52 protein-coding genes and 1 other RNA gene are annotated in these 57,671 nt (G+C 59.7%); 11 read left to right on the forward strand and 42 right to left on the reverse strand.

All coding sequences use genetic code 11. From position 1 onward, the window contains the following. Nucleotides 1–140 precede the first annotated feature (140 nt). Both FGQ61_RS02410 and FGQ61_RS02415 read right to left on the reverse strand, forming a co-directional pair. Entirely contained in the window at nt 141–1,445 is a 1,305-nt protein-coding gene (locus FGQ61_RS02410) for an MFS transporter (RefSeq protein WP_138374459.1), read from the reverse strand. Nucleotides 1,446–1,586: 141 nt separating this feature from the next. Then, nucleotides 1,587–2,870 (reverse strand): O-acetylhomoserine aminocarboxypropyltransferase/cysteine synthase family protein, encoded by a 1,284-nt coding sequence (locus tag FGQ61_RS02415; RefSeq protein WP_138374460.1) that lies wholly within the window; start codon nt 2,868–2,870, stop codon nt 1,587–1,589. Between the two features lie 231 nt (nt 2,871–3,101). Between FGQ61_RS02415 and FGQ61_RS02420 the strand changes: the two genes are divergently transcribed. Then, nucleotides 3,102–3,548, forward strand: a complete 447-nt coding sequence (locus FGQ61_RS02420) for a C-GCAxxG-C-C family protein (RefSeq protein WP_226812440.1) — start codon at nt 3,102–3,104, stop codon at nt 3,546–3,548. 70 nt (nt 3,549–3,618) lie between these two features. Here the strand turns inward: FGQ61_RS02420 and FGQ61_RS02425 are convergent, their stop codons facing one another. The 3 genes from FGQ61_RS02425 to rpsA form a co-directional block, all read right to left on the reverse strand. Beyond that, complete coding sequence (locus FGQ61_RS02425) at nt 3,619–4,257, reverse strand: IMPACT family protein (protein ID WP_171021483.1); 639 nt, start codon at nt 4,255–4,257, stop codon at nt 3,619–3,621. Between the two features lie 225 nt (nt 4,258–4,482). After that, an RNA gene (rnpB, locus tag FGQ61_RS02430) (RNase P RNA component class A) lies at nt 4,483–4,844 on the reverse strand. A 327-nt stretch (nt 4,845–5,171) separates the two neighbouring features. Next, on the reverse strand, nt 5,172–6,338 hold the full coding sequence (gene rpsA, locus FGQ61_RS02435; protein ID WP_022095232.1) for a 30S ribosomal protein S1: 1,167 nt from the start codon (nt 6,336–6,338) through the stop codon (nt 5,172–5,174). A 315-nt stretch (nt 6,339–6,653) separates the two neighbouring features. Here rpsA and FGQ61_RS02440 point away from each other — a divergent pair, with 315 nt between their 5' ends. After that, nucleotides 6,654–7,412, forward strand: a complete 759-nt coding sequence (locus FGQ61_RS02440) for an HAD family hydrolase (RefSeq protein WP_138374463.1) — start codon at nt 6,654–6,656, stop codon at nt 7,410–7,412. 189 nt (nt 7,413–7,601) lie between these two features. On the opposite strand, the gene FGQ61_RS02445 is transcribed toward FGQ61_RS02440, so the two are convergent. Further along, nucleotides 7,602–8,921 carry an L-cysteine desulfidase family protein gene (locus tag FGQ61_RS02445; RefSeq protein WP_138374464.1) on the reverse strand — a complete coding sequence of 440 codons (1,320 nt, stop codon included), beginning with the start codon at nt 8,919–8,921 and terminating at the stop codon, nt 7,602–7,604. 271 nt (nt 8,922–9,192) lie between these two features. On the opposite strand from FGQ61_RS02445, the gene rpiB reads away from it, so the two are divergent. Beyond that, nucleotides 9,193–9,660 (forward strand): ribose 5-phosphate isomerase B, encoded by a 468-nt coding sequence (gene rpiB, locus FGQ61_RS02450; RefSeq protein ID WP_117762860.1) that lies wholly within the window; start codon nt 9,193–9,195, stop codon nt 9,658–9,660. Nucleotides 9,661–9,811: 151 nt separating this feature from the next. Here rpiB and ndk read toward each other — a convergent pair whose 3' ends face one another. The 4 genes from ndk to FGQ61_RS02465 form a co-directional block, all read right to left on the reverse strand. Beyond that, the gene (gene ndk, locus FGQ61_RS02455; protein ID WP_035138006.1) at nt 9,812–10,216 is read right to left on the reverse strand and encodes a nucleoside-diphosphate kinase; all 405 of its coding nucleotides are present in this window, start codon (nt 10,214–10,216) and stop codon (nt 9,812–9,814) included. A 385-nt stretch (nt 10,217–10,601) separates the two neighbouring features. Continuing rightward, nucleotides 10,602–12,032, reverse strand: coding sequence for an argininosuccinate lyase (gene argH / locus FGQ61_RS02460; protein WP_138374465.1), 1,431 nt, complete (start codon nt 12,030–12,032; stop codon nt 10,602–10,604). Nucleotides 12,033–12,150: 118 nt separating this feature from the next. Beyond that, nucleotides 12,151–12,321 carry a hypothetical protein gene (locus FGQ61_RS09570; protein WP_161144721.1) on the reverse strand — a complete coding sequence of 57 codons (171 nt, stop codon included), beginning with the start codon at nt 12,319–12,321 and terminating at the stop codon, nt 12,151–12,153. Between the two features lie 233 nt (nt 12,322–12,554). After that, nucleotides 12,555–13,781 (reverse strand): argininosuccinate synthase, encoded by a 1,227-nt coding sequence (locus tag FGQ61_RS02465; RefSeq protein WP_035138001.1) that lies wholly within the window; start codon nt 13,779–13,781, stop codon nt 12,555–12,557. Nucleotides 13,782–14,335: 554 nt separating this feature from the next. On the opposite strand from FGQ61_RS02465, the gene FGQ61_RS02470 reads away from it, so the two are divergent. Continuing rightward, nucleotides 14,336–15,163 (forward strand): Cof-type HAD-IIB family hydrolase, encoded by an 828-nt coding sequence (locus FGQ61_RS02470; RefSeq protein WP_117746767.1) that lies wholly within the window; start codon nt 14,336–14,338, stop codon nt 15,161–15,163. A 274-nt stretch (nt 15,164–15,437) separates the two neighbouring features. On the opposite strand, the gene polA is transcribed toward FGQ61_RS02470, so the two are convergent. Continuing rightward, a complete protein-coding gene (gene polA / locus FGQ61_RS02475; protein WP_138374466.1) occupies nt 15,438–18,188 on the reverse strand; it encodes a DNA polymerase I in 2,751 nt (916 codons plus the stop codon). 166 nt (nt 18,189–18,354) lie between these two features. Here polA and FGQ61_RS02480 point away from each other — a divergent pair, with 166 nt between their 5' ends. Continuing rightward, nucleotides 18,355–19,752 carry an aminopeptidase gene (locus tag FGQ61_RS02480; RefSeq protein ID WP_138374467.1) on the forward strand — a complete coding sequence of 466 codons (1,398 nt, stop codon included), beginning with the start codon at nt 18,355–18,357 and terminating at the stop codon, nt 19,750–19,752. Between the two features lie 95 nt (nt 19,753–19,847). Then, nucleotides 19,848–20,672, forward strand: coding sequence for a YaaA family protein (locus FGQ61_RS02485; RefSeq protein WP_138374468.1), 825 nt, complete (start codon nt 19,848–19,850; stop codon nt 20,670–20,672). A gap of 116 nt (nt 20,673–20,788) precedes the next feature. On the opposite strand, the gene FGQ61_RS02490 is transcribed toward FGQ61_RS02485, so the two are convergent. After that, nucleotides 20,789–21,310, reverse strand: a complete 522-nt coding sequence (locus FGQ61_RS02490; protein ID WP_138374469.1) for a hypothetical protein — start codon at nt 21,308–21,310, stop codon at nt 20,789–20,791. Nucleotides 21,311–21,481: 171 nt separating this feature from the next. On the opposite strand from FGQ61_RS02490, the gene thiC reads away from it, so the two are divergent. Beyond that, nucleotides 21,482–22,816 carry a phosphomethylpyrimidine synthase ThiC gene (gene thiC / locus FGQ61_RS02495; RefSeq protein ID WP_117820371.1) on the forward strand — a complete coding sequence of 445 codons (1,335 nt, stop codon included), beginning with the start codon at nt 21,482–21,484 and terminating at the stop codon, nt 22,814–22,816. A gap of 182 nt (nt 22,817–22,998) precedes the next feature. Further along, entirely contained in the window at nt 22,999–23,829 is an 831-nt protein-coding gene (gene thiD, locus FGQ61_RS02500) for a bifunctional hydroxymethylpyrimidine kinase/phosphomethylpyrimidine kinase (protein ID WP_055286100.1), read from the forward strand. A 333-nt stretch (nt 23,830–24,162) separates the two neighbouring features. On the opposite strand, the gene FGQ61_RS02505 is transcribed toward thiD, so the two are convergent. The 4 genes from FGQ61_RS02505 to FGQ61_RS02520 form a co-directional block, all read right to left on the reverse strand. Beyond that, nucleotides 24,163–24,822, reverse strand: a complete 660-nt coding sequence (locus FGQ61_RS02505) for an SGNH/GDSL hydrolase family protein (RefSeq protein ID WP_138374470.1) — start codon at nt 24,820–24,822, stop codon at nt 24,163–24,165. Nucleotides 24,823–24,900: 78 nt separating this feature from the next. Further along, nucleotides 24,901–26,040: a TIGR02452 family protein gene (locus tag FGQ61_RS02510; RefSeq protein WP_138374471.1), complete on the reverse strand. Its 1,140-nt coding sequence runs from the start codon at nt 26,038–26,040 to the stop codon at nt 24,901–24,903. Nucleotides 26,041–26,178: 138 nt separating this feature from the next. Next, on the reverse strand, nt 26,179–26,874 hold the full coding sequence (locus FGQ61_RS02515) for a Bax inhibitor-1 family protein (RefSeq protein ID WP_006234235.1): 696 nt from the start codon (nt 26,872–26,874) through the stop codon (nt 26,179–26,181). Between the two features lie 84 nt (nt 26,875–26,958). Continuing rightward, nucleotides 26,959–27,297: a hypothetical protein gene (locus FGQ61_RS02520; RefSeq protein ID WP_138374472.1), complete on the reverse strand. Its 339-nt coding sequence runs from the start codon at nt 27,295–27,297 to the stop codon at nt 26,959–26,961. A gap of 249 nt (nt 27,298–27,546) precedes the next feature. Here FGQ61_RS02520 and FGQ61_RS02525 point away from each other — a divergent pair, with 249 nt between their 5' ends. The 3 genes from FGQ61_RS02525 (at nt 27,547) to FGQ61_RS02535 (ending at nt 30,097) form a co-directional block, all read left to right on the forward strand. Then, entirely contained in the window at nt 27,547–28,596 is a 1,050-nt protein-coding gene (locus FGQ61_RS02525; RefSeq protein WP_117655139.1) for an inorganic phosphate transporter, read from the forward strand. Between the two features lie 67 nt (nt 28,597–28,663). Then, nucleotides 28,664–29,287: a DUF47 domain-containing protein gene (locus FGQ61_RS02530; protein WP_117655140.1), complete on the forward strand. Its 624-nt coding sequence runs from the start codon at nt 28,664–28,666 to the stop codon at nt 29,285–29,287. 279 nt (nt 29,288–29,566) lie between these two features. Beyond that, nucleotides 29,567–30,097, forward strand: a complete 531-nt coding sequence (locus FGQ61_RS02535) for a nitroreductase family protein (RefSeq protein WP_138374473.1) — start codon at nt 29,567–29,569, stop codon at nt 30,095–30,097. Between the two features lie 166 nt (nt 30,098–30,263). On the opposite strand, the gene FGQ61_RS02540 is transcribed toward FGQ61_RS02535, so the two are convergent. The 26 genes from FGQ61_RS02540 to FGQ61_RS02665 all read right to left on the reverse strand — a co-directional run bounded on the left by FGQ61_RS02540 (nt 30,264) and on the right by FGQ61_RS02665 (nt 57,463). Further along, complete coding sequence (locus FGQ61_RS02540; RefSeq protein ID WP_022094499.1) at nt 30,264–30,938, reverse strand: DivIVA domain-containing protein; 675 nt, start codon at nt 30,936–30,938, stop codon at nt 30,264–30,266. A 61-nt stretch (nt 30,939–30,999) separates the two neighbouring features. Beyond that, nucleotides 31,000–31,287: a YggT family protein gene (locus FGQ61_RS02545; RefSeq protein WP_040358293.1), complete on the reverse strand. Its 288-nt coding sequence runs from the start codon at nt 31,285–31,287 to the stop codon at nt 31,000–31,002. Between the two features lie 15 nt (nt 31,288–31,302). Beyond that, the gene (locus FGQ61_RS02550) at nt 31,303–32,025 is read right to left on the reverse strand and encodes a cell division protein SepF (protein WP_022094497.1); all 723 of its coding nucleotides are present in this window, start codon (nt 32,023–32,025) and stop codon (nt 31,303–31,305) included. Between the two features lie 60 nt (nt 32,026–32,085). Continuing rightward, on the reverse strand, nt 32,086–32,823 hold the full coding sequence (locus FGQ61_RS02555; RefSeq protein ID WP_138374474.1) for a YggS family pyridoxal phosphate-dependent enzyme: 738 nt from the start codon (nt 32,821–32,823) through the stop codon (nt 32,086–32,088). 119 nt (nt 32,824–32,942) lie between these two features. Continuing rightward, a complete protein-coding gene (locus FGQ61_RS02560) occupies nt 32,943–33,800 on the reverse strand; it encodes a phosphate signaling complex PhoU family protein (protein WP_006234247.1) in 858 nt (285 codons plus the stop codon). 92 nt (nt 33,801–33,892) lie between these two features. Continuing rightward, complete coding sequence (gene pstB, locus FGQ61_RS02565) at nt 33,893–34,696, reverse strand: phosphate ABC transporter ATP-binding protein PstB (protein ID WP_089571588.1); 804 nt, start codon at nt 34,694–34,696, stop codon at nt 33,893–33,895. Between the two features lie 12 nt (nt 34,697–34,708). Next, a complete protein-coding gene (gene pstA / locus FGQ61_RS02570; RefSeq protein WP_006234250.1) occupies nt 34,709–35,614 on the reverse strand; it encodes a phosphate ABC transporter permease PstA in 906 nt (301 codons plus the stop codon). A 3-nt stretch (nt 35,615–35,617) separates the two neighbouring features. After that, nucleotides 35,618–36,544 carry a phosphate ABC transporter permease subunit PstC gene (gene pstC / locus FGQ61_RS02575; protein WP_117820381.1) on the reverse strand — a complete coding sequence of 309 codons (927 nt, stop codon included), beginning with the start codon at nt 36,542–36,544 and terminating at the stop codon, nt 35,618–35,620. Nucleotide 36,545: 1 nt separating this feature from the next. Beyond that, on the reverse strand, nt 36,546–37,382 hold the full coding sequence (locus FGQ61_RS02580; protein WP_138374475.1) for a phosphate ABC transporter substrate-binding protein: 837 nt from the start codon (nt 37,380–37,382) through the stop codon (nt 36,546–36,548). Then, on the reverse strand, nt 37,379–38,179 hold the full coding sequence (locus tag FGQ61_RS02585; RefSeq protein WP_138374476.1) for a purine nucleoside phosphorylase YfiH/LACC1 family protein: 801 nt from the start codon (nt 38,177–38,179) through the stop codon (nt 37,379–37,381). Before FGQ61_RS02585 ends, FGQ61_RS02580 begins: the two co-directional genes overlap by 4 nt. 210 nt (nt 38,180–38,389) lie before the next feature. Further along, a complete protein-coding gene (gene ftsZ, locus FGQ61_RS02590) occupies nt 38,390–39,544 on the reverse strand; it encodes a cell division protein FtsZ (RefSeq protein ID WP_022094491.1) in 1,155 nt (384 codons plus the stop codon). 199 nt (nt 39,545–39,743) lie between these two features. Further along, nucleotides 39,744–40,532, reverse strand: coding sequence for a cell division protein FtsQ/DivIB (locus tag FGQ61_RS02595; RefSeq protein ID WP_249360916.1), 789 nt, complete (start codon nt 40,530–40,532; stop codon nt 39,744–39,746). Nucleotides 40,533–40,956: 424 nt separating this feature from the next. After that, nucleotides 40,957–41,868, reverse strand: a complete 912-nt coding sequence (gene murB / locus FGQ61_RS02600; RefSeq protein ID WP_006234257.1) for a UDP-N-acetylmuramate dehydrogenase — start codon at nt 41,866–41,868, stop codon at nt 40,957–40,959. Nucleotides 41,869–41,873: 5 nt separating this feature from the next. Continuing rightward, nucleotides 41,874–43,292, reverse strand: a complete 1,419-nt coding sequence (murC, locus tag FGQ61_RS02605; RefSeq protein ID WP_055286074.1) for a UDP-N-acetylmuramate--L-alanine ligase — start codon at nt 43,290–43,292, stop codon at nt 41,874–41,876. A 97-nt stretch (nt 43,293–43,389) separates the two neighbouring features. Continuing rightward, a complete protein-coding gene (gene murG, locus FGQ61_RS02610; protein WP_138374478.1) occupies nt 43,390–44,505 on the reverse strand; it encodes an undecaprenyldiphospho-muramoylpentapeptide beta-N-acetylglucosaminyltransferase in 1,116 nt (371 codons plus the stop codon). Further along, entirely contained in the window at nt 44,495–45,988 is a 1,494-nt protein-coding gene (ftsW, locus tag FGQ61_RS02615) for a putative lipid II flippase FtsW (RefSeq protein WP_138374479.1), read from the reverse strand. The genes murG and ftsW overlap by 11 nt, the downstream gene beginning before the upstream one ends. A 35-nt stretch (nt 45,989–46,023) precedes the next feature. Further along, nucleotides 46,024–47,430, reverse strand: coding sequence for a UDP-N-acetylmuramoyl-L-alanine--D-glutamate ligase (gene murD / locus FGQ61_RS02620; protein WP_138374480.1), 1,407 nt, complete (start codon nt 47,428–47,430; stop codon nt 46,024–46,026). A 9-nt stretch (nt 47,431–47,439) separates the two neighbouring features. After that, the gene (mraY, locus tag FGQ61_RS02625) at nt 47,440–48,459 is read right to left on the reverse strand and encodes a phospho-N-acetylmuramoyl-pentapeptide-transferase (protein WP_006234262.1); all 1,020 of its coding nucleotides are present in this window, start codon (nt 48,457–48,459) and stop codon (nt 47,440–47,442) included. A gap of 3 nt (nt 48,460–48,462) precedes the next feature. Further along, nucleotides 48,463–49,887 (reverse strand): UDP-N-acetylmuramoyl-tripeptide--D-alanyl-D-alanine ligase, encoded by a 1,425-nt coding sequence (locus FGQ61_RS02630; RefSeq protein WP_138374481.1) that lies wholly within the window; start codon nt 49,885–49,887, stop codon nt 48,463–48,465. Nucleotides 49,888–50,013: 126 nt separating this feature from the next. After that, nucleotides 50,014–51,714 carry a peptidoglycan D,D-transpeptidase FtsI family protein gene (locus FGQ61_RS02635; RefSeq protein ID WP_306421710.1) on the reverse strand — a complete coding sequence of 567 codons (1,701 nt, stop codon included), beginning with the start codon at nt 51,712–51,714 and terminating at the stop codon, nt 50,014–50,016. 182 nt (nt 51,715–51,896) lie between these two features. After that, nucleotides 51,897–52,367, reverse strand: a complete 471-nt coding sequence (locus tag FGQ61_RS02640) for a hypothetical protein (RefSeq protein WP_118377358.1) — start codon at nt 52,365–52,367, stop codon at nt 51,897–51,899. 90 nt (nt 52,368–52,457) lie between these two features. Beyond that, nucleotides 52,458–53,423, reverse strand: a complete 966-nt coding sequence (rsmH, locus tag FGQ61_RS02645; protein ID WP_138374482.1) for a 16S rRNA (cytosine(1402)-N(4))-methyltransferase RsmH — start codon at nt 53,421–53,423, stop codon at nt 52,458–52,460. A gap of 20 nt (nt 53,424–53,443) precedes the next feature. After that, on the reverse strand, nt 53,444–53,878 hold the full coding sequence (locus tag FGQ61_RS02650; protein ID WP_138374483.1) for a division/cell wall cluster transcriptional repressor MraZ: 435 nt from the start codon (nt 53,876–53,878) through the stop codon (nt 53,444–53,446). A 462-nt stretch (nt 53,879–54,340) separates the two neighbouring features. Next, nucleotides 54,341–55,282, reverse strand: a complete 942-nt coding sequence (xerD, locus tag FGQ61_RS02655; protein WP_171021485.1) for a site-specific tyrosine recombinase XerD — start codon at nt 55,280–55,282, stop codon at nt 54,341–54,343. A gap of 2 nt (nt 55,283–55,284) precedes the next feature. Then, complete coding sequence (locus FGQ61_RS02660) at nt 55,285–56,946, reverse strand: CTP synthase (RefSeq protein ID WP_055286060.1); 1,662 nt, start codon at nt 56,944–56,946, stop codon at nt 55,285–55,287. A gap of 178 nt (nt 56,947–57,124) precedes the next feature. Next, nucleotides 57,125–57,463 carry a helix-turn-helix domain-containing protein gene (locus tag FGQ61_RS02665; RefSeq protein ID WP_138374484.1) on the reverse strand — a complete coding sequence of 113 codons (339 nt, stop codon included), beginning with the start codon at nt 57,461–57,463 and terminating at the stop codon, nt 57,125–57,127. Between the last annotated feature and the right edge of the window lie 208 nt (nt 57,464–57,671).

Below are 57,671 nucleotides of genomic sequence, written 5' to 3' on the forward strand. Positions count from 1 at the left end.
CGGCAACGATACCGCGCGATTAATAAACGTTGTTCGATAGTCTACCACGGACCGACCCCCGCCCGTCCCACAAGCCGCATCGCACCACAAACCAGTCTTTTTGGGACAATGCAAATCGTGGCAGACAGCCTCCCAACACGCTAATGGCGGGCGCGCATCTTCACCAAACGCACCATGGCAAGCGCAAAGCCCACAGCGGCCACAGCCATCAACACATAGAACACCGAACGGAAACCAAACAGGAACACATCCGGACGTCCTGCAACAAAACTGGTCACGGCCTCGCCCATCGCCACGCTCATCTGTCCATACAGGATATTCGACGCCACCGTAATGCCGATTGCCATACCCGCATAACGCGCCAGGCTACCCAGACTACCCGCAAAGCCAAGTGCCTCGCGCGGAGCCGAGCCCATGTACAGCGAGTTGTTGGGGCTCTGGAAAATCGACGTACCGCACGACATAAATGCGACGCAGCACACGATCACAGGGATAGAAGAGTGCTCGTCGAGCGTGCTTACTGCAAAGAGACCGCACACATACACGCCCAGGCCGACCGCCGTGGGACCCTCGCAGCCAACACGGTCCGAAACCGTTCCCGAAAGCGGGCCGATAAAGGCATTCACCATTGGCAGCGCCAAAAAGAGCAATCCGGAAATGTCAGAACCAAAGCCTTGGGCGTCCTGAAAATAGAACGGCAGAATAAACTCGGATGCGCCAATGCCAACGAACACGATGAGCATGCAGGCAAGGTTGATGGTGAAGGCCGAATTTGCAAAGCAGCGACGAGCGGCCTCGGCAAGGGGCATGGGACGTTCGCCGGCCTCTGGCCTAACATGCGGCAGCGTGTAGAGTCCCACGATAAACGAGATCACGCCAATGGGCAGGTTGATGAGGAAGATGCTCTCCCAGGGAAAGCTTGCCACCAGCATGCCGCCGAGCACGGGGCCACACATCATGCCGAGGGCCACAAAGGTCGCGAGAATACCCATGGCACGGCCTCGTTCGCGCGCCGGAAACGACTCGGTGATGATACCCATGTTGTTAGCCATGGCCGCCGCGCAACCGATGCCCTGAACAATGCGTGCCAGGATAAGAACCTCAAGCGAGGCCGAAAGGCCGCACAGCAGCGAACCGACCGAAAAGACGATGACGCCCAACTGGAACACATTCACCTTGCCGCGCACGTCGCCCAGACGGCCAAACGGCAACATAGCCACGCAAGTCGCAAGCAGATACACCGAACTTACCAGCTGAATGCGATCGAGGCCCACGCCCAGCTCCTTTTGCATCACGGGCAACGCCACGGTCACGACGGTCGAATCCAGACACGACATAAACGTCATGATGAGCACGGTAAACAGAATCGCCCATTTGTTCTTGCCATGGGTGTCGCCCTCAAGGGCAATGTGCTCGCGGCGCAGCTGCTCTGCGGTTTTCTCCATATCCATCCTTTCGAGTGGCGCAAGGCAAAAACGGGGCCCCAATCGCCAGCAAACAGCCGCGATTGGGGTCCCGCCTACGGAATCGAAACGAAAGGTCGCCGAAGCTTTCTGCCAGCATCGGCGCCTTATGCGAACGCTAGCCTAGCACTGCTCGAGTGCCTGCTCAAGGTCGGCAATCAAGTCGGCCGTGTCCTCGAGGCCGCACGACAGGCGTACCATATCGGCGGAGATGCCACAGGCGATGAGCTCCTCATCGTTCATCTGGCGGTGCGTGGCATTAGCGGGATGCAGGCAGCAAGTGCGGGCGTCGGCCACATGCGTGGCGATCTGGGCGAGCTTAAGGCTCTTCATAAAGGTCTCAGCCGCCGCGCGACCACCGTTAAAGCCAAAGCTCACAACGCCGCAGGTACCGTTGGGCATGTACTTCTGAGCGATGTCATAGTACTTATCGCCCTCTAGGCCCGGATAGCTCACGAAGCGTACCTTGGGATGACTCTGCAGGAACTTGGCAACGGCCAGGCCGTTCTCACAATGACGCGGCATGCGCACATGCAGGCTCTCGAGCGAGCTGTTCAGGAAGAAGGCCGCCTGCGGGTTCTGCATGGGGCCGAGGTCGCGCATGAGCTGCGCGGTGGCCTTGGTAATGAAGGCGCCCTCGCGACCGAACTTCTTGGCATACGTCACGCCGTGGTAGCTCTCGTCGGGCGTGGTGAGACCCGGGAACTTATCCGCATGGGCCATCCAGTCAAACTGGCCGTGGTCGACGATTACGCCGCCCAGGTAGGCAGCATGTCCATCCATGTACTTGGTGGTGGAGTGCGTAACGATGTCGGCGCCCCACTCAAAGGGACGGCACATCACGGGCGTCGGGAAGGTGTTGTCGACCATCAGCGGCACGCCGTGGTCATGCGCGGCCTTGGCAAAGCGCTCAATATCGAGCACGGCAAGGGCGGGGTTGGCGATCGTCTCGCCAAAGACGAGCTTGGTGTTGGGCCGGAAGGCTGCCTCGAGCTCCTCATCGGTGCAGTCGGGAGCAACGAACGTGCAGGTCAGCCCCATACGGCCCATGGTGTGGGCGAGCAAGTTGTACGTGCCGCCATAGATGGCAGAGCTCGCGACTACGTGATCGCCGGCACCGGCCACGTTAAAGATCGCAAGGAAATTCGCGGCCATGCCCGAGCTCGTGAGCATCGCAGCGGAGCCGCCCTCCATCTCGCAGATCTTGGCGGCAACCAAATCGCACGTGGGGTTCTGCAGACGGCTGTAGAAGTAGCCCGACTCCTCCAGGTCAAACAACTTGCCCATGTGTTCGGACGTGTCGTACTTCCACGTGGTGGACTGGTAGATGGGCACCTGACGCGGCTCTGCATCGCCCGGGCGATAGCCGCCCTGAACACACGTCGTACCGATGGTCTGCTTGCTCATATCTAGCTCCCTTGCCTGGGTTTTAGTTTAATTCGGTTCACGATACCGCTACCCCGCACCCCTCTCAACCCATCCCCAAGGTAGGTTATGGGACTAATTGATCAGGGTCATTTATCTCAAGCCTTGGACATTTGCTCGATAGATAAAAATGAGGCATACATGAAGCTCTCGATGATTACATGCACCGTCACGGGTACCATAGGCGGGTACACCGTGACCAAGGAGACAACGATGAAGCAAATCGATACGGCCCAGCTCGACATCACCGCCTGTCAGGCTCAGGCTGCCGAATACCACGCCCGTGGGTTTAACTGCGCTCAGGCCGTCGCCTGCACGCTCGCTCCCGCCGTCGGGCTCGACCCCCAGGTCGCCTTTACCCTCACCGAGGGCTTTGGCGCCGGCATGGGCGGTATGACCGAAACCTGCGGCGCTATCTCGGGCGCCGTAGCCATCATGGGCTTTGTAATGAGCGACGGCATGGAAAACCCCAAGACCAAGGGCCAGACCTACAAGCTGTCGCGCGAAATCGCCAAGCGTTTTGGCGAGAAGAATACGACGACCGTCTGCGGCACGCTCAAGGGCATCGGATCGGACAAGGGTCCGCTCCGCAGCTGCCCCGGCTGCATCGACGATGCCGTCGCGATCGCCTGCGATGTGCTAAAGCAGCTCGCCGAGTAAACGGCAGCAACGGAAAAACAAAGGCCGGCGTGCGCTTGGGATCCATCCAAAAGCACGCCGGCCGTCGCCGTTAGAACTCGGCAAATTCGGGAGCGCCGACCTCAATCTCCTCGCGCCCCGCCATAAGCTCGCGAATCTTAGCGCAAAATGACTCCTGCTCCCCCGCCTTAAACACCAAATGAATCGTCACGGCATCCGCGTAATCGGTATCCGAAACCTTGGCACCCGAATCCTGCGCCAAACGAAGCGCCTGCTCATACTGCGGATAGGCCACATGCACGTCAACAGGCACGACGCTTGTCATCTCAACGATCTGCCCTGCCTCCTGAGCCGCGGCCACCGCCGCCTGCGTCGCCGCGGTATAGGCGCGTACCAAGCCACCAGGCCCCAACAGCGTGCCACCAAAATAGCGCGTCACCACGCAGCAAACTTTTTTGAGCCCCGCACCGCGCAGCACCTCGAGCGTCGGCATGCCGCTCGTGCGGCTCGGCTCACCATCATCGCTCTGGCGCTCGCGCCCATCGACCAAAATCCACGCGGGAACATTGTGTCGAGCGTCGTAATGACGCTTGCGAACCATCTCGATAAAGGCATTCGCCTCATCCTCGGACTCAATATGGACCAGCTGGGCAATAAACCGGCTCTTGCGGTCCACAAACTCGCCCGAAGCCTCAATATTCGATTGCAGAGTAAAATAGCTGTCCAACAAAGCCCCTCAACAACAAGCAAAGCAACAAACAGCCTCAATAATACGGCAAAGACCGTACCGATAACCTCGGTAAAAAGAACGAAGCCACCTATGATTCCGTCAACGAAAGCGAGAACCCGTCAGCGCGAGCAAGGTGCCTTGAAAGACGAGGGCATTGACCTTATGGTCATGCCCGAAGGCTTGAAAGGCAGATTGCCGCGCTGACGGGTTCGCAGCGTCAGCAAAGTGCTGAGCGGGCCTATAAGCCGGGTTCTGTCGTGAACGGTCATTTATCTTGTCTGCACGTTACCGTGCAGCTCCACGCACGCTACCCGAACGCGGACCGGGCCGGCCCATAGCGTTCCTATTCGCGCTTGCTCCGGATGGGGCTTGCCAAGCCGCCGTGTTGCCACGACGCTGGTGGTCTCTTACACCACCGTTTCAGCTTTTCCCTTTACGCCTTGCGGCGCAGGTGGGAGTCTTCTTTTCTGCGGCGCTTTCCGTCGGATCACTCCGCCCGGCCGTTAGCCGGCATCCCGCCCTCTGGAGCCCGGACTTTCCTCACGCGTACTGCAAACAGCACATCGCGCGACCGTCTGGCCCACTCAGCAGTGCAAGAGTGTAGCACACCGTTGCCGCAGGCAATGGCACAACACAAGCGTTCGACACGATAAACCAAGAACCACGCCATGCAGTACAATAGGGTTGTCGATGGGCAATGTCGTCAGTCGAGACGCGACCGCGCTCCGCACCCCTCCGTCTACTCGGTGCGTTCCCGCCTCCTCCCCGAGGCGGGATGTCGGCATTTTTTTATTCACCGACAACCCAATAGCCTGTGGACAGCCCGGGTAGCATCGCGTGCATCAGCAGCGAAAGCAAAAAGGGACCCGTCCATTGCGAACGGATCCCTTAAAACAAGTGATCGTCAAACCGATTTACTCGGCGTCGGTCTCCTCGTCCTTCTTCTCGGAAGGAAGCGGGGTAACCTCGATCTCGACGCCCAGAGTCTCAGCAGCGGACTTCATGGACAGAGAGATACGACGACGGTCGAGGTCGATCTCCATGACCTTGACCTGAACCTTGTCGCCCACGTGGGTGACCTGAGAAGGCTGGTCGACGTGCTTGTTGGCCATCTCGGAGATGTGCACCAGGCCCTCGATGCCCTCGCCCAGGTCGACGAAAGCGCCAAACGGGACAAGCTTGGTCACAGTGCCCTCGACGATAGCGCCGACGGGGTACTTCTTGACCAGTGCGCGCCACGGATCCTCGGTGGTCTGCTTGAGACCCAGGGAGATGCGCTCGCGGTTGAGATCGACGTCGAGAACCTCGACCTCGACCTCCTGGCCGACCTTGACAACCTCGGAAGGATGGTTGACGTGGTTCCAGGAGAGCTCGGAAATGTGGATGAGGCCGTCGATACCACCGAGGTCGACGAAGGCGCCGAAGTCGACGATGGAGGAAACGGTGCCCTGGAGACGCATGCCAGACTTGAGCTTGGACAGGATCTCGGAGCGCTCGGCCTTACGGGACTCCTCGAGCACGACGCGACGGGAGAGGACGACGTTGTTGCGGTTGCGGTCCATCTCGATGACGCGGGCCTCGATGCGGGTGCCCATGTAGGAGGTGAGGTCCTTGACGCGACGGAGGTCGACGAGGGAGGCGGGCAGGAAGCCACGCAGGCCGATGTCGAGGATCAGGCCGCCCTTGACAACCTCGATAACCTCGCCCTCGACGTTCTCGCCGGAGTTGAACTTCTCCTCGATGCGGTTCCAAGCACGCTCGTACTCGGCACGCTTCTTGGACAGGACCAGACGACCGTCCTTGTCCTCCTTCTGGAGTACCAGAGCCTCGATGGGATCACCGAGTGCAACGATGTCTGCAGGGTTAGCGTCCTTGCGGATGGACAGCTCGCGGACCGGGATAACGCCCTCGGACTTGAATCCGATGTCAACGAGCACCTCGTCATGCTCGATCTTAACGACAGTGCCGTTAACGAGATCGCCCTCATCAAAGTCGGTAATCGTACCGTCGATGAGGTTGTTCATCTCCTCCTCGTTGACATCGTCAAGAGAGAAAATGGACGAGTTCTGAATCTCACTCAAAGGTGGACCCCTTTCGAACTACGGGGCCCCGATTGCTAGGACCTACAGAAGGGTGCGACAAGCACACAACGTTTAGGAACACTCGGGAGCCGACAGATACTAATGTGACGCTTATGCAATCACGTTCGTATAGGTTACGGGGAAATGAGTTCGATTTCAAGCGTGAACTGCGATTTTTTACTCGTGTGGAGACTTTTTCGTAATCTTATGAACACACGTCTCCGCAACTTGACGATAACCAGCCAGGCATTCGGCTTTGGGGTAAAGTATCCGGAGCCAACGATTCTAGATCGATTTTTCGAGAAAGGTGCCCGCGTGCTCAAAGCAGTCGTTTTCGATATGGACGAAACGCTTCTCAGCATCAACCTCAACGCGTTCATCCTTCGCTATTTTAAGGATGTCTCTTCGATGCTCGCGGATATCGGGCGCCGCAGCCGCGGTGGCACGATGGCGCGCCTCGGCACCATCCTGGTCGACCTCAACGCCAATCGCCGCAGCGGCACGGACAACCGCACCAATCTTGAGTTTTACCAAGAAGAGGTCGAGCGCCGATGCGGGATCTGCCTCTCCGATCCCCTCATCTACGAGGCGTTTACCTACTATGACCGCGAAGTTCTTCCGTACAAGAACGACGATATCATTAACGCCCACGCCATGCCGGGCGCACACGCCGCGCTCCAGGCCGTACAGGACGCAGGGCTGCGCTGCGCGCTCTTTACCAACCCCAGCTTTCCCCAGGGGGCCATCGAGTGCCGCATGGGTTGGGGCGACCTGGCCGACGCCCCCTTTGAACTCGTGACGCACATGGGAAACGCCACCCGCTGCAAGCCCGATGCCACCTACTATCTAGAGCAGCTTCAGGTGATGGGGCTCGAGCCACACGAGGTCCTTATGGTGGGCAACGATCCCAAGCGCGACTTCCCCAGTCCCGCCTGCGGCATTCAAACTGCCTATGTTGGCCAGGGAAAACCCGGCCGAGCCACCTGGCGCGGAACCATGGAAGACTTCGCCCGCGACTTTAACGCCGTAATCGAAGCCTTCTACGAACACCAAGTAGCCGACGAACTGTCGTAGGACCCCTCGCTCCAAACCAAATATCGCCGCAGGTTGAGCACAAGTCAGCGAAAATGCCCCTAAGCGAGCAATGTGCCTTGAAAGAGGAGGGCATAGGCCTTCTGGCCATGCCCGACGATTGAAAGGCAGATTGCCGCTTAGGGGCATTTGCAGCGTCGACTGGTTACGCGGTTTGGTAAAACCGCGTAACTAGCACACCTGGGTTTTGCCGATCATGATGTTGAGGATCTCGATGTCGGTGTCCTTCATGCCCACGCGGCCTACGTAGCCCATACTGGCGATTGTTTGCTCAACGGTATCTTGGATCAGGCCCTCGCCGGCGCGGAAGCCGCGACCCTGCATGGCCATATCATGGCCCAGAATCGCCGCATCGACGGCAGCCGAGATCTTGGCGGCACAGCTCGCCTTGGCGCCGTCGCACACGATGCCGCCCACGTTACCGAGCGTGTTCGAGACGGTCGCGCCAATCTGTTCGCGCGTGCCACCGCACAGCCAGGTAATCGCAGCGCCGGCGCCGCACGCAGCGCAAATAGCACCGCAAAACGCCGAAAGCGCACCAATATAGCTCTTGATATGCACGGCGATAAGATCGGACAGCATCACGGCGCGCACCAGGCGCTCGTGGTCGCAACGCAGGTACTCGGCATACTCCATGACGGGCAATGCGCAGGTAATGCCCTGATTGCCCGAGCCGCACACAATGGCGACCGGCAGCGCGCAACCGTTCATGCGGGCGTCGGACCCGGCGGCCGCACGGGCACGGGCGCGGCAGGCGACGTCATCGGCACGAGCACCCAGCAGCGTACGGCCCACCTCGGCGCCCCAAGCGTGCGCGAGACCCTCGGCACTGATCGCGCCATTCAGCTCAATCTGACGCTCAACGGCAGCGCGGGCGTCCTCAATGTCACCATCCTCGATAAAGTCGATGATGGTCTCGATCGACATGGGCGTGTCGGCGTTATCTGCCGCACGCTCGGCCACCACGCGCTCGGCGCAGGCGGCGCACTCCCCCGCCGACTTACCGCATACCGGAATACCGTCGAGCGTATGGCACGTGACATTAGTGTGGTGATCGGTAATCTCGACGACCGCGGTATGGCCCCCGGCCGTCGCAGTCACCTTGATGTAGAGGTTGGGCACACCCTCGACAAGCGACACATCGCAGTAGTCCGCATCGGCAAGCAGCTCGGCCACGCGGGCGCGGTCCGCGTCATCGACGCTCTCGAGCACCTCGAGCGCGCTCTTGGCGTCGCCGCCCACGGCACCCAGCACGGCCGCGGCCTCAATACCGTGCATACCGCCCGAGTTGGGCACGGTCACGCTCTTGACGTTCTTGATGATGTTGCCCGAGCAGGCAACATCCATATGATCGGGTTCGCAACCGAGCGTCTGGCTCGCCAGCGCCGCTGCATAAGCAACGGCAATGGGCTCGGTGCAGCCGAGTGCACAAACAAGTTCGCGGTTCAAAACATCGCAAAACGCGGCATCACGAAGGGAATCGGCAGGCATAGGTATCTCCTACTTGTATAACGGGCTGGGCTCTCAATAATAATTAGCTCTTTTATTTGATAACAATGCATCAAAAACCGCAACCCAGGTTCCGGTAGACGGCATTCAGGCGCAAACTGACGGCATTCATTCATGAGAAACCGGTCTTGTTGCATGCTAAAGCGTTTGACCAAAAAACGCCCAAGCGTTTACACAAAAGTCGCGCTATCATGCAGTCGAACGCGGTAAAACCTTTAGCAATCTCGCCGCACAGACCAGAGAGGAACTATCCATGAAGATCGGTATCGGTAACGACCACGCCGCCGTCGAGCTCAAGAACATCATCTCCGAGCACCTGAAGGAGCGCGGCTGCGAGGTCGTGAACTTTGGCACCGACACCTCCGAGAGCTTTGACTACCCCATCGCCGGCTACAAGGTGGGTAAGGCCGTTGCCAACGGCGACGTCGATCTAGGCATCCTGATCTGTGGCACCGGCGTCGGTATCAGCCTGGCTGCCAACAAGGTCGAGGGCGTACGCGCCGTCGTGTGCTCCGAGCCCTTCAGCGCCAAGCTCTCCCGCATGCACAACAATACCAACGTGCTCGCTTTTGGCGCCCGCGTCGTGGGCTCCGAGCTCGCCAAGATGATCGTCGACGAGTGGCTCGACGCCGAGTTTGAGGGCGGTCGTCACGAGCGTCGCGTTAACCTCCTCAACGAGATCGATCACACGCGCGCCCTTAAGATCGTCGACGAAGCCTAAACTATTCAGTGCCACAAGCTAACAGCAGGGGCCCGCTCGGAACACATGTCCGAGCGGGCCCCTGCATAGATTTTGGAATAAAAGGGCGCCGCGGATGGAGTTCCGCGGCGCCCAAGCCACACGCTAACAGCTTTAAGGAGTCAAAGCTGGTTTAGCCAAAGAAGCGCTTGATCTCAATCTCGGCGTTCTCCAGGCAGTCGGAGCCGTGGATCACGTTGGCGTTGACATCGACGGCAAAGTCGCCGCGGATGGTACCAGGAGCAGCCTCAAGCGGGTTGGTAGCGCCCATGAGGGTGCGCATCTTAGCAACAGCGGAGAGACCGGAAACGACCATCTTGACGACCGGACCGCTCGTCATAAAGTCGCAGAGACCGCCAAAGAAGGGCTTGTCGGCCAGATGGGCGTAGTGCTCCTCGACGGTAGCGCGCTCGAGCGTGGTCATCTCCATGCGCTCGATGACAAGGCCGCTGCGCTCAATGCGAGCAACGATCTCGCCGATCTTGCGGTCGCGCACGGCGTCGGGCTTAATCATGATGAAGGTCTTCTCGATAGCCATAAAAGTAGCCTTTCAAGTAGGTTCGCGCGTGCCCAAGTCCCATTCCGGCACCCGCCTGGACTGCATCGTAACAGAGTTTTAGCTGCAGTTAAACAAAAAGCTGTTTATTGAAACGTTGCAATTTATTAAAGCGCTCCATATGTGTCACTTCTGTTTCGAAGCCCGATTAGAGTACCATCCGACCGCCCATCAACTGCGCCGAACAGAGCAGGCGGTCGGTTGCCGCCCGCGAACGTATCCCCTTCACAACCTGCCCAAAGGTCCTACAGAAGTTCTCGACAAGCCCCTCCCCCATAGCAACAAAATACGGGCTCCCACATCAGCAGGCGCCCGTAAAGCGAAAACGATTTATCAATACATGGCCAAAACGGCTTCAGCCAAACCTCTACTTTGCCCCGTGACCCATCTCGACGACCTTGGTCAGCGATCCAAACACGCCCTCGTCAGCCACGAGCTGTGCCTCGGCACGCTGCAACTGCACGGCAACGGCGGCAGGAGCGGTGCCGCCCTCGGTCGTGCGCGCGGTGACAATCGACGGGATATCGAGCGCCTCGGTAATGTCGCGCTCAAAGAGCGGGCTTGCCTCCTGGAACACCTCAAACGGCAGGTCCTCAAGATTGCAGCCGCGCTTCTCGCACATCAGGACCAGATGGCCCACCACGGCATGTGCCTCGCGGAACGGCAGGCCACGCTTGGCCAGGTAATCGGCAACATCGGTGGCGGCAAGGTGCCCCACGCCGCACTCGCGCGCCATGGCATCCTCGTTGACGGTCCAAGTCGAAATCATTCCGGCCATAACGGACAGGCACTGCATGAGCGTATGGGCGGTATCGAGCGCGCCCTCCTTGTCCTCCTGCAAGTCCTTGTTATAAGCAAGCGGCAGGCCCTTCATGGTTACCAGCAGCTGCACCAGGTTGCCGTACACGCGACCGCTCTTGCCGCGGATAAGCTCGGCAAAGTCGGGGTTCTTCTTCTGCGGCATGATGGACGAGCCAGTGGAGTACGAGTCGGAAAGCGTGATAAAGCCAAATTCGGAGCTCGACCACAGTACGATCTCCTCGGAAAGACGCGCCAGGTGCATCGCCATGACGGATCCGGCGTAATGCAGATCGAGCAGAAAATCACGGTCGGAAACGGCATCGAGCGAGTTGGGGATCACGCCCGCAAAGCCAAGTTCGGCAGCCGTCATCTGGCGATCGAGCGGATAGCTCGTACCGGCAAGCGCAGCGGCACCCAGCGGGCAGTTGTCGGCAGCATCAAAGGCGGCCTTCAAACGCGTAAAGTCGCGCGCGAACATCCAGGAATACGCCAGCAGGTGATGCGACAGCAGCACGGGCTGAGCATGTTGCATGTGCGTGTAGCCCGGCAGAATCACCTTGTCGTACTTCTTGGCCGCATCCACCAGCACATGGCGCAGCTCAAGATTGGCCTCCATGAGCTCCTTGGCCAGCGCCTTGACGCCCAGGCGCGTATCGGTCGCCACCTGGTCGTTGCGCGAACGCCCAGTATGCAAGCGCTTGCCAGCCTCGCCGATGCGACGCGTCAGCTCGCTCTCGATGGACATATGAATGTCCTCATCGTTGATGTCGAAGGTAAAGTTGCCGGCATCGATATCCTGTTCGATTCCGGTCAGGCCCTTGGCAATCGCCTGCTCGTCCTCGGCACTGATGATGCCCTGGGCGGCCAACATCTTGGCATGCGCCTTAGAGCCGGCGATATCCTGCTTATAGAGATGTTTGTCGACCGGCAGCGACGCGCCAAACTCCTGCGTGACCTCGGCCACGCCCGCCTCAAAACGACCGCCCCAAAGAGCCATGGAACCGTCTCCTTTCTCCAAATACCAAAACAAGCGTCCAAAGCAATGTGCCCTGTCGCTAAAGCGATTTATCAACCGCTAGTTTTACACACTCCCTGCCGCGCGCGGGGCCATGTGGCTAATTTGCAAAGAAGTGACGCACCATGCACTTGGCGCCCAACGTCTCCCTCCGGATGTTGCCCTGCGAACCATCGATCCAGGCCTTCAGGCTCATAGGAACGTCCTCGACCCTTACAGCATCGAACTCGGGCGCGAGGGCAAGCAAAGCATGCGCGATAGCATTGAACATAATGGATACTCCTCATATATATAGGCACAGAGCCGCCAAATTGATAGAAGGAGCCCCGCCGGACAACCCCGGCGGGGCTCGGACTCAGCCGCAGACGCGGCATCATATATGCGGGCGGAACGTAGGGGCCACCGATGTTAAGAAGTGTCAGCAAGCATAACGAAAGGTAGGGACCCCGTGCGCCCGTTATGTATCACGCGGATGGGCCGCGCGGATACCAAGGGAAGGAGGCGCTAGGCCTGGGCAGCAGCAGAGCTGGGGCCCTGGACCTTTGCCCACGTCTTGAGCGACAGCGTATCGATCTCGATAAAGCCGGCGCTGGCCTTCTCGTCAAACGTGGTGTCGCGGTCGTAGGTAGCCAGGCCGTAGTCGTAGAGGCTGAAGGGACTCTTGCGGCCGACGACATGGCAGTTGCCCTTAAAGAACTTCAGACGGACAGTGCCGGTCACGAACTTCTGGGTATCGGCCATAAAGGCGTCGAGCGCGTTCTTGAGCGGGCTGTACCACTGGCCGTTGTACACGGCGGTGGCCCAATCCTGCTCGAGCTTGATCTTGGTCTTGAGCAGGTCGCCCTCGACGCAGATGTCCTCGAGCGCCTTGTGGGCGGTGATGAGCGTCAGGGCGCCGGGAACCTCATAGCACTCGCGGCTCTTGAGGCCCACCAGACGATCCTCGACCAGGTCAAGACGGCCAAAGCCGTTGTCGCCCGAAATCTTGTTGAGGGCGATGACGATCTCGGAGAGCTTCATCTTCTTGCCGTCGACGGCGACAGGCTTGCCGGCCTCAAACTCGATCTCGGTATAGGTCGGGGTGTCAGGCGTGTCCTCGGGGTTCTTGGTCATAACCCAAGCGTCATCGAGCGGCTCATTCCAAGGGTCCTCCAGGTGACCGCACTCGATGGCGCGACCCCACAGGTTGTCGTCGATGGAGTAGGGGTTGTCGTTGGCACCCTCGGGAACCGGCACGTTGTGGGCGTGGGCATAGGCGACCTCGTCGGGACGGCACTTCAGGTCCCACTCGCGAACCGGGGCGATAACCTTGAGCTCGGGGTCGAGGGCCTTGACGGCGGCCTCAAAACGGACCTGATCGTTACCTTTGCCAGTGCAGCCGTGGGCGACGTAGGTCGCGCCAAACTCGTGGGCGACCTCAACAAGCTTCTTGGCAAGCAGCGGGCGAGACAGGGCGGAGAGCAGCGGATACTTATTCTCGTACATGGAGTTTGCGGCGATGGCTTTGGTCAGGAACTCATCGGAGAACTCGTCGCGCAGGTCGAGCACCTGGCAATCGAGAACGCCCAGGTCGAGCGCCTTCTGCTTCTTGGCATCCAGTCCGGTCTCTTCCTGGCCCACGTTGCCGCAGACGCAAACGACATCGAGATTCTTCTCGTCCTGGAGCCACTTGACACATACGGATGTATCAAGACCACCGGAATATGCGAGAACGACTTTTTCCTTGCTCATGGCTGTTTCCTTTCGCCCTTGGTAGCTAGTTAGAACATCGGTCAGTTGCAAGTCATTTCAAGGTCATATACCGTGCAATATCAGGTTAAATAGCAAAAATCAGCACATACATGCCCTAGAAACATGCAGCAATGTCGTGCTAAAACCCAACGACCTCAAAATGACTCTGTTGAGGCAATTCGCCCCATGCGGACAGAGACGATTGTTATCGTCGTCGGGAAATTGCGCGCTGGCGTCGGATGGCATTGTCTGCAGTGGTGATGATCTTTACGAACTGCATCTGCCTCTCCTTTCACGTATCGCCGGGCGCAATTCAAATATCGTAAACGGTACCTTTTACTCGGTAAGCGGTTGTTTTTCCGTCTCCGTTTTCGATGGTCGCTATATTACGCTAAAGTGCCCGCAGCACAAGCGACAAATTCAAATTTCTGAAAAGTTTTTTCATTACTTTGTGAAGCGTGGTGCAAATACGCACCATTCCTGCGAAAATACGCTCGACTACTAGTTGATGGTTATAACGTCTGAAACAATCTCGAAACGAAAGGCGCATTTTTATGCAAACTTACGAATCGGACGCCAACATCGGCAACATTAAGATTCTCGCCGTCGATATGGACAAGACGCTGCTGACCGACGAGCGTGTGCTGCCCCAGGGTCTTGATGAGCGCCTGGACAAGCTCGCCGACGCCGGCATCGTATTCTGCCCCGCCAGCGGACGTCCCGCCCCCAAGCTCGAGGAGATGTTCGAGGGCATCAAGAACCGCCTCGCCTTTTGTCCCGACAACGGAGCGTGCGTGATCTATCGCGGCAGCTATATCTATAAAAGCAATATTGACGTGGAGCTGTATCAGCAGGTCTTGAACCGTGCCTCGGAGGATCCTCGCGCTGTCCCCGTCCTGTGCTGCTTCGACGAGTTCTACGTGCTTGCCCGCGACCATCAATACCACGACGAGATCAGCGTCTACTACAACACAATCAACTACGTAGACAGCTTTGAGGGCATTGATTTCGAGTCCAACAAGATTTCGGTCTTCTTCCCCGGCTACGACGCCGAGCCCGCTTTCCGCGAGACCTATAGCCCCGAGTTCTCGGACAAACTCTACGTCACCAACGCTGGGCGCGAGTGGATCGACTTTATGAACCTGGGCGTCGACAAGGGCGCCGGCGTCGCTCACCTGTGCGAGCACCTGGGCATCGATATTGCCGATGCTGCCGCCGTGGGCGACACCTACAACGACATCCCCATGCTGGAGCGCGTCGGTCACAGCTTTATCGTGGACAATGCCGAGGAGCACATGAACGCGCATGCCAAATGGCGCATTCCGAGCAACAACGACGGGGGCGTACTGACGCTCATCGACGCCATCTTGGCGGCTCGTTAACGTGGCTCGTCGGACCTGGCCGGGCGAGACGGGTAAGTTTTTCGTTCGGTCAGGTCCTGGGCTCGCTCGGAAAGCACATTAAGTGCTTTCCGGCTCGTGCGGAATCTACGAAAAACTTACCCGCCTCGCCCGGCCAGGTCCTAGGGTGACTTGCTTGCCGCCTAGATGGCGTCTTGGCGTCTAGATACTTGGCTGAATAATTATGGATGAAGGGAGTTCCTTGCTGAAAGGGACTCCCTTCTGGTTTGGCTGCTTTGGACCTGTGGCTGTTTTTCTATTTCGCGTCGGCCCAGGTTATGCCGGTGCTGGCTTCGGCGATTAGGGGGACGCGGAGGTCTACTACGTGCTCCATGACGTCGCGGACCATGGTGGTTAGGCGCTCGACTTCGTCGATGGGGCACTCAAAGTCCAGTTCGTCGTGCACTTGCAGGATCATGTGGGCGGCAAAGCCTTCCTCTTCCAGGCGGCGGCTTACGCGGGCCATCGCGATCTTGATGATGTCGGCGGCGGTTCCCTGCATGGGATGGTTCATGGCCGTGCGCTCGCCAAAGCCGCGGAGTTGCGGGTTTTTGGCCTTGAGCTCCGGAATATGACGACGGCGGCCGTACATGGTCTCGGCGTAGCCCGTCTGCTTGGCGCGTGCCACCACGTTGTCGAGGAACGTGCGCACGCCCGGGTAGGCCTCGTAGTAGCGGTCGATCATGTCGCGTGCCTCGGCCATCGAGATATGCAGCGACTGCGACAGGCCGTAGGCCTGCTGGCCATACACGATGCCAAAGTTCACGGCCTTGGCGCGACTGCGCAGGTCGGGCGTTACCTCGGACACCGGCACACCGAACACGCGCGCCGCCGTCTCGGCATGGAAGTCCTCGCCCTCGTTAAAGGCGCGCACCAAGTGCTCGTCACCTGAGAGATGCGCCAGCAGACGCAGCTCGATCTGCGAGTAGTCCACCGCCAAAAAGACGCTTCCCTCGCCTGCCGAAAACGCCGTCTTGACGGTACGACCCAGCTCCGAGCGCGTCGGGATGTTCTGCAGGTTCGGGTCGCTCGAGGACAGACGCCCCGTTGCCGTGATGGTCTGGTTGTACGTAGTGTGTACGCGACCGTCACCACGGCGTAGCGGGCCCAGCGTGTCCAGATAGGTGGACTTGATCTTAGACTTCTCACGCCAGTCCAAGATCAGACGCACGATTTCGTGGTCACGCGCAAGGTCGCTCAGCACCTTGGCGTTGGTCGAATAATAGCCGCGCTTAGTCTTCTTGAGGCCCTTGGTCGGAAGCCCCATCACATCAAAGAGCACGTGCGACAGCTGCATGGGGCTGCCAATATTAAAGGTCTCGTCACCCGCCAGGTCGCGAATACTGCGCTCAACCTCGGTAATCTGGGTCGCCAGACCCTCGGACAGACTGTGCAGACGGTCGGGGTCCACGAGCATGCCCGCGCGCTCCATCTTGGCAAGTACCGGAACGAGCGGCATCTCGATGCCATCGAACACGTTGGCGGCATTCTCACGGGCCATGCACTCGCGCAACGGTGCCACGAGCGCCAGCGTCAGAGCCGCAGTACGGGCGGCAGGCGCCGGAGCGTCCTCACCGGCACCCTCTGCGCCGCGCGCCGCAGGCAGCGCCATCTGCAGATACGTATCGGCAAGATATGCCTCATCGAACTCGGAGCGATCGGAATCCAGCAGATAGGCAGCGACCACGGTATCGAAGATACGCGTGGAATCGGTAGCGAGCGGATCCATGAGCTCGGGCTCAGAAGAATCGACGGGCGAAAGCTCGTGCAACAGCGCCTTCATATCCGGGCTCGCCACGCGACCCTCCATAAACAGACGCGCGAGCACGCCGGCAATCACGCCGTGAACGAAGTTGAAGCCCTCAACCTCAGCCGCCGCACAGCTGTCGCCCTCCTCGAGCGCGAACAGGCCCTTGGACGTCGCCAACCACAGCGTGCGCGTCAGTCCAAAGAGCGCGCCCTCTTCCTTGTCGTCGTCCACCACGGCGGCGACCCACTCGCCGGCATCAATCGCGCGGGAGACCTCAGCCGCAACGGCACCAAGCGCGTCGGCATCGCCGGCGGCTGCGCGAACCATAGCAGGTATCTCAACCACACTGGAGGCAGCAGTAGCCCCGCCCTCGCCGCCGACCAGCGCCAAGAAACGGTTCTGCATGGCGGTGATACCAAGTGTGCCCAGCGCCGCGGACACTTCGTCGGCAGAAAACGCCGGGAAGGACGTTTCGTCAAAGTCGAGCTCGACGGGCGCATCGGTGCGAATGGTTGCGACCTTGCGGCTCAGCAGCGCATCGTCGATGTGCGCACGCAGGTTCTCGCCCATCTTGCCCTTGACCTCGTCGGCATGCGCGATGACCTCGTCCAAGCTGCCGTACTGTGCGATGAGCGCGCTCGCCTTTTTGGGGCCGATGCCCGGTACGCCGGGAATGTTGTCCGACGTATCGCCCTTTAGACCGTAAAAATCGGGCACGAGCGCCGGCGTAATGCCGTGATACAGGTCGTCCACGCTCTCGGGCGTCATGATCGCCACGTCGGACAGGCCCTTGCGGGTCGAGACCACGTTGACGTGCTCGGTCACGAGTTGATACATGTCGCGGTCGCCGGTCACCAGCAGCATGTCGCAGCCGGCCTCTTCACCCAGGCGCGCCATGGTTCCCAGGATATCGTCGCCTTCCCAGCCCTCGGACTGCAGAATCGGCACGTTGAGCGCGGTGAGCAGCTCCTTGATCATCGGAAACTGCGCATGCAGATCGGGGTCCATGGGCGGGCGTTGCGCCTTATACTGCGGCAGCATCTCCATGCGCACGCGCGGTTTGCCCTTGTCAAACGCCACGACCACACCGTCGGGGTTAAAGGCATCGATCATCTTGAGAAACATGTTCAGAAAGCCGAAGATCGCGTTGGTGGGGCGGCCGTCCGGCGCATTCATGGTGGGCGGCACGGCGTGGAAGGCGCGGTGCATGAGCGAGTTGCCGTCGATAACGGCAAAGGTGCGGCGCTTGTCAGACATATTGAATACCTCGCTTTGGGCTGGGCACGGTTTGCTCACACCAGTTTACACGCTCCCCGCCCCGCGGCCACCGCACATCAGGCTTCCCTGCCGCCGCGGGCCCGCGCGTGATACGATGGCTCACGGTACATCAACCAGCACGATCGATCCGAAAGGAGCCTGCGTCATGGAGCGTCCCTGCGCATGGAAAAAGTACACGCCACAGCAAGTCGAGGAGCTCGAGGAGCTTTGCCGCGGCTATAAGCAGTTTTTGAGCGAGAACAAGACCGAGCGCCTGTGCGTCAAGACCGGCATCAAGATGGCCGAGGAGGCGGGATACGTCGACCTGGAGACCGTGATCGCCGAGGGCCGCGAGCTCAAGGCAGGCGACAAGGTGTACGCCGCCAACCACGGCAAGGACCTTATGCTCGTCAACCTGGGCACCGCCCCGCTCGAGCAGGGCTTTAACATCCTGGGCGCCCACGTGGACTCGCCGCGCCTGGACCTTAAGCAGAATCCCGCCTTCGAGGCCGGCGACATGGCCTACCTCGACACGCACTACTACGGCGGCGTCAAGAGCTACCACTGGGTAGCCTCCCCGCTCGCACTCGTGGGCGTCATCTGCAAAAAGGACGGTACCACCGTCGACATCAATATCGGCGACAAGGCGGACGACCCGGTCTTTACCATCTCCGACCTGCTGATCCACCTCTCGAGCGAGCAGATGTCCAAGCCTGCCAAGGACGCCGTCGATGCCGAGATCCTCGACGTGATCGTGGGCGGTCGTCCCGTCAAGTTCGATGGGGACGACAAGGACGCCCCCAAGGAGCCCGTCAAGCAGATGTTCCTGGACATCCTCAAGGAGCAGTACGACGTCGAGGAGGAGGACTTCCTCTCCGCCGAGATCGAGGTCGTGCCCGCCGGTCCCGCCCGCGACATGGGCCTCGACCGCTCCATGATTTTGGGCTATGGCCACGACGATCGTGTCTGCGCCTATCCGTCCATGCTCGCCCAGATCGACGTCGCCAACGTGGAGCGCACGAGCATCACGCTCATCGTCGATAAGGAGGAGATCGGCTCCGTGGGTGCCACCGGTATGACGAGCCGCTTCTTCGAGAACACCGTCGCCGAGATCATGACGCTCGCCGGCGAGGATAGCCCGCTGGCCCTGCGCCGCGCGCTCGCCCGCAGCCGCATGCTCTCCTCCGACGTGTCCGCCGGTTTCGACCCGGGCTATGCCGGCAAGTTCGAGACGAAGAACGCCGCCTTTATGGGTCGTGGCCTGTGCTTTAACAAGTACACGGGCAGCCGCGGCAAGAGCGGTTCCAACGACGCCGATGCCGAGTACGTGGCCCTCGTCCGCGACATCATGGACGAGGCCGGCGTGGACTTCCAGACCTGTGAGCTCGGTCGCGTCAACGCGGGCGGTGGCGGCACCATCGCCTACATCATGGCCAAGTATGGCATGAACGTCATCGACTCCGGCGTTGCCGTCCTGTCCATGCACGCCCTGTGGGAGGTCGCCAACAAGGCCGACATCTACGAGGCCTATCGCGGCTACAAGGCCTTCCTCGAGCGCGCCTAACCAACCCTTCATCAGTTGCGGTGAAATACAGACTAAACTGGCCCATAAACGGCCAAAACAGACCGTATTCCACCGCAACTTTTTTGGCAGAGTCCATGCTTCAAGTCATCATTTCGCCCGCCAAGCAGATGCGCGCGGCCCAAGATGCTTTTGAAGTCCTGGGCATTCCACCCTTTGTGCGCGAGACGGCTCGCCTCCACCGCGCACTGCTAGATATCGAGCGGAATGAAGGCAGCGGCGGCCTGCAGGCGCTGTGGAACGTGAGTGACAAACTGCTGGGGCCTTGCCTCAACACCCTGCATGAGTTCGGGCCCATCCTGAAAAGCGGCGATCTCGACAATCCCGCACTCGCCCGTCACATCTCCCCTGCCGTCATGTCCTATCACGGCATTCAATACCAGAGCATGGTACCCGAGGTGATGAATTCCGCGCAGCTCGCATGGCTGCAAGACCATCTGTGGATCCTCTCCGGCCTCTACGGGTGCGTTCGTCCCTTTCATGCCGTCGAACCGTATCGGCTGGAGATGGGCGCGAAGCTCGCCGTTGACGATGCCCGAGACCTCTACGCGTTTTGGAGCGACAAGCTCGCGCGGGCTATCGCCCCGGCAGGCTCAAACACCACGATCGTCAACCTCGCCAGCGTAGAGTATGCCAAAGCCGTTCTGCCCCACCTCGCGGGCGACGCCACGGCCGTCACATGCCTCTTTGGCGAGGGTATCCGCAACGGGAAGCCCATCCAGCGGTCGACCGCCAGCAAAAAGGCGCGCGGCTCCATGGTGCGGTGGATGGCAGAAAACAAGCTCGAGGATGCAAGCGAGCTCACCGCGTTCGACGTTGGTTATCGACACTTTCCCGAGCTCTCATGCCCAGGCACCCTCGTGTTCATCAACGAGCACTCTAGAGCCGGCACCCAACACTGACCCGCTCAGCTTTCTCCATATAACTTGCGGTGGAATAGTTCCTATTTGAGCCTTTTATCGCACAATCAGGAACTATTCCACCGCAACTTTTATGAATTGGCTGCTAGGCTCGACACCTATTCTGCTAGACCGTCGGCCTTTGCAATCCCATTTGTCGAACCGTCCTGATAGACAATCTTGACGTGCTCAACCTCGGACACCGCAACACCCGTCGGAGGCTCCAAACGCCATTCCGTCAGGGCGATATCCATGGTCGTGGGCACGTCCCCCTGATCTTTGAGCTTTACCGTGAGCGTTTTGAGCGCTGCATCAAACGTCACGCGTTCGATTTCTTCACCCGGAATGGATCCACCACTCAGCTGCAACTGCACAAACTCGTCGCGCGGATACCAATAATCGCCCGGAACGGCGAGCGTATTGGCATTACCGCCAGTACTCCTCACCGTCATAATCGGCAGGGCATCATCGGCCTCAAATTCCCAGGCAGCGCCGCCGCGACCGCCAAACGTCCAAATACAAAAGGCAATCACCAGCACGGCAAGCACCGCAAAGCCAATCGCGACTAACCCATGGTGCGCACGGCCCTCCTCGGCCGATATGTCCCATTGTGTCTCTCGATATAGATGCTTGTCTTCCATGTACGCCTCCCCACTGGCACGTCCGTTAGGCCAATCGTACCCATTCGAGCTATACTTGAGCCCATTACATAAACGGGGAGCTTGCAGGACAAGACGGCAGGCTGAGACTGGGCGCGCCCGCCCTGACCCGCAAACCTGATATGGGTAATGCCAACGAAGGGAGCCGTGCCAATGAGCACACAGACCGAGCCCAAGCTCGTCACGCAAATCGACTTCGCCCGCGCCGGGCAGATCACACCGCAGATGAAGGAGGTCGCCGAGCGCGAGCATCGCGACCCCGAGTACATCCGCGAGCGCGTGGCCGACGGCCGCATCGCCATTCCCGCCAACATCGTGCACATCAAAAAGGGCATGCGCGCCTTTGGCGTCGGTGAGGGCCTGTCCACCAAGGTCAACGTCAACTTGGGCATCTCGGGCGATAAGGCCGATGCCGCCGAAGAGTGGAAGAAGGTCAAGATCGCCGAGGACTTTGGCGCCGACGCCATCATGGACCTCTCCAACTCGGGCAAGACGCGCCAGTTCCGCCAGCAGCTCATCGACGAGACGCCGCTCATGGTAGGTACCGTCCCCATGTACGACGCCATCGGCTACATGGAAAAGCCGCTGGTCAAGCTTACCAAGGACGACCTGTTCGAGGTCGTGCGCGCGCACGCCGAGGACGGCGTGGACTTTATGACCATCCACTGCGGCATCAACAAGTCGGTCACAAAGACCTTTAAGGAGACCGGCCGCCTCATGAACATCGTGAGCCGCGGCGGCTCGCTGCTGTTTGGCTGGATGGAGGTCACCGGTAACGAGAACCCGTTCTATGAGTTCTACGACGAGCTGCTCGAAATCTGCCACGAGTACGACGTGACGATTTCGCTCGGCGACTCCTGTCGCCCGGGCTGCCTCTACGACTCCAACGACGCCACCGAGACCGCCGAGATGATCGAGCTGGGCAAGCTGTGCAAGCGCGCATGGGCCGCCGGCGTCCAGGTTATGGTCGAGGGTCCGGGCCACATGGCGCTCGACGAGATCGCCGCCAACATGAAACTGCAGAAGCGCCTGTGCCACAACGCCCCGTTCTATGTGCTCGGGCCGCTGGTGACCGATATCGGCGTGGGCTACGACCACATCACCGCTGCCATCGGCGGCGCTATCTCCGCCAGCTCCGGCGCCGACTTCCTGTGCTACGTGACGCCGGCCGAGCACTTGTGCCTGCCCAACGCCCAGGACGTGCTCGACGGCCTCATGGCCACCAAGATTGCCGCACACGCCGCCGACATCGCCAAAAAGGTGCCCCACGCCCGCGACATGGACGACAAGATGGGCCAGGCACGCCGCAAGCTCGACTGGGACGCCATGTGGAAGTGCGCGCTCGACCCGGTTACGGGCAAGAAGCGCTACGAGGAGTCCCCCGCCGCCACCGAGGGCACTTGTACCATGTGTGGCAAGATGTGCGCCGTCCGCACCGTCAACAAGATCTTCGAGGGCACCACGATCGACCTCGGCATGGAGGACTAACCCTGTCGCCGCGGCCGCTTCTGGCGGCGAGCTGGTGCCTGTCAATTGTTGACTTGTGAACATTTACTTACACTTGCGTAGAGATTGCATCGCCCGCCCGGGTTCGGCATAGAGTCGGCCCGGGCATCTTTATAATGCTGGCTTAAAGACCCATTTGATTCCGACCGAACAAGGGAGCGAACATGGATCGTAGTAAGGTACCTGCCGTCCTGTCCATCGCGGGATCCGATTCCAGCGGTGGCGCCGGCATTCAGGCCGACATCAAGACCATCACGGCGCACCGCCTGTATGCCGAGACGGCCATCACCGCCATCACAGCGCAAAACACCCTGGGCGTTACCGCCGTGCAGGATATCTCGCCAGATATCGTAGCCGCGCAAATTGACGCCGTTTTTGACGATATCCGCCCCAGCGCCGTCAAGATCGGCATGGTTTCTTCTGTCGAGATTATCGAAGTCATCGCCGACCGCTTGAGCGCCTGGAACGCAACGAACGTGGTCGTCGACCCCGTCATGGTCGCCACCTCGGGCGCGCGGCTGATTGCCGAAGATGCCGCCGAGGCGCTCACCCGCCGCCTGTTCCCGCTAGCGACGGTTATCACGCCCAATATTCCCGAGGCCATGGCACTGCTCGACTATGAGGTCGACTCCGAGCGCACGCAGCAAAATGCTGCCATGCTCCTCACCCGCCGCTTTGGTTGCGCATCCCTCGTTAAGGGTGGGCATCTTGTCAACGAGGCCAACGATGTACTGGCCGAACCCGCGCCACTCGATGACGAGGGCAACCATCTGGGAGATCCACTCACCACGTGGTTCCGCCACAAGCGCATCGAGACCGACAACACGCACGGCACCGGATGCACGCTCTCGTCCGCCATCGCCTGCGCGCTGGCTCAGGGCATGGATCTTGCCGACGCCGTCAACGCCGGCAAGGCCTACCTAACCGGCGCTCTGGCCGCCGGCTTTGACATGGGCAAAGGCTCCGGCCCCGTCAACCACATGTGGCAGTACTAAGATTCGCAGTCCAAAACCACCGCAAAGGGGACAGACACCTTTGCGGTGGTTCCCACAGACATCTCGATCCGTAACAGTTAGAGTCCATTTTTCGGCCCACCTGTTACAGATTGAGACATTCAAATTCTGCCGAGAAGATAATCTCGATCTGTAACAGTAGATCGGCAAAATCGACCCTAGATGTTACAGATCGAGACAAACGACCGATATCAACCTGAATAATCTCAATCTGTAACATCTAGCCCGTTTTCGGCCTTACAGCTGTTACAGATCGAGACAAACCAACGAAACAAGCCGCCGCAAGGGAAACTTTTGTACTGGTTTGGGGCTGCGCTACTCACCGAGCATCTCTTGGAGCTTGGCTGCCACGGCATGTCCCAAGCTCTCGTGGCCTTCGGGCATCATGTGCAGATAATCGATATCGCCCGGCTCGGCAAAGTCGGCGGCATTCAAAAAGTCGCAGCCAAACTGCTCAGCCACATGCGCGTAGTACTCACCAAAATGTTCCGAGGCTTCTACGGAATGCTCGTCAAAATCGGTCATATATACGTCGGCGATCTGCGGCTTAATCTTGATAGGCGCCATCAGCAGAATCCGTGGGCAGGGCGCGGCATCGGTCCAGGCAAACGCGCGGACGGCGCGAATCAGTGCCATGGCGCCACGGGCGATATCGGAGGCTGTCACGCCAAAGACCGTCTTGCAGTCGTTGGTGCCCAGCATAATCACGATCGCGTCCAGCGGCTTATGGGCTTCGAGCAGCATCGGCAGCGCGCGAATGCCGTTGAGGTTGGTGTCCAGATGGCACATATCGTCGCGCACCGTCGTGCGACCATTTAGGCCTTCCTCAATCACATGCCAACCCTCACCCAGGTCACGCTGCACCACACCGCACCAGCGCACATCCTGCGCATAGCGCACTGCGGTGCCGTCGCGCATACCCGCCGGATCATAGCCATAGGTGTTGCTGTCACCAAAGCACAGAACGTTTTTCATCTTGAGTTCCCCATTCCGTAAAAAGCCGACGGGAGCAATCCCTCCCGTCGGCTTGGCATATCACATCGCGCGCACCGCTTACAGGTACTTGCGCCAGTCGTCCTCGTCCTCATCGTCCTCGGCTGCTGCCTGGGCCTGCTCGGCGGCACGAGCGGCTGCGGCGCGGGCGGCAACCTGGGCATAGGACTCCTCGTTGCGCTCGGGGAAGTTTGCCAGCACGTGCTCGAACTTGGCAAAATCCTCGTCCCAGCGCGTAGAGGGCACGGCAAAGAAGACCTGCTTGACCTTGAAGTCGCCCGATGCGAGCTCCTTGCGGAAGAGCTCGGCCACGGCCTCGGCGTCAAAGCCGTTGTTCTCGCAGCCCCAAGCACCCAGTACGAGCTTCTCGCGGCCCAGCTCATCGCAGATAGCAAGCACAAAGCGAATGCGGTCGCGCAGGGCGTCAAGCAAGGCATCGTCGCTCACGCGGTACTCCTGGCGAGCACGCTTGGCGTTGGGTGCAGCGGCGACGATTACGTCGGCATAGGCGTGCACATGCTTGCGGTCGAAGCGCACCGCGGGCACCACCAGCGCACGGTTGCGGTACAGCTCACAGTTGATGTTGCGGCGACGGTTCTCGCCGTACCATTTACGCTGCTTATCAAGGACATTGTACAGGTACGAATCGGCGCACAGCGTGGCCTCCTGGCCCAGATAGCCCTGGATGTAGCCACCGCCCGGATTGGTGAACGAGGCAAAGGCAAGCACAGCCATGTCGCAGAACTGCGCGTAGCCTCGACCGTTATCCAGAATGGCCTGCGTGGCAGAGGCGTCGAGCACGGTGACCTCGGGCAGGACCGGAGCGGGCTCCTCGGCGGCAGGCGCGGGCTCGGCTTCGGTGGCCTCCTCGACGGGCTCGGGCGCCACCTCGGCATCGACCGCAGCCTCGACCTCAGCAGCCTCAGTAGCCTCGACCTCGGCAGCCTCGACGTCCTCGGCAGCTTGCTCCTCAGCAGCCGCTGCCTTCTGGACCCTGGCCTTCATCGCCGAGACAAAGCCGGCAGGCATACCGTCAAACTCGCGAACACCGGCAAGCGAACGCTCGATATCCTTGGCGCACGCTTCGGACACAGTTGCCACGTGACGCTCGGCGGCCTTGGCACGGGCCTCGCGCTTGGGATTGGGCTGACCCGCTCGGTTGGACCTGCGGTTACGGTTCCTGTTGTCGACGTCTGCCATAAGTGGTCACCTTTCTCGGTCTCTGCCGCTATCGGCTTTTCCCATCCATGATACCCCGCCGCGTACAAAAAAGACGGCCCCGAAGGACCGCCTTTCGCATCGATTTGCACGCACGGCAAGCACCGCCGCAATTCGCCACTAGTCGCGACGGCCGAGGATGTTCAGGATGCGCAAGAACACGTTGATAATGTCCACGAACAGATTGGACGCCATGAGCACGGCGTTGGGCAGCGTAGGCGGCACCGTCGTGGCAACATAGGTGTCGTAGCCAATAAAGCCGGCGAACACCACGATCACGATCAGGTCGGTGATGGTCTGTGAGACGCCCATGAACATCAGCACGATCTCAACCAGAATAGTAGCGAGCAGAATGCCAAAACCGATGCCATATACGCGCTGGAAAAACTTGGGGAACGTCACGCCCAAGGCGCCAAAGACAAAGGTGATGGCGGCCGTGGCGATAAAGGCAGTGTTGATGGTGGGCAGGTCGTAGTTGGCAAGGCCAAACGACGCGGTCAGGCCAAAGGTGCTCGCAAAGATTACGTAGCCCACAAGGGACAGGCCCACGGACTGCTTGCTGGCGGCGGCCGACATCATGACCATGCCGACGATGGTCAAAATAAATGAGCCAAAGACCAGCGGCAAAGCGGCGCCGCTCATCATCATGCGCGCAAACGACATGGTGCTCGTAAAGTAAGCACCGACGCCCATGGCGCAAAAGCCCAAAAAGATCAGGGCAGACATGACAAGGTTGTACGCGCGCGGCGACATCTCCTTGGCGCGGCTTGCGCCGCTCTCGACGGGGCCGTTCTGATAGCCCTGGATATCGTTCATAGGTTCGTCCTTTCAAAAAGTGCCGTGAAAGACGGCGCAGCAGGTGACAAGATTCCTGTCATTGTACCCGAACGCCGTGCGTCCTTACCTACGGCGCTCGCCCTCAAGCGTACGGTCGAATGCCCACACCCACCAACGCATCAGGTGGGCCTGCGAGCCATCTGGTCGTTCGCGCGTCTGGTCCTCCAGATACAACTCGGTCGCGTGCCCGCCAAAACGCACCTTATAGGTTGCCGTACGGATGCCGTGAACCGTCAGGCCAAACCCAGCGGTCGAGACAATCTCGTCAATCGTAAAGCAACGACCGTCGACCCAGCAGACGGTGACCGGCACGACCTGTCCGCCCGCGAGGATGCGAGCCACGACGTCCACATACTGCTTGTGCACGCGCCGAGTTTTGCCATCTGTCTGTCGATATTCCATGTCTCCTATTATCGAACGCATGTTTGCATGTTGTAAAGCGAACAGACTGTGGTTTTGGAGTGTCGGAGCGAACGCGCGTGTCCGCATGGCGTGATAGCAAAAAGAACACCCACGGTCAACAGGGCTAATATTCAATTTTAGTGCCAAAAAATTACTTCTCCCATCAGAACTCGGCAAAGAAACCCGTAGGAGGTGATACGATTTATCATGTTTTTGTAACGTGTCTGCAAACTTCGAGAAAGCCCATATATGGACGTAACGTTCTCAACCTTCCTCGGCCAAATTGTGTCGAACCCAGTCCTTGCCGTCACCGTGATCCTCGCGTTGGGCGCCATCTTCGTCAATGGATGGACCGACGCGCCCAACGCCATCGCGACCTGCGTCACTACGCGTTGCATGCCCGCCCGCGCCGCCATTCTCATGAGCGCCGCATTCAACTTCCTCGGCGTGCTCATCATGACGCACTTTAATGCGAGCGTCGCCAACACCATCTCACATATCGTCGATTTTGGCGGAAACAGCACCATGGCGCTCGCCTGCCTGTGCGCGGCGTTGTTCTCCATCGTCGTCTACGGCGCCACAGCGTCGCGTTTTGGCATCCCCACCTCGCAAAGCCACAGCCTTATCGCCGGCCTGACCGGTGCCGCTATCGCCCTCGGCGGCGCGAGCAGCGTCAACGTCCACGAGTGGATGAAGGTCATCTACGGCCTGGCGCTCTCCATCGGCCTGGGCTTTGTCATGGGCTGGGTCCTGTGCAAACTCGTCTCGATTCTTTTCGCCGCCGCCAACAGGCGACGTGCCAATGTCTTCTTTAAATACGCTCAGATTGCGAGCGCTGCGGCCATGAGCTTTATGCACGGCGCGCAGGATGGACAGAAGTTCATCGGCGTGCTCTTTTTAGGCGTGGCCTTCGCAAACGGCCAGACCAGCGTCGGCGATGCCGGCATCCCCATCTGGATTATGCTGCTGTGCTCGGCCACCATGGGTATCGGCACCAGCGTGGGCGGTGAGCGCATCATCAAGTCCGTCGGCCAGAGCATGGTTAAGCTCGAGAAGTATCAGGGCTTCTCCGCCGACCTCGCGGGCGCCGCGAACCTGCTGCTTGCCACCCTTACCGGCATCCCCGTGTCCTCCACACACATCAAGACCTGCGCCATCATGGGCGTCGGTGCCGTCAAGCGCCTCTCGGCCATCAACTTCGGCGTCGTCAAGGACATGATGTTCACCTGGTTCTTCACCTTCCCCGCCTGCGGACTCATCAGCTTTGTCATGGCCAAGCTGTTCATGATGTTCCTCTAGTCAAACCGAACGTCCATCTGGACCGCAACACTTCGCCCACCCGTCTTCGCCTCGAAAGGACCCACCCATGGCAAAGAAACCCGATTCGTTCTACTTTGACAACTACGTCGCCTGCGCCGACCTTGCTGTCCAGGCCGCAGAGTTGCTCATCAAGATTTTTGAGAACTTTGATCCCGCGCAGATCCACGACATGCTCGAGGAGATGCATGCGATTGAGCATGCGGCAGACAAGAAGCACCACGAGCTCGAAGACGCCCTGCTCACCGCCTTTATCACCCCGCTCGAGCGCGAGGATCTGGATCTGATGAGCTGCGCGCTCGACACCGTGCTCGACCGTATTGAGGGCGTCGTGCAGCGCGTCTACTTCACCAACATTCAGAGCATCCATCCCGACGCCATCGTCATCGCCCACAAGGTGACTGACGCCTGCCGCGCCATGAAAGACCTGATGGTCGAGCTGCCCAACTACCGCAAGTCCAAGACCCTGCGCGAGCTGGTCATCCAGATCAACACCATCGAGTCCGAGGCCGACGAGCTCTACATCAACGCCATGCGCAACCTGCACGTTAACGGCAAGGATCCGCTCGAGGTCATCGCTTGGCGTGACGTCTACGCCTTCCTGGAGTACTGCGCCGACTGCTGCGAGAATGTGGCCGATGTTGTGGATTCGATTGTCATGAAGAACAGTTAATTGGGGGTACGTGTCCCGGCGGCGAAGGGCCGGCCACGGTTTGCTTTCTCACTCCGGCTGCTTTGCAGAGTCGTTCGAAAGTAAACCGTGGCCGGCCCTTCGCCTTACGTACCACCATTGGAACTTTGGCTGATAGTTAGAGCGCAATGGGGGGTTGGCCGAGGGGGCCTTTAATACCCAATTGAACACTTTGGTATTCGGTGGGCGTTTGGGTGGATGGGGGTTTGGGTACCCTTTGGTTTACCTTGGATTGATTTGCTGACTTTGGAGGGTTTGGTTATGGGGTATTTGGATCTGGCTCGGGGTCGGTATTCTTGTCGTGAGTTTGAAGATCGGGCTGTGGAGCAGGCTGTGGTGGATGCCATTGTTGAGGCTGGGCGGATTGCTCCTTCTGCTTGTAATAATCATCCTTCTCGTGTGATGGTGCTGGATACGCCTGAGCTTCTGGAGAAGGCTGCTGCTTGTCAGCCTCGGTTTGCTCGTGATGGATCTATCTTTGGCGCTCCGCTCATCTTCCTTATTTGTAGCGTTACCGAAGACGCTTGGGTGCGCCCGTATGACCAGATGAATTCCAGTGAAATCGATACGTCCATAGTGTGCGATCAGATGATGATGGAGGCCACCGAGCAGGGCCTGGGAACGTGTTGGGTATGCCATTTTAAGCCTGAGGTGGCGCAGGAGCAGTTCAATCTGCCCAAGGGCGTCTATCCCTATCACATGCTCGTCTGCGGATATCCTGCCGACCACATCGCCGATTCCGAGCATCGCGAGGCCCGTACCATTCCCCTCTCCAACTTCCTCCTCAAGTAGATTTTGGGACATGCCCTAAAACCTATCCTTGACCGCTCACCGGTTCGCCGAGTTCTGCGCCACTATGTGCAGGGCTCGGTTTTTTATGTTGCGCGCCCCGGTACAGTCATAAAAAAGGACCCGCAAGCTGCGGGTCCTTTCTAGGCACTAAATTGTAGGCCGAATGTTAGTCCAGGTCGTCGGCAGCGAAGTTGTCGATCGGGGCGAAGGGATCGGCCACGGGGACAACCGGGTCAGCGACGGGCAGCGGCTCGGCGGGAACAGTCACCGCAGGAGAAGCGGCAGAACCGACCGGCGTGGAGGCCATGAGGTCGGCCGGGAAGGAGTTCTGGGCATCGTCCATGAAGTGCTGGATGAGCTTGAGATACTCGGCCTTGAACTCCTCACGAGAAGCCTTGAGACGATCGATCTCCTCGAGCTCAGCCTGCTTTTCGGTCAGAGCCTGGCGGATAACCTCGCGGGCCTTGGCGTCAGCCTCGTTGCGAATACGCTCAGCGTTCTCATTGGCATCGTTGACGATGGTCTCAGCGGTCTGCTGGGCAGCGATCAGGGCAGCGGAAATCTGGCGCTCCTGAGCGGAGAAGTCAGGGGCGGGAGCAGCCACGGGGGCGGCAGGAACGGCCTGGGCGGGGGCATCCTGAGCCTGGGCAAGCTGAGCCTGCGCATCGGCAAGCTGCTGCTCGGTAGCAGTCAGACGACCCTTAAGGTCGACGATCTTAGCGAGCATAGCGTCAACCTCAGAGGACAGCGTCTCCAAGAAGACGTCGACCTCGGCAGGATCGTAGCCACGCTTGGCCTCAGAGAAAGTCTGAGCCTGGATGTCTGCAGGGGTAATAGCCATAACAAGTCTCCTTTTTCATCGCCTCGGCGCTACACGCCCGACGTAAGTTACTAAGTCAGTTCTACACGAGTATACCTATAAGAAGCTGCAGAACCAGCCTCTGCACCAACTGCAACGCAATAATCGCAACGACCGGCGAAAAATCGATACCGCCCATCGGCGGGATGAAACGACGGAACAGGTTGAGCCACGGACCGCACACGCTATCAAGCACCGCGGCAATATCCTGAAGCAAACCACCCTGCTTCATGGGAATCCACGTCATAAAGCAGTAGACGACAATGAGCGTGGAATAGAAGTTGAACAGCGTGTTGACCAGCTGGACGATAGTGTAGATGTTGATGGGAATCTCCTCGTCTTGTCTTTACTTAAGGTAGCCGTCCGCACGAAGCTTCTTGAGATCGGAATCTTTGACCTCGCAACCGGCGGGCAGCACCATGAACACGCGGTCGCCCACCTCCTTGACCGTGGCACCCAGACCGCAGGCAAAGCCGTAAGAGAAGTCCAAGACGCGCTTGGCAACTTCGGTGCGTACGCCCACAAAAATCAGTGCGACAGGCTGCTTGGTGCGAACGCGGCGCACCACGGTCTCCACGTCGTCATAGCTCTCGGGGCGCAGGACATAGGCCGGCAGCTGCGGTGTGGCGTTGATGATATTGCTCGCATAGGCCGAGGCATCGCTCGGTGCAGGCGCGGGCGCAGCGGCGGCACGGGCGCGGGTGTTCTCGGCGTAGCTAGACGGCGTGTCATAGGCACCAGGACGATAACCGCTCGCAACACTGTCCTGCGAGCGCGAAGGCGGGTTATACGTTGTGGCATGGCGAGAGTCATCGCCGACCAGCTGACCGGAGCGCGTATACACGGCAACCGACTCAGCTTCACCGCGGCGCGTCTGACCAAGCAGGCCGTTGCTCGGCTCGTCTTGGGTGTAGAAGCCCTCGCCCGAAGCACCACTGTAGCCGTTGCCCTGATAGCCATCGTCGTAGCCGTCATCGTAGCCGTAGTCGTCGTCCTGGCCATAACCCTGGTCGTAACCCTGCTGGCCGCCCAGGTGCATCTTATTTTTAATCTCGTCAAGGAAGCCCATGGTTGTGTCCTCTCGCGGTTTAGTGCAGGCGCCCCGATAATCAGTGCGCACTTCAGAGCCTTATTTTACTGCAAACTCCGGGCTAAATACTACCCTGCCCAGGCGAACGAGCGTAGAGCCCTCCTCAAGGGCAGACTCAAAGTCCTCGCTCATACCGCAGGAAAGCTCAGGCAGGTTCAAATCGGGATGCGCCGCCTCCAGCTCATCCCTCAGCTCACGAAGCCCCGCAAAGGTGCGGCGTGCCACATCCTTATTCCCCCGGGGCGCCATAGTCATAAGCCCCTGTACGAAAATTCCCTCAAGTTCTGCAAGCTCACCCGCGGCGGCGCGAATCTCATCGGGTGAAAAGCCTCCCTTCGACTCCTCACCACTCACATTGACCTCAATGAGCACACGCTGGGGGCCGACGAGCTCGCCTGCCTCAATCTTGCGAACAGCACGGCTCGAGATCGCCTGCGCCAGATGCAGCGAACCCACCGAGTGAATCAGCTCGGCTGAGCCCAGCACCGCATTGATCTTATTGGTCTGCAGGTTGCCGATCATATCGAAGCGCACCTCGGGCAGCTCCGGATGCTCCGCCAGACCCGTGAGCTTGCGAACCAGCTCCTGCGGGCGGTTCTCGGCAAAATGGCGATACCCCGCCTGGATGGCGGCAACGGTCTCATCGACACCAACGGTCTTGGACACGGCAATGAGGCTCGCGGCGTCGTGGGGACGGCCCGCGCGATCGAGCGCCGCATAAAAACGTTCCAGAATCTGCTCGCGGCGAGCGCGCATCAAGTCCAAATAGTTATCCATTGCCAATCGCCTCCGCTGACAGCCAAACAAGTAGTCCCATGCTAACGCAAGAGCGCGGCCCCGCATGTGCAAGGCCGCGCTCACTTAGGTATTTACAATCTTTCGACGAACGGGGTTACTTACTCCTCGTCGTCCTCGCCATCGTCCTCATCCTCAAGATGATCGAGCAGGTAGCGAAGACCCTCGCTGACCTCGTTAACGGGCACCTTGGCAACGTAGCGTGCATCGACGGCGGGCCTCATGATAACACCCTCGCCCGAAGGCACGCGCATGCTCTCGAGCTCATCCTCATCAGTGCAGGCGATATCACCGGCAGTCATACGCTGTCCGGTCAACAGGAAGGTCAGACGGCAGGCGGCATCGATGGAAATCGAGGCGATGCGATCGAGATAGCGCGATACCATGATGGCGCGGCGCAGGTCGTCATAGTTGCTGTCGTCGTCCATAAAATCGCCCGTGTCCATGCGGTTAAAGGTGCGGAAGAACTTCTCGTAGGCGGCGTGCACTGGCTCGTCCTCGACGGCCAAGTTGCAGATGATGGACATGTCGTTGGTGACGAGCGCAGAAAGCGAAGAGCCCAGCACCTGGTAGACGGCCTCAGCCTCGGCCTCGACCGTGCCGACAAGCTCCTTGGGCAGCGAGATGTCGGCCTTGATCATATGACGCGTGGCGCGGCAAATCTGGCGAACCTTATCGGTCATGCGCTGCAGGTTAAAGTCGACGTAGATGATCGTCTGCAGCAAGCGGAAGTCGGAGGCGACCGGTGACTGCGTGGCAATCAGGTTGTAGCAGACGGCCTCCAGGTTGGCGCAGCGTGCGTCAATCGAAAGCGTGCGCTTCTTGGTCTTGGTGGCGAGCTTGCGGTCGTCGGTCACATAGGCCTTCACGGCATCGTGGAGGGCCAGATCGACGGCCTCGTAGATGCTCAGCATCTCGTGACGGGCCTCGATGAGCTGACGGGAAAACAGTTTGCGCATGGTTCACTCCAATCAGTTGGGTGCGGTCATGCCGCCCGCACAGTGAATACGCACCGGACCAGATCCGATCGGCTTGGGACTAGTCGCACCGATCAGCCAAAGCGGCCGGTGATATAGTCTTCCGTCCGCGAGTCCACCGGGCTGGTGAAGATCGCGTCGGTTTGACCATACTCGATGAGCGTAGCGGGCTCGCCGGCAACTTCCTGCAAGAAGAACGCGGTGTAGTCACTGATACGAGCTGCCTGCTGCATTGAATGCGTGACGATGATAATCGTCATCTCGGGCGCCAGCTCGGCCATCAGATCCTCGACCTTAGAGACGGAAGTGGGGTCGATGGCGGAGCAGGGCTCGTCCATCAGGAGGACATCGGGTTGCACCGCAAGCACGCGCGCGATGCACAGACGCTGCTGCTGACCGCCCGAGAGCGCCAAACCATCCTTGTTGAGCTGATTGGATACCTCTTTCCAGAGGTTGGCGCGCTTGAGCGATTCTTCCACGATGTCATCGAGGTCGCTTTTGCTAGTCACGCCCTGCAGACGAGGGCCAAAGGCGACATTCTCGTAGATGGATTTGGGAAACGGGTTGGGCTGCTGAAAGATCATGCCCACGCGACGACGGAGATCGACCGGATCGACACCCTCGGCATAGATATCGTTGCCGTCGAGCGTCATGGTGCCCTCGACGCGCGTGCCCTCAATCAGGTCATTCATGCGGTTGATGCAGCGCAAAAACGTCGACTTGCCGCAGCCCGAAGGGCCAATGAAGGAGGTGATGGCGTTTTTGGCGATGTTGAGGTCAAGCCCCGTCAGCGCATGAAAGTCACCGTACCAAAAGTTGAAATCCTTGGCCGTAATGGCCGCTTGCTCCAGCGTGGGAGCGGACTGATAAACGGACATGGGACTCCTTAACTAGCGACGCTTGCGCGACAGGAAGCGCGCAAACAGGTTGAAGGCCAGAATGATCACCATCAGCAAGAGCGCGGTGCCATAGGCTGCGTTCATGTTGATGCCGTCGTTGGCAAGCAGGTACAGGTGAACCGTCATGGGACGGCCGGAATCGAGCGGCGAAATAGGTAGATTGATGGCCTGGCCCATGGTGTAGAGCACCACCGCGGTCTCGCCAATGGCACGGCCGATGGCGAGGACGATACCCGTGGCAATACGGCCAAAGGCAGAAGGAAGCACGATCTTGGAGACGACCTGCCACTTGGTGGCGCCCAGGCCGTACGCACCCCACCGGATATAGCGCGGAACGGCGCGAATGGCCTCTTCGGTGGTGCGCATGACGATGGGAAGCATCAAGAGCGCGAGTGCCAGGGCGGCCGAGACCATCGAAAGGCCCAGACCCATAGCCTCGACAAACAAGGCGTAGCCAAACAGGCCCATAACGATGGAGGGCACCGAGGCCAAAGCGTCAGCAGCGTAGCGAATGAGCTCGACGACCTTGCCCTGCTTGGCGTACTCGGCCAGATAGACGGCTGCCAGCACAGCGATCGGCGTGCAGATAAGCATGGCGAGTGCCGTCACATAGACGGTCGAGACGATTGTGGGCCAAATTCCGCCCTCGGCGTTGACGCCCTGGGGCCAACCGAAGATAAAGTCGAGTGAGATATGCGGCAGGCCGTTAATGACCACGTAGGCGATGATAGCGACCAGCACCAGCGTGGTGATGTATGCCGCGGCACGGAACACGCCAAGCATGATCTTGTTGGACAGGTCCTTGTTGATGCGGCCCTTCTTGCCGTGGGAAAGGGCACGCTTGATGCGCTCGCGCGACGAGGTCGTATCGACCGTCGTGTCAACGGAATCGGACATAGCCTACCCCCTCTTCTTCTTGGAAATCAGACGGACGATGCCCACCAGCGTGGCGGAGATGATAAACAGGACCACGCCCATGCCGAACAGCGCCGAGCGGTGCAGACCCGAGGAATAGCTCATGTCGAGTGCGATCTGGCTCGTGAGCGTCGAGATAGGGCTCGCAATGCTGTCGGGAATAACCGGGGCATTACCCACGACCATGAGCACGGCCATGGTCTCTCCGATGGCACGGCCCATACCCAGCACGATGGCATCCACGATACCCAGCTTAGCGGCAGGTAGCACGACCTTATAGATGGTCTGCCACTTGGTGGCGCCCATGGCATACGATGCCTCGCGAATGCCCATGGGAATGGAATTGAGAGCATCGATGGTGAGTGTGGTGATGGTAGGAACGATCATGATGGCAAGCACGAACCACGCCGTCAGCGCACCAAAACCAAGACCACCGGTCAGTTGCGCGATAAACGGACGGATGATGATCATTCCAAAGAAGCCATAGATGATAGAAGGGATGCCGGCCAACAGGTCAACGGCAGGGCTGATAAGCTTGCGCACGCGCTTGCCGGCGATCTCGACCAGGTACACGGCCGTGCCCACACCTAGCGGCACGCCCATGGCGAGCGCACCGACGGTCACCAGACCTGAGCCGGCAAGCAGCGACATGATGCCGTAGTGGCCCTCAGAGGGCGCCCACGTAAAGCTAAAGAAGTCCGCCAGACCGATGTCGGTAAAGACGGGCAGCGCCGAGTACGTGGTAAAGACAAAAATCAGGATGACGGTAACGACCGCCAAGAACGCACAGGCAAAGAAGATCCACTGCAGCGCCTTCTCCTTGATATAGGTACTGCGCGATACGAGCGCCAGCTCGCGCTTCTTGGGTGCCTGAGCATTCTGCTCAGTCTGGGAGTTTTCCTGTGCTTCCATGCTACTCACTCCCCTTCTCGTCGTTGGTGACGGGAATAAAGCCCGCCTCGCGAATCTGCTTGTCCATCTTTTCGGACGTCACGTAGTCGATGTAATCCTGCGCCTGCTGCGAAGGAGCACCCTTCACAAAGAAGTAAAGGTCGCGCGAGATGGGATAGCCGCCGCTCGCGACCGTCTTCTCGGACGCCTCAACATGATTGACCGAGACGGCCTTGACCGAGGTCTTGGCGTTGAGGCTATCGACGAAGCCCAGCGAAATGTAGCCAATGGCACCGCGCGAACGAGATACCACGTCGCGCACCTGGCCCGTGCCCGAAAGAACGGCCGAGCGGCGATCGAACGGCGTGCCGTCCATCACGATGGTACGGAAGGCCTCACGCGTGCCGGACGCCTCATCTCGGTTGATAACCTGAATCCTCAGGTCCTCGCCACCGACTTCTTTCCAGTTGGTGATCTTGCCGGCGTAAATATCGCGGAGCTGCTCGGTCGAGAGGTTATCGACCGGGTTATCGTCGTTCACGATGACCGCGATACCGTCGTGGGCAATGACGATGGGAGTCAGGCCCAGATCCTGTTCGTCGGCATTGAGTCCACGGGAGGAGCTGGCGATATCGGCCGTGCCGGCGCTGACGGCCTCGATCCCAGCGGAAGAACCCAAACCGGAAACGAGCACGTCGATGCCGGTCTCCTCCTTAAAGCCCTCGGCCGCAATCTCGGCGATAGGAAGGCAGGTCGTGGAGCCGGCCACGGTAATGGAAGAGCTAGAAGATCCCGAAGAACAGGCGCACAGCGTAAGCGTAAGCACAGCGGCGCTCAGGACCGATACGATCTTTCTCATAGCATCACGCCGATCGCAGCATGGCGCCCACAGGTGCCGTCCTCGTTACGGTAGGAATAAAAGCGGTCGTTCTGACGCACGGTCGAAAGCTGGGTATCCACGATATTATCCGCGTCGACACCGACATCTACCAGCGCCTCGCGAATGGCAGCGGAAAGATCGAGCATGCGAGAGGTATTCGCATCGATGCAAGAGAACTCGGCGGCAAAGCGATCCATGAGTTCCTGGGATACCTCATATTCGTCACCCAAGATATGGGGGCCGATATAGGCGGAAACGTCGCTCGCATCGCAACCGGCAGCATCGCAAAGCGCCTGGCACGCCTTGGCGGAAATACGTGCAATCGTGCCCTTCCAACCGGAGTGCACCACGGCAAATCCGCCGGGGGCCACCAGCACCACGGGAACGCAGTCGGCAAAGCAGAGCAGCACGGGCACGTTATGCGCCGTGCAGACGATGGCATCACAGCCCTCGGCAATCTGCTCGCGAACGTCCTCAAGGTCATCGGCGCCGTTCGAGGTCACCGCAACGATATGATCACCATGGACCTGATTGGGAACGAGCAGGTTGTGCTCGCACTCGGCGGCACCCATAGCCTCGAGCGCACGACGACGATTTTCTTGAACAGCAAAGGGGTCATCGCCAACATGCGAGCCCAAGTTGAGTGAGGAGTACGCATCTTCGGAAACGCCACCGGCACGCTCGGTGAAGGCAAAGCGAACATCGGATGTCGCGCCCTCCACCAACGTAACTCCATCATGGTCGACACGCGAAACTTTGTCCGCACGTGCTGCCATACTAAAGCCTCCTAATAACACAAGTACCGCGGCATCGCCGCTACAGCCCGCGTTTATACGGCTGTCATACTTCTCTAAAAGGATACCTGCTGCGCTGGAGGCAATCGTAAAGGGAACGTAAAGAGATTGGAGGTTCTAGTTTACAAAGTCGAAATAAAAAGGGCGCGTCCATACGGACACGCCCCTGTGCACAACAATGCAAAGAACGACTTAGAAGCTACCGCGCTTCAGGAAGTCGGGAAGCTCGAACTGATCGTTGCCGAAGTTAGGAAGCTCGGTGCCACCGACGTTGCGGGTCGGAGCGGCCTGAGCCGGGCTCGTGGCAGGAGCGGTGCGCTGCGGCTCAGCGGAGGCAGCGGCCTTGCTCTGAGACTGCTGAGCAGCAAAGAGCTCGTCCTGACGGTTGACGTTGGAGTCGGAGAAGCCCGTAGCGATGACGGTGATACGCACCTGATCGCCCAGGGACTCGTCGACAACGGTACCGAAGATGATGTTGGCCTCGGGGTCGACGGCGTTGGCGACAACGTCGGCGGCGTCGCTGATTTCCTGGATGCCCAGGTCCTTGGAACCGGCGATGGAGAGCAGCACGCGCGTGGCGCCATCGATGGAGCTCTCGAGCAGCGGGCTGGAGATGGCCTGCTGGGCAGCGTCGACGGCACGGGTGTCCCCAGAAGAGGTACCGATACCCATCATGGCGGTACCGGCCTGCTTCATGATGGTCTTAACATCGGCGAAGTCCAGGTTGATGATACCGGGGACGGTGATGAGGTCGGTGATGCCCTGGGTGCCCTGGGAAAGGACGCCATCGGCAATCGCGAAGGCCTCGAGCATGGTGGTCTTCTTCTCGGCGATGTCGAGCAGCTTATCGTTAGGGATGACGATCATGGTGTCGACGCAATCGGAGAGGGTCTTAATGCCCTCCTCGGCGCTCTTCTTGCGCTTGCGGCCCTCGAAGGTGAAGGGCTTGGTCACGACGGCGACGGTCAGCGCACCGACCTCGTTCATCGCGATATCGGCAACGATGGGAGCAGCGCCGGTACCGGTGCCACCGCCCTCGCCGCAGGTGATGAACACCATATCGGCGCCAGCGAGCGCCTCGGCAATGTCGTCGCGGGACTCATCGGCAGCCTTGCGGCCAACCTCGGGGTTGGCGCCGGCGCCCAGGCCGCGGGTAAGGTCGGTGCCGATGTGCACCTTGATATCGGCATCAGAGATCGCGAGTGCCTGAGCATCGGTGTTGATGGCAACAAACTCGACGCCGCGGATGCCCTCTTCGATCATTCGATTGACCGCGTTGGTACCGCCGCCGCCGACGCCGACCACCTTAATGACGGCAAGGTAGTTGTTGATCTCTGTCTCGTGCATGTCGGTCCTCCGAACAAAGGTTATAGCCATAGCATGGGTCGACCCCTGCGCACATTAACCTTCAGGTTGAAAGTAAATGCAAAGGTAAACCGTATTATGGTTGCACATTATGAACGTATCAGTCAAATAATTGACCGTGAAAACCAAACAAACCAGATAAACGGCGTGGTATGGCCCCTCAACAAAGCATCAACCAGCGCTACGAGGTCGGAGCATTCCTAAATGTGTAGTTGCCCGGAGAGCGCACATTGATATACGTTACGCCCTCTACCTGCGAAAGCAACTTGGTGACTACGCGTTCCTTCTTGGCGATATCGTCCGAATCGCCCAGCGACACCTCAATGCCGCTATTGAGGTTTGCCGAGATGGCTTCGACCGAAGGCGTGGAAATATCCTTGACTTGTCCCAAGAACTCGCTCGAAAAACCACGCACATAATCCAAGCCGGCCTTAACGGCCTTGGAGCTCACCGCCTGGCCGGAAACCGGAGCGACATCCGCCGAGACATCAGTCAACAGCACCGCGCCATAATGCTTAGCGAGCGCCAGTGCGGCATCAATGCCGGTCAAGGTATTTGAGCCCTGCCCTGTCGTGATGACGTTGCCCTGATCGTCCACTTCGACCGACGTCGACAGCGGGGCGATCCAGGTGTCATCATCCCCGATGGCCCAGGCAAGGTCATCGGAGCTGATGTAGGCAATTGCAATGACCTTGCGCTCCATCGGCGTAATGATGAGCGTATGCGGGAACTGACGCTGGACATCCACGCCCGAGACCCACGGGTTCTGCTTGAGATCCTCGGTAATCTGGTCGGGATCGACGTTAAAAAGCGACGTTCCCTCGGGCAAATCGATCAGCTGGATAGCATCGTGCTTCGTCACATGCTCGCTGCCTTGAATCTGAATATCAGTGGCGGTAAACAATCCAGAGTTAATCACCACGATGGCAACGACGACGAGCACGGCCAAGGCGGCCAGAACTCCGCCCACGATTTTGCCTTTGCCTGCAACGACAGAAGCGGCGTCTGATGTTTTATTTGCCATCGCCCCAAGTGAAGACAACGGGTTTACGCCTTTTTTACTCAAAGGCTTCTTGGCGGTAGCCGGCACCGATGTCAGCGAGCGCGGTTTCGATGCGCCCAGTGTGCGACCTGGACGCGCCGCTTTAGTTCCCGTCGAGGGCTTAGGAGTTGCCATGGGGCGGGCAGGCTTGGCGCCCATAACAGGCTTTGACGTCACCGAGGGACGCGAGGACTTTTTTGCAGCCGGACGATTACCGAGCTGCGAGCCGACGACCGGACGACTGGCCTGTCGAGCATGCCCGACAGGCTTAGAGTGCGCGACGGTATTGCGTTGAGGTTTGGCAGGCGCGCCGGAACGCCCTCCGGCGCGGCGGAAGGTGGGTTTCGATGCTCTAGAAGCCGAGGAATTTAACTTCCGGTCTGAGCTCGATGCCATACGCCTCCCTCACCTTTCCGTGCACATGTCTGATAACCGCGGCAACGTCATCGGCCGAGGCAGTTCCGTTATTAACGATAAAATTAGCGTGAACGGGCGAAACTTCCGCACCGCCAATCGAAAAACCCTTTAATCCACAATCCTCGATAAGCTTGCCCACACTCGCATCGGGCGGGTTACGAAAGACCGACCCGCAGGATGCGCGACCCATGGGCTGCGTACGCTTGCGCCTCGTCAGGTACCGTTCCATGCGCTCGCGAATGTCGGCCTTGGGCGCCGGTTTAAGCTTGAGCACGCACTCGAGGATGATCTCATTGCGGGGAAGGCTACATTCTCGGTAGCCCCAAGTGATCTCGGACCCCGCATAATGCTTGATACCGGATGCCGGGTCAAACGTTACGACATCCTCAACCAGCGAGCCAATCCACTCGGTCCGTGTGCCTGCATTCATAGATATCGCACCGCCAACCGAACCAGGGATGCCAACGGCAAACTCAAGGCCCGAGAGGCTACGCGACAGGGCATCGTTGACCAGGCGCGCAAACATCACGCCCGCACCGACCGTCAGCGTACAACCGTCATCGGCAACAACCGTGCGCTGAAACTCACGTCCGAGCGAAATGACGGCACCGCGATAACCGCCATCGGCAACCAGCAGATTGGAGCCCTTGCCGATGATGACCCACGGCACCTGCTCGCGATCGAGCACCGCCACGGCGCGGCGAAGGGCATGATAGCTATGGCACGTCACAAAGAGGTCGGCCTTGCCGCCGATACGATAGCTCGTATGACGCGCAAGGCGCTCGTCCTCGATCACATCCGTGTCGATCATGCCCGAGAGCGCCATAACGGCGTTAAACAGACCCATTAGACTTAAGCGTCTTTCTTGGCAGTCAGATACTCAATGAACTCGGGACCGACGGTCGTAACGTCACCGGCACCCATAGTGAGCAGCAGGTCGCCCTCGCCCACCATCTGCTCGAGCTCCTGATTAAGCTCAAGACGGCTGGAGCAATACACGACCTCCTTACCAGGATGCTTGGCGCGCACGGTATCGGCGAGCATCTTAGAGGTGACACCCGGAATGGGCATCTCGCCAGCCGAGAACACATCAATCAGCAGCAGTTTATCGGCATTGGCAAATGCATCGGCAAAGTCGTCGCACAGGGCCTGCAGGCGCGAATAGCGGTGCGGCTGGAACACGACGTCGACGTGCTTGTAGCCCAGCGACGAAGCGGCAGCAAGCGTCGCCTTGATCTCGGTGGGGTGATGGCCGTAATCATCGACCACGGTGATGCCATCGATATCGCCCACGTGGGTAAAGCGACGACGGACGCCCTCAAAGCTCGAGAGCGCCTTGGCGGCGGCGTCGATGTCAAGGCCCAGGACATGGGCGACGGTGAGTACCGCCGTGGCGTTGAGCATGTTGTGGCGACCGGGATTGCTCTTGATCTCCACGGCATGCTCAGTGCCATCCTCAAAGCGAACGATAAAGTCACTCTGGATGCCCTTGACATCCGGGTGCATGCAGACGATGTCGTTGCTCTCGGCAAAGCCGTAGGAAAGCACGTGACGACCCGTCGACTTGGCGAGCTCGACCAGATGCGGGTCCTCACCGCAGACGATGACGGTGCCGTCCTCGCCCACCAGGCTCATGAATTTGGCGAAAGTTGCCTCGATCTCCTCGATACCCGAGTAGTGATCGAGGTGGTCGGCCTCGACGTTGGTCACAATGACTACGTTGGGGTTCAGGAACAGGAAGGAGCTGTCGGACTCGTCGGCCTCGGCGACAAAGTAGTCGCCCGAGCCGTTCTTGCCGTTCGTGTCATAGCCCTCGACGATGCCACCGATCAGGAAGCTCGGATCCAGACCCATGCGGTCGAGCATGGTGGCGCACATCGAAGACGTGGTGGTCTTGCCATGCGTGCCGGCAACAGCGACGGTGGTGTAGCCGTGGCCCAAAGCAGAGAGCATCTTGGCACGGGGCCACACGGGAATACCAAGCTCGCGAGCGCGCACGAGTTCAGGGTTAGACTCCGGAATAGCGGTGGAGACAACAACCACGTCGGGCTTGACCTCGTCGATCGTGGCGGCCTCATGGCCCACATGCACCTTCACACCAGCGCGGGTAAGCTGGCGGATATAACGTGACGTCTTAAGGTCGGAGCCGGTAACGGCATAACCGCGCTCGTGCAGAACGAGGGCGATGCCGCTCATGCCGGCGCCGCCGATACCGATAAAGTGGGCGCTCTTAAACTCGGGCGCGGAGGTTGCAGTCTGGGAATCAGCCATGTGCTCGTGTACTCCTTGCGTAAACACTGCCTGTAACCCGTTAACTGTACCGCACCTACCGCATCAGCGCGAGGGCGACCGACGATATCCCGTCTAACTAACGCAAACCCTCTACCGCATCCGCCAGAAGAGCGGCGGCCCTATCTTGAGCCAGACCACGCGCCGCCTGACGCATGGCGTCGCGCGCCGCCGCGTCATCGACCAGGTGCAGCAGCTCATCGGCAAAGGCAGAACTGTCGATATCGGCATCGGCACAGAGCACACCGGCCCCGGCGTCGACTAGATAACGGGCATTGGTGGTTTGGTGGTCGGCCGTCGCATGCGGATACGGCACGAGCACCGAGGGCACGGCGAGCGCAGCAATCTCGGCCACGCTCGATGCACCCGAACGCGAGAGCACCAAATCGGCAGCAGCCAGCATATCGCCCATGTTGTCGATGTAAGGCTGGACGCGGTAACACTTCGCCTCCTCGGGCGTCAGCGCCAAAGCGCGCTCGGTCTCCTCAAAGCCGTCGGCACCCGTCGAATGCAACACATAGAGGTTCTTGCGCGAAAGCAGCTCGTTTTTGAGCGAAACCACGCGCTCATTGAGGTGCTGGGCGCCAAGTGAACCGCCAAAGACGAGCAGCAGCGTAGCGTCCTCGGGAACGCCAAGTGCCTTGCGGCCGCGAGCGCGATCGCCCTCGATCACCGAGCGACGTACGGGGTTGCCGGTCATGAGCACGTGGCCAGGGTCACCTTCGCGCTCAAAGACCGAACGCGCTGCCGGCACCGAGATGCACACGCGGGCGGCGTGGGAGTTCATCATCTTGTTGGCCAGGCCCGGAACAGAGTTCTGCTCATGCAGCAGATACGGAACGCCCGCGCCCTTGCACCACCCCAGCAGCGGAACCTCGACATAGGCACCAAAACCAATGGCGGCATCGGGCTTGCCGACCTTTGAGAAATGACTGGCGAGCGCACGCTTGGCTTTGTTGACACGCCACAGCGAGGTCAGCGCCGTCCAAGGACGGGAGCGGTCGAAGCCCGTGACCGTAATGGGCACAAAATCAAACCCAGCCTCGGGGACCAGACGACCCTCGAGCTTGCGCGACTGGCCCACGAACACAACGTGGTGGCCACGGTCACGCAGTTCTTCGGCCAAGGCGAGCGCGGGGTTGATGTGTCCTGCCGTGCCGCCGGCTGCAATAGCAACGGTCATTTTATCGGTCATGGTAGTCCCTTCGTACACGCGGTCCCTGGTCGTCGGTACGCAGACGCGCCGACGGGTCCGAGTTCAAATCGATTCGATTATATCCGCCGCCCGCGTTGCGAGGGCTGGGGCGCTGCGGACGACCTTGCGGAGCCATTCGCGGGCGTGGACGAGCTGCCGGCTCGGATGCAGAACCATCCAGGACGGTAAAACCGTTACGCGAAGATCGCTCGCCGCGCACGTGGGGCACGCCGGCGGTACTCTCATCCATAACGGCAAAGCTCTCGCGGCGACGGTCGTACTCATCGCGACGGGCGCTCTCGTACGAAACGCGCAGGATCAACCCGGCAAGCATAAGCGACACAATAATCGACGAACCGCCGTAGCTAATAAACGGCAACGGTTTGCCCGTCATGGGAAACACGTTGAGGATGCCCAGCGCGTTAATCAAAAACTGCACCGCGAGAATGACCGCGGAGCCAGACGCCATGAGCGCGCCCCGACGATCGGTCGCCTGCTCGGCAATGCGAAACGCCGAGTAGATCAGCATCGCAAACACCAAGAAGAACAGCACGGTTCCGACAAAACCGACTTCCTCGCCAATGATGGCCAAGATGTAGTCGTTGTGTGCCTCGGGCAGATACGAGTACTTCATGGTTGAGTTGCCGATGCCACGGCCGAACAGACCGCCCGAGGCAAAGGCCATGATGGCAAGCGTGGCCTGATAGCCGTCACCATACTCGTCGGCCCAAGGGTTCAAGGCAACCTGAATACGCACCATACGGTACGGCTCTGCGACAAGCGCAATCACGATCACGAGAATGCCGAAGATTAGCACGCCGATGATAAATCTGGGGTCGAGACCCGCAAACAACGCCATGCACATGAGGGTCAACAGGATGATCAGAACAGTACCGAAATCGGGCTGGATAAAGATCAGAAAGAGCGAAATTCCTAGGTAGATGCCCATCTTGCGAAGGAATTCGTTGATGTTGCCACCGGGCGAAAAAAAGCGATCAAGCATGATGGCCGAATACGCAATGGCAAATGGCTTTAAAAACTCGGAAGGCTGGAACTGAATACCGGCGATGTTGAGCCAGCGCGTGGCGCCACGGCTGCCGCTGCCCACCAAGAACACCAGAAGCAGTAGCCCTATCATGCCGATAAGGAAGATCCTGAGCATATCCTCCCCAAACCAGCTGTCCGGCAAAACGCGCACGATGGCAATCAGCGCCAGAACACCGACCACGGCAAACGCGGCCTGTCGACCCAGAAAAAACGTCGCCGAGCCATTCTCGTGCAGCGCCTCGACCGAAGACGCCGAGTACACCATCAGCAGGCCAAAGCATACCAAGGTAAACAAGCAGGCCATGAATATCAAACGGGGGCGCATGATACGGGCGGGAACGCCGGCAATATAGCGTTCGCTAAACGACTGCCCGCCGCGGCTGGAACGCGGTGTGATGCGACGTGAGGAAGCACGGTCCGAGTCGGGCCTCCTCATACCTTGTCGGGGGCTCTCCTCTCTCACCGCAACCCCTATTCCATTTGTGATTTCGCTGCAGCGGCAAGCTGGGCCACGTAGTCCTTAAACACGCGGCCGCGATCCTCATAGCCCGAGAACTCATCGAACGAAGAGCAGGCAGGAGAAAGTAAGATCACGTCACCACGGCTCGACAGCGAACGGGCGACGTCCACGGCGTCGCGTAGGTCATCCGCCTGGGCGATATCCACATCGCCATCGACATCGGCCTCGTCCATAGCGGCGGTGAAGCGCTCGCGCGCATCGCCAAAGCAGACGACCGAGCGCACGTTGTCCATAACGACGCGCGAGAAGTCCGTGAGCGGCGTGCCCTTATCGTGGCCGCCGAGCAGCAAGATCACGTCGTCATCGGGAAATGCCGTCAGCGCCTTCTCGACCGCATCGGTGTTGGTCGCCTTGGAATCGTTGACGTAGCGCACGCCGTCAATCTCGCCACACGGCTCCACGCGGTGCTCGAGCGGCTGGAACGAGGCAAGACCGCGGCAGACACCATCGACATCGGCACCGACCGCCAAGGCAGCCGTGGCGGCGCACAGGGCATTGATAACATTGTGATGGCCCGAGATCTTGAGCTCGGATGTAGCGATGAGCGGGGTCTCGACGCCCTTCAGGCGCACGATCATCTTGCCATCGCGCACAAAGGCGGCATCCTCGCCCTCAGGCTCGTCAAAGGCAACCTTGCAGATGCGACGACCCGGCGTGTAGATGTACTCATCGAACTCGTGAATGCCGGCGTCTTCGACGTCGACAACCGCCAGATCGTCATCGACCATATTGTCAAACAGTTTGATCTTGGCAAGCGCATAGTTCTTATGGCTCTTATGCCAGCCCAAGTGGTCGGGAGTGATGTTGAGCAGCACCGCCACGCGGGGGTGGAGCTCGGTTGTCGTAGCAATCTGATAGCTCGAGAGCTCAGCCACAAACCACTCGTTATGGGCTCGGCCGTCAATCTCGTTGACCGGCGGCTCGCCGATGTTGCCGACAGCAACGCTGTCCTCGCCGGCAGCCTTGAGCAGATAATCAGTCAGCGACGTGGTGGTCGTCTTGCCGTTGGTGCCCGTGATGGCAATCCAGTTATCGGGCGACAGACGATAGGCAAACTCGGGCTCACCCATAATCTGGGCGGCATGCTCGCGCCCGGCCTTAAAGAAGCCCGAGAACTCCGAGATGCCCGGGCACGTCACGCATACGTCATAGGCGCCCTCGACCTGTTCGGTCCCATAGACAAACGACACACCAGCAGCCTCGAGCGCACGCGTGGCGTCATTGGGCTCAGAGGTGCCGCCGCCATACACGGTAACGGCGCTTACGCGCTCGGGATGTGCCAGCGCCCAGCGGGCGACATCGAGACCGGATTTGCCCTGACCCAAAACGAGCAGGCTAAAGACATCAGCAAGAGGCATGAAAGACCACTATCCCAACTGGAAGAACAGGGCAAGGCCAACGGCACCAAAGGCCGCAGCGATAATCCAAAAACGGATGACGACCTTGGTCTCGGCCCAGCCCTTCTTTTCGAAATGATGATGGATGGGCGCCATAAGGAAGACGCGCTTGTGCGTAAAGTGGAAGTAGACAACCTGAATCATGACCGACAGGGTCTCAACGATAAACAGGCCGCCGATGATGAGGGAGACGACCTCGGTGTTGGTCATGATGGACGTGCAGGCAAACGCGGCGCCCAGGGCAAGCGAGCCGGTATCGCCCATAAAGATGCTCGCCGGATAGCAGTTGAACCACAGAAAGCCCAAGCAGGCACCGGCACACGCGGTGCAGAAGATGGACAGGTTCACGTCTCCGTGCAAAAACGCCATGGCAGCCATGGCGAGCATGGCAATCATGGAGGTGCCGCCGGCAAGACCGTCAAGGCCATCGGTCAGGTTCACGGCATTAGAAAGACCGGCGATCATCAGCCAGCAAAAGACAATGTAGAGCCACGGGAACGAAAGGCCGCAGATGGTGGTCGAAAGCACGCCAAGGTCAATCGTCAGGCCGCCGGGAAAACGAATCTCGGGGGCGACGCCGCACCAGTTGACGGCAAGTACCGTAAAGGTGACACAGATAATGGTTAGGCCGATCATCTTGGCATGAGGCGTCAGACCGAGCGAGCGCCCATGCGTAACGGAGGTCAGGTCGTCGATCAGGCCCAGCACGCCGGTCGCCAGCGTGGCGAGCAGCACGAGCACGAGCTCGGTGGTGAGCTTGCCCATCAGCAGGCAGGTCAGCGAAATCGCGACGAGAATGACAACGCCACCCATGGTGGGCGTTCCCTGCTTAACCAAATGACGCTTGGGGCCGTCGGCACGAACCTGCTGGCCGATACCCTCGACCTTGAGCAGCTTGATCCACCACGGCATGAGCAGCAGCGCAATGGCAGCGGCGATGCCAAGCCCCAAAAAAGCCTGATACGTTGGATACGAGGGATTGCCGAACATGGGCTAGCACACACCTTCCACAAAGCGGTCGAGCTCAACAAAGCGGGAACCCTTGACCAGTACAACATCATGTTTTTCAAGCGCGCCGCCCATGCGGTCGAGCACCTGCTGATAATCGGAGAACACCTGGATGCGGTCCTCGTCCATGCCCATCATGCGCGCGGCATCGGCCATAAGCTGGGCCAGCTCACCACCCACGCACGCCAGCATGTCGAGCTTCTTGGCGGCGGCATAGGCGCCCACGAGCTCATGCATGCGAGGAGCCTCATCGCCCATCTCGCCCATCTCGCCCAGGATCGCCATGCGAGACCCCGTGCACGAAAGCGAGCACAGTAGATCGAGGCCAGCAGCCATGGATTCGGCACTGGCGTTATAGGAATCGTCGATGACGCGGGCTCCGCTCTTGGCGCGCTTGATCTCCTGGCGGTGGCCGGTGATCGTAAGACCCCTAAAGGCAGCATCGATCTGCTCGGGCATCACGCCCAGGCGATAGGAAACCGCGGCGGCCTTAACGGCATTAGGAACGGACTGCACGCCGGGGATGGCAAGCATGGTATCGGTCGTCTCACCCTGGCCAAAATCGAGCGTAAAGACCGGACGGCCCTCGTCATCAACACGAATGTCGCGGGCACGGACCTCATCATCGTCCGAGACGCCGGCCAGCATCACATCGATACCAGCAGGCTGGGCGAACGTATCGCGAATGAACGGCGTAAAGTCGTCCTCACCGCCCAAAACCAGCAGCGGCAAGAAGTCGCCGGCGGCGCACATACCCTGGACAATCTCGGCCTTAGCGCGGGCGATGTTCTCGCGGCTGCCCAAAATGCCGATGTGAGAGGTACCAATCTTGCTCACGATGGCAAGGTTGGGATTGGCGGACTGGGACAGGCGCTCAATCTCGTGGAAATGGTTCATGCCCATCTCGAGCACCAGGACCTCGGTATCGGCCGGAGCGGAAAGCACCGTGAGCGGCATGCCGATCAGGTTATTGAAATTGCCCTTGGTGGCCCAGACACGATAGCGCTTGGCGAGCACGGCGGCGAGCACGTCCTTGGTCGTCGTCTTGCCGATGGAACCGGTAATACCAACGACCAGGCAGCCAAGCTCCAGGCGATACGTGTGCGCCAAACGCAGCAGAAACTCCTCGGGATCATCGGTCAGCAGGATGGCGCACCCCTTGTCCTGCGCCAGCGAGACCAGCTCGGCCTCGGGCTCACGCGTCATCACGACGGCGCCGGCACCCGACTGGACGGCACGGGAAGCAAAATCATTGCCGTCGACGTTTTCACCGGGAAAGGCGACGAAAATCGTCCCTTCCTCGACCTGGCGCGAGTCGATAACGCACCCGCGGCATACCCGATCGGCTTCTCCCGTCACGGTTCGGGCCCCTGTTGCGGCCGCGAGGTTGTTGACGGCGATCTCTATCATTGCAGCTCCCCTGTAAACCTAATAATGCTATCGGCGTATTGTATCCCAGCGCCGCACATGCGTGGTGCAGGGCATGTGAACACCCTCATATGGGACAACAAACAACGCCCCAAAGATTGTAACCCCCTACTTCGTGTGCGGGATACCCAGCACGTCGAGCGCGTTGGCCATAATGGACTGGAACGGCACCGCAGCGGCATCTGAACCGCTCGGCGTTCCGTCGAGCGTGATATAGCACAGCACTTTGGGCGATTGTGCCGGTGCAAAGCCCATAAAGGACGACATGTAGTTCTCCTTGAGGTAGCCGCCGTTCTCGTCGGCACGTTCGGCCGTACCGGTCTTACCCGCCACGTCATAGCCGTCAACCGCGCCGCCAACGCCCGTACCCTCGGACACGACCGTCTGCATGCACGATGTCACCTGGGATGCGGCGTCCTCCGAAATCGCGCGCTCGCCTTCGCCCCAGTCCTTCTCGTCGCCCTTGCTGGACTTATAGAAGTGCGGTGTCATCATCACGCCGCCGTTGGCGATGCCGCCCACGGCACGTGCGATCTCAATTGGCGAGACGGACAGTGCCTGTCCAAAGCTCATCGAGCCCAGCGTGGCGCCGTCATACTGGTCACGCTCCTTGACGATACCCAGGCTCTCGCCCGGAAAATCGACACCCGAGCTGTGACCGATGCCCCACTTGTCCACATAGGCGGCAAAGTCGTCGGCACCGATCTTGCGCCCCACTAGGACAAAGCCCACATTGGACGAACGGCGCATCATCTCGCGCACATCCATGGTCATGGCATAGTCGCGCTTGTCGGCATCGGTGACGGTATCGTCGCCCACCTTGATGCTCGCCGGCACCTCAAACGACGTACTCGATCGCACGACACCCAAGTCGAAGCCGGCGCCCGCCACGAGCGTCTTAAAGACCGAGCCGGGCTCGTAGGCGTCAGTGACCAGGCGCAGGTTCATATCCTCGGTCTTGGCGTTCTCCAGATCGGTCTGGTCGTAAGTCGGGTACGAGCAGGCTGCCAAGATCTCGCCTGTCGTAGGATCGGTGACCAGCGCCGAGCCGTTCTTGGCCTTTGTCTTCTCGACAGCCTCTGCCAGGGCATCCTCGGCCGCACGCTGGATATTGACGTCGAGCGTCGTCACGATATCAACGCCGTCGACCGCAGCCACCTTTTTATAGGCACCGCCCGCGATATAGCTGCCGTCCCTCGCGCGCTCGCGTACGAGAGAACCGTTCGTGCCGGTCAGAAGCTTGTTGTATTGCTTTTCGAGACCCGTCAAGCCGTCGTTGTCTACATTCACTACACCCAGCACCTGCGATGCCAGATTGCCGTATGGATATACACGCTTCATGGCCTGCTCAAAAAGCACGCCGGGCAGGTTCTTCTTCTCCAGCGCCGCAACATCGTCTTCGTCCACCTGGCGCTTGATATACACCCAGGTTCCATCGGACTCGACGAGCTTGCGGCAGGTCTTTTTATCGATTCCAGTTGCCTTGACCAGCGCCGACACCGTCTTGTCAACATCCTCGACAAGCTGCGGGTTCACGGCGATGTTGCGACATTCGACCGACGACGCCAACACGTTGCCGTTGCGGTCGTAGATGGTGCCGCGTTTGGCATAGAGGGTCTGCGCAAGCAGGCGGCGCGCATCGGCACGCTCGCGCAGTTTATCGGCTTCGACAATTTGATAGTCGGCAAGGCGAAAGACGCCCAAGCCCAAGCCAAGCCCGATGAAGCCCATGACGGCTTTGCGGCGAGGCAGAGGCGCGCCTGTGAGCCATTCGGTCGACGAACTCTTGCGCGACCTGGTGTTATGCACTTGAGGGCCGCCCGAGCCGCGAAGTCGCGACGCCGGGTCGTTGCCACGGGACCGCCCGGCGTTGTAAGATTGCCGACCCGTTCCTTGATAACCAGAACGTCCCCGCGACGAGGGACGTCCAGAACCGCGGCCCCCATCGGAACCGCGGCGATAGTCATTTGTCATACTCAGCTACCGTCTTGCTACTGAGCGGTCGCGGTCGCGTTGGCGCCCGCGGCTGCATCCTGCGAAAAGTCAAGTGTAACGCTCTCGCTGGGCTCCACCATGCCATAAGCGCCCGCAAGGTCGCGAATGCGCGTGTCGGCACCATAGACCGAATGCATGACCTCCAGGTCGGAGCTCTCATCGGTCGCCTTTTCGAGCGTGCTGGTAAGCTCGGCGTTGCTGTTGAGCACCTGGGCCGTAACGCCGGCGAGCGCCACGCGGGCGACGCCGATCGTCATGAAGATAGCCGCAATGATGCAAAACGTTTTAAGAACGCTCATGAAAACCGGGCTTACCGCCTGGTTTGCCTGACGGCCCGCGCCCGTGTAGACATCAAAGCGCGGCGTGCGCTGCTCACGGGGAGCAACGGGGGCCTGCGGCGTCTCACGATAGGCGGGCATGGCGTTCATATCATAGGCGAGTGCTGCGCTTGAAGTGTTGTAGCCCATGATATGCCGCCTCCCATCCCGAGTACGTTGGTAGTGTGTTTAAGCTTCGTTTATGGTGCGAGCGGGAGGTCCAATATCGCGCGGTCGCGCCTACAGACGCTGCGCCACGCGGATTTTGGCTGATCTCGCCCGAGGGTTGCGCTCAACCTCATCAGGCTGGGCAACCAGGGGTTTGCGGGTGATGACCTTGAGTATCGGCACGTTGCCGCACACGCACACCGGAATCTCCGGCGGACACGTGCACCCCTGGCTCATCTCCTTAAAGTGGTTCTTTACGATACGGTCCTCGAGCGAGTGATACGAGATGACGCAGATACGTCCGCCCGGGTTGAGCCACCTGGTGGCGGCATCAAGCCCTCGTTCGAGCACATCGAGCTCGTGATTGACCTCGATGCGAATGGCCTGGAAACTTTTCTTGGCCGGGTGTCCGCCATGCCGACGAGCGGCAGCCGGGATACCCGCCTTGATGATCTCGACAAATTGGCCGGTGGTTTCGATCGGTTCTTGCTCGCGGCAGCGCACGATCTCGCGCGCAATCTGCGAGGCGAACTTCTCTTCGCCGTAGACGCGTAGAATCCGGGCGAGGTCGTGTTCGTTATAGGTGTTGATGACCTCAGCTGCATTTAAGGTGTTATTACCCGGATCCATCCGCATGTCCAATGGGGCGTCCTCGTTATACGAAAAGCCCCTGCCAGGGATATCGAGTTGCGGCGACGAAACGCCCAAATCGAACAGGAAGCCATCGACCCCGGGCACCTCGGCCGAGCAAAGCAGCTCGTCCAAGTCGCCGAAGTTGCCCTTCAGGAGCTGGTGCGGAACGCCGGGAACCTCGCGGTCCAGACGGGCGCCAGCGGCCTCGAGGGCCATGTCGTCCTGATCGACGCCGAGCAAAAGGCCCATCTCCCCCACCTGCGCGGCCATCTTTACCGAATGGCCGGCACCGCCAAGGGTGCAATCGCAGACAACGGAGCCGCTCTTTAGCCGCAGCGACTCAAGCACTTCGCCGAGCATGACAGGTTCATGCCGATATTCTTGTGTCAAGATCCCACGCTCCATCCGTTACCCGTGCCTTGCCCTTACGAGAAGAAGAGGTCCAGCAGGGCCTCATCGTCATCGTCCTCATCGGCCGCGGCGCGATCCCAAACCTCAAGGTGGTCGTAGTTGCCCACAACCGTGACCTCGCGGTCGAGTTTCGCCTGCTTGCGGAGAGACTCGGAAAGACCGATACGACCGGCGCTGTCCACGTCCATCGACGTGGTGCGCTTGTTGATCGCCCTCATGAGCTTCTGGTCATTAATGTCACGCGGGTTAAAACCCTCGTGGCCCTCACGACCCGCGAAGAGTCCTTCGACCCACTTATCGAAGGCCTCGGCAGAGAACACGTACAGAGCATCGACATCCAGGGCTTTGAACACGCGAACCTGCTCTCCAAGCTCCTCGCGAAGGGGTGCAGGCAGGGACAGACGACCTTTTGCATCGAGATTGCGCTCGTATGCACCAGTCATTCCCATGTGCGCCCTCCCCTCGGTTACTCAGATGGCACGTACGCGGAGAACCACCCCGCCTGTCGACGTCATTAATAATATGGGGAACCGCCCCATTTTTCAACACCTTTCCCCACTCCTTCCCCCACCTCGCCCCACCGCTCCACCCACCATATATTGCAAAACACCCCCAAGCATATGTTCGAAAACACAATATGTTGTGTTTACAGCAACGGCGGGATGCCACCTGTGGCACCCCGCCGTTCAACCTCAACCTTCAAGTTGACCTTGAAGCGATTTTTGCGTCCCTTTACATGCCATTCACATCGCCCCCAAACTCCCCCACCCAAGGCACGTGCGGCCCACCACCGCGACGCCAAGTGGCGAAAAATGGGACGGGCACCAGATTGCCCATGCGCGCGCAAAAGCACGCCACGGCAATCTGGAGCCCGTCCCCAAATACCTATAAATATGCAGGTCAGCGATGTGTTAACGATGTGCCAGCGGGTGCGCCGCCAGATAGACCTCGGTCAGTTGCGTACGATCGACATGCGTGTAGACCTGCGTGGTCGATATATCGGCATGTCCCAAGATCTCCTGTAGCACACGGAGGTCTGCGCCGCCCGCAAGCATATGGGTGGCAAAGGAGTGACGCAGCGTATGGGGATGGAGCCCCACCAGTCCCACCTGGCGCCCGTAGCGCTCACAGATGGCATGGATGCCCTGGCGCGACAGACGGCGGCCGTTCTTATTTAAAAAGACCGCCGAGGTCTCGGTTCCGCGGGCATGGGCCGCCAAGCGAGAACGCCCCTCAGTTACATAAAGCGCCAGAGCTCGCGCCGCGCTTCCCACCAGCGGGGACAGACGTTCCTTCGAGCCCTTACCGCGAACGAGCACAAAGCCATCGTCGATATGGATATCGCCCACATCGAGTCCCACCAACTCGCTCACACGCAAACCGCATCCATAGAGCACTTCCAAGATGGCATGGTCGCGCAAGCCCATCTCGCCCTCGGGGAAGTCTTGATCGAGCAGCGCCGAGACATCCTCCACCGATAGATACTCCGGCAAACGCTCAGCCTTTTTAGGCAGGCGCAACGCCGCCGTTGGATTTTGGGCCACAGCCCCATCGCGCACCAAAAAGGCATGTAGGCCCTTCACGGCCGCAAGCGCACGCTCCACCGAGGCATCGGAATAGCCCCCATCGCGACGGTCGGCGACAAAGCCCTCCACGACCTGACGGGTCACCTCTTCAAAAGACACAATACCCGCCCGCTCCAGATAGGCGCAGTACGTCGTCAGGTCACGACGATAGGCCGCAATCGTGTTGCGCGCCAAACCCCGCTCGACCGCGAGGTAATCGAGATACTCCCCCGCCGCCACGGCGAGCGACGAGGGAGTAGCTTCGGTATGTTCCTTATTCGCCGGCACCCTTAGTCCGTAGCGAGGTTCATGGGCGTCACCTGCAGACGGTCGACACCCTCGTGCTGGCCGATCGAAGCGCGCACGAACTCGCGGAACAGCGGCTGCGGGTTGGTCGGGCGGCTCTTGAACTCGGGATGAGCCTGGGTTGCCACATACCACGGATGCACGTCGCGCGGCAGCTCGACCATCTCGACCAGGCGCTCGTCGGGCGACAGACCCGAGATAACCAAACCGGCGTCCTCGAGCTGGTCACGGAAGGCGTTGTTGAACTCAAAGCGGTGACGGTGACGCTCGTAGACGAGCTCCTCGCCATATGCCTCGCGAGCAAGGGTATCGGCGGCGAGCTTGCACGGATAGGCGCCCAGGCGCATGGTGCCGCCCTTCTCGGTCACGTCCTCCTGCGAGCTCATCAGATCGATGACGCTAAACGGGCCGTCCGGATCGAACTCGGAGGAGCTGGCGCCGGCAAGGCCGACGACATTGCGCGCAAATTCGCACACGGCCACCTGCATACCCAGGCAAATGCCCAGATACGGAATCTTGTGCTCACGGGCAAACTCGGCCGCGAGGATCTTGCCCTCCAGGGCGCGCTTGCCAAAGCCGCCGGGGACCAGGATGCCCGAGGCGTCGCCCAGAACCTCGGAGACATTCTGCTCGTCGAGGCTCTCGCCGTCGACCAGCTGGACGTCCACATGGCGATCGTAGAAGACGCCCGCATGGTGCAGGGCCTCGATAACCGACAGGTACGCATCGGGCAGCTGCGTGTACTTGCCCACGACGGCGATCTTCACCTTGTCGGCGTGATGGTTGGCGTGATTCTGTTTGCGCAGGAACTCGTTCCACTCGCTCATGTCGCGCTCACGCGGGTCCAGACCCAGGCGCTCGCAAATGCGCAGGTCAAAGTCCTGCTCGGCAAGCAGCTGCGGAACATCGTAAATGCTCGCGCAGTCCTCGTTGGTAAAGACGCAATCGGTGTCGACGTCGCAGAAGCTTGCGATCTTTCCGCGGATAGCGTCATCGATATGGTGGTCGGAGCGCAGCACGATAATATCGGGCTGGATGCCAAAGCTGCGGAGCTCCTTGACGGAATGCTGTGTGGGCTTGGTCTTGACCTCGTGGGCGGCGGCGATATAGGGAACGAGCGACACGTGGATGTAGCAGACGTTCTCGGGGCCGGCCTCCTTGCGGTACTGACGGATGGCCTCGACAAACGGCTGGGACTCGATGTCGCCAATCGTGCCGCCCAGCTCGGTGATGACTACATCGGAGCCGGTCTGCTCCTCGATGCGGCGGAACTTGTCCTTGATGGCATTGGTGACGTGGGGAATCACCTGCACGGTACCGCCCAAAAAGTCGCCGCGACGCTCGCGGGCGATTAGGCTTTTGTAGATGGCACCGGTCGTAAAGTTGGAATCGCGGGTCAGGTTCTCATCAATAAAGCGCTCGTAATGACCCAGGTCCAGGTCGGACTCGTAACCATCCTCGGTAACGAAGACCTCACCATGCTGGAACGGGCTCATGGTACCGGGGTCGACGTTCAGATACGGGTCGGCCTTCTGCATCGTTACTTTGTAGCCACGCGACTTGAGCAGACGGCCCAGCGAGGCCGCGGTGATACCCTTGCCCAGGGACGAAACCACGCCACCGGTTACGAACACATGCTTGGTCATATTGAGTTACCTGCGCTTCCCGTAGAAGTTGTTTATCCACATCTTACGGGTCTTCATTGTAATACTCGCGCCGCGGACCGTTCGCAATTTTTCTCGCGTGCGATTGCATTTCTCAATCTTGAAACAAAACGCCGCCCGGTTTCCCAGGCGGCGTCGCTATGGCAAGGGTTACATGCTGCTATCGATCAGCAACCTCGTCCTCAAGCATTTCTTGAACGAGCATGCCGGTACGGACGCCGTCAAGATACCACTCGCCACGTTCGGTGAGGCAAATGCCATTTGCAAGCTGACCGCCGTCGTCGCTATAACGCGAGACGACATCAATCATGCCTTCGGAATCCAAGCGATCGATTGCGGCGCGGGCACGATACGGCGAAACCCCCACGCGCTCGGCAAGCGTTTTGCGCGAGAAACCATACGGCCCGCCATTGTCTTCGGTTTGCTGGTCGATTTCCATCAACACCAGCACCTCAACACGCTTCATATCGTTGACACTCGCACGACCCTTGCCCGCCATAGCAGCCTCCTCAAACCGAGCACGAGCATCTAACGCGCCGTGCGCGACCGACACACCTCACGATGGCAGGTAATATCCATCATGCGGCATCCCGCTAAGGATGAAACAGTTACGGTTATTGTATACCGCTCAAATTGTTTCTAGGCAGGTAAACAGCTATTTTTCGCCGAAATAGGCGCTTTATTGATCAAAAAGCCGTACCGGGCGC

Source organism: Collinsella aerofaciens, assembly GCF_005844325.1.
Lineage (GTDB): Bacteria > Actinomycetota > Coriobacteriia > Coriobacteriales > Coriobacteriaceae > Collinsella > Collinsella aerofaciens_G.

Coding starts and splice junctions, on each gene's coding strand:
- FGQ61_RS02410 (WP_138374459.1), bottom strand. CDS start 1,445: ATGGAGAAAACCGCAGAGCAGCTGCGCCGCGAGCACATTGCCCTTGAG.
- FGQ61_RS02415 (WP_138374460.1), bottom strand. CDS start 2,870: ATGAGCAAGCAGACCATCGGTACGACGTGTGTTCAGGGCGGCTATCGC.
- FGQ61_RS02420 (WP_226812440.1), top strand. CDS start 3,102: ATGAAGCAAATCGATACGGCCCAGCTCGACATCACCGCCTGTCAGGCT.
- FGQ61_RS02445 (WP_138374464.1), bottom strand. CDS start 8,921: ATGCCTGCCGATTCCCTTCGTGATGCCGCGTTTTGCGATGTTTTGAAC.
- rpiB (WP_117762860.1), top strand. CDS start 9,193: ATGAAGATCGGTATCGGTAACGACCACGCCGCCGTCGAGCTCAAGAAC.
- ndk (WP_035138006.1), bottom strand. CDS start 10,216: ATGGCTATCGAGAAGACCTTCATCATGATTAAGCCCGACGCCGTGCGC.
- argH (WP_138374465.1), bottom strand. CDS start 12,032: ATGGCTCTTTGGGGCGGTCGTTTTGAGGCGGGCGTGGCCGAGGTCACG.
- FGQ61_RS09570 (WP_161144721.1), bottom strand. CDS start 12,321: ATGTTCAATGCTATCGCGCATGCTTTGCTTGCCCTCGCGCCCGAGTTC.
- FGQ61_RS02465 (WP_035138001.1), bottom strand. CDS start 13,781: ATGAGCAAGGAAAAAGTCGTTCTCGCATATTCCGGTGGTCTTGATACA.
- FGQ61_RS02470 (WP_117746767.1), top strand. CDS start 14,336: ATGCAAACTTACGAATCGGACGCCAACATCGGCAACATTAAGATTCTC.
- polA (WP_138374466.1), bottom strand. CDS start 18,188: ATGTCTGACAAGCGCCGCACCTTTGCCGTTATCGACGGCAACTCGCTC.
- FGQ61_RS02480 (WP_138374467.1), top strand. CDS start 18,355: ATGGAGCGTCCCTGCGCATGGAAAAAGTACACGCCACAGCAAGTCGAG.
- FGQ61_RS02485 (WP_138374468.1), top strand. CDS start 19,848: ATGCTTCAAGTCATCATTTCGCCCGCCAAGCAGATGCGCGCGGCCCAA.
- FGQ61_RS02490 (WP_138374469.1), bottom strand. CDS start 21,310: ATGGAAGACAAGCATCTATATCGAGAGACACAATGGGACATATCGGCC.
- thiC (WP_117820371.1), top strand. CDS start 21,482: ATGAGCACACAGACCGAGCCCAAGCTCGTCACGCAAATCGACTTCGCC.
- thiD (WP_055286100.1), top strand. CDS start 22,999: ATGGATCGTAGTAAGGTACCTGCCGTCCTGTCCATCGCGGGATCCGAT.
- FGQ61_RS02505 (WP_138374470.1), bottom strand. CDS start 24,822: ATGAAAAACGTTCTGTGCTTTGGTGACAGCAACACCTATGGCTATGAT.
- FGQ61_RS02510 (WP_138374471.1), bottom strand. CDS start 26,040: ATGGCAGACGTCGACAACAGGAACCGTAACCGCAGGTCCAACCGAGCG.
- FGQ61_RS02515 (WP_006234235.1), bottom strand. CDS start 26,874: ATGAACGATATCCAGGGCTATCAGAACGGCCCCGTCGAGAGCGGCGCA.
- FGQ61_RS02520 (WP_138374472.1), bottom strand. CDS start 27,297: ATGGAATATCGACAGACAGATGGCAAAACTCGGCGCGTGCACAAGCAG.
- FGQ61_RS02525 (WP_117655139.1), top strand. CDS start 27,547: ATGGACGTAACGTTCTCAACCTTCCTCGGCCAAATTGTGTCGAACCCA.
- FGQ61_RS02530 (WP_117655140.1), top strand. CDS start 28,664: ATGGCAAAGAAACCCGATTCGTTCTACTTTGACAACTACGTCGCCTGC.
- FGQ61_RS02535 (WP_138374473.1), top strand. CDS start 29,567: ATGGGGTATTTGGATCTGGCTCGGGGTCGGTATTCTTGTCGTGAGTTT.
- FGQ61_RS02540 (WP_022094499.1), bottom strand. CDS start 30,938: ATGGCTATTACCCCTGCAGACATCCAGGCTCAGACTTTCTCTGAGGCC.
- FGQ61_RS02550 (WP_022094497.1), bottom strand. CDS start 32,025: ATGGGCTTCCTTGACGAGATTAAAAATAAGATGCACCTGGGCGGCCAG.
- FGQ61_RS02555 (WP_138374474.1), bottom strand. CDS start 32,823: ATGGATAACTATTTGGACTTGATGCGCGCTCGCCGCGAGCAGATTCTG.
- FGQ61_RS02560 (WP_006234247.1), bottom strand. CDS start 33,800: ATGCGCAAACTGTTTTCCCGTCAGCTCATCGAGGCCCGTCACGAGATG.
- pstB (WP_089571588.1), bottom strand. CDS start 34,696: ATGTCCGTTTATCAGTCCGCTCCCACGCTGGAGCAAGCGGCCATTACG.
- pstA (WP_006234250.1), bottom strand. CDS start 35,614: ATGTCCGATTCCGTTGACACGACGGTCGATACGACCTCGTCGCGCGAG.
- pstC (WP_117820381.1), bottom strand. CDS start 36,544: ATGGAAGCACAGGAAAACTCCCAGACTGAGCAGAATGCTCAGGCACCC.
- FGQ61_RS02580 (WP_138374475.1), bottom strand. CDS start 37,382: ATGAGAAAGATCGTATCGGTCCTGAGCGCCGCTGTGCTTACGCTTACG.
- FGQ61_RS02585 (WP_138374476.1), bottom strand. CDS start 38,179: ATGGCAGCACGTGCGGACAAAGTTTCGCGTGTCGACCATGATGGAGTT.
- ftsZ (WP_022094491.1), bottom strand. CDS start 39,544: ATGCACGAGACAGAGATCAACAACTACCTTGCCGTCATTAAGGTGGTC.
- murB (WP_006234257.1), bottom strand. CDS start 41,868: ATGGGTCTGTTTAACGCCGTTATGGCGCTCTCGGGCATGATCGACACG.
- murC (WP_055286074.1), bottom strand. CDS start 43,292: ATGGCTGATTCCCAGACTGCAACCTCCGCGCCCGAGTTTAAGAGCGCC.
- murG (WP_138374478.1), bottom strand. CDS start 44,505: ATGACCGATAAAATGACCGTTGCTATTGCAGCCGGCGGCACGGCAGGA.
- ftsW (WP_138374479.1), bottom strand. CDS start 45,988: ATGAGGAGGCCCGACTCGGACCGTGCTTCCTCACGTCGCATCACACCG.
- murD (WP_138374480.1), bottom strand. CDS start 47,430: ATGCCTCTTGCTGATGTCTTTAGCCTGCTCGTTTTGGGTCAGGGCAAA.
- mraY (WP_006234262.1), bottom strand. CDS start 48,459: ATGTTCGGCAATCCCTCGTATCCAACGTATCAGGCTTTTTTGGGGCTT.
- FGQ61_RS02630 (WP_138374481.1), bottom strand. CDS start 49,887: ATGATAGAGATCGCCGTCAACAACCTCGCGGCCGCAACAGGGGCCCGA.
- FGQ61_RS02640 (WP_118377358.1), bottom strand. CDS start 52,367: ATGGGCTACAACACTTCAAGCGCAGCACTCGCCTATGATATGAACGCC.
- rsmH (WP_138374482.1), bottom strand. CDS start 53,423: ATGGAGCGTGGGATCTTGACACAAGAATATCGGCATGAACCTGTCATG.
- FGQ61_RS02650 (WP_138374483.1), bottom strand. CDS start 53,878: ATGGGAATGACTGGTGCATACGAGCGCAATCTCGATGCAAAAGGTCGT.
- FGQ61_RS02660 (WP_055286060.1), bottom strand. CDS start 56,946: ATGACCAAGCATGTGTTCGTAACCGGTGGCGTGGTTTCGTCCCTGGGC.
- FGQ61_RS02665 (WP_138374484.1), bottom strand. CDS start 57,463: ATGGCGGGCAAGGGTCGTGCGAGTGTCAACGATATGAAGCGTGTTGAG.